Raw genomic sequence first — 56,257 nt, forward strand, 5'->3', positions numbered from 1 at the left:
GTAGGCTACTGATGACGGAACATCAGGTTTGTCCCGGAATATAAATCCCGTACAAACAATTACTTAGGCGACTTTCACGTCGCACTCACCTTGAACTTGCCGAAACCCGGAATGGAGGTCTCTGCGCCGGAAGTAGCTGCTCCGATAATAGATGCAAAGACGGCTTCGACGATTGCCTTGCCCTGAGCCTTGGTCAGCTTGTGATCAGCGGCAATCTTGTCTGCGATTTCATTGGTGGTGGTCATGATGCTTCCCCGCATTGGTTACGGAGGAATCATTTCCATTGCAGCCGTTCATTGTCACGAGGCCTGTTGATCTTTAGGGGCTCGAAAGGGCGTATTTCCACAATTTCCAGCGTCCGCAAGGCTTGCCACGGCCTTCTGCCGTTCCAATTTCGGGAAATTGTCAGTTTTCGTCGCCCAGGCGGGAGGGCGCAGTTTCCCTCGCGGTTCTACCCTCTCAAGCCGGTTTAGGGCGATCTGCCGTCCTGACGGGTCGCGCTTGTTGACCGATCGGCTTGCCATGATACCCCTTATCCCAAAAGGAAAGGCTAGGTCATCAGCAGCGCGACGGCGCCATCATACTGGCCTTGCTCCACATGAGTGTGTAGAGGCTGATTGCAGCGAGTGAACACAAAGGAACAGGACTGATCATGGAAGAGGCGATGAAGATCGACAATCGTGGCGACTTCGGTCTGTGGGCCATCGAGGTCGCAAAGCAGATCGTCAGCGGCGAGGGCTTCGAGTTGGCCAGGGCAGCACGTGACGGCACGGATGATGATGTCCGCGCGGCTGGCAACGCACTTGGACAGGCAATCACCAACGCGCTGATGGAAGTGTATGACGGATTGCTCGAAGGCGCCGAGGAAAACTAGGCGGATTGCCGGTCGGCGCCAGCACGGGATGCCTCGATATTTTCGGGGCTTTCGCGGCAAAATCCGCCGAGCTTTCCGGCTCAAAACGCGCTGCGGTTTGAAATTTGACGGCACACCAACTTACAATCGCAGTTCGGCATCCCCATATGGTGGCTGAATTCCATTTTCGCTCAATCAGAGGAGAGCCAATGCTGAGTGCAGTTCCCCGTTTTGCCAAGATCGCAGCCATCGTCCTGCTCGCTACAGCTTCCACTGTGGCGACCTTCGATGTTGCCGACGCACGCCGTGCCGGCTCGGGCGGGTTCGGCAGCCGCGGAACGCGGACGTTTGACGCGCCCGCCACAACGCGAACGGCTCCGACACAGGCCGCTCCGATCGATCGGACGATGACAACCAGACCTCAGCAGCCCGCCGCGCAGCAACCGGTCGGCGTGCCGCAGCGTCCCGGCTTCTTCGGCGGATTTGGCGGATCGATGATCGGTGGCCTGCTCGCCGGTGGCCTGCTCGGTATGATGCTCGGCCATGGTTTCGGCGGCGGCTTTGGCTTCCTTGGCATGTTGCTGCAGATCGGTCTGATCATCGCCGCCGTCAGCTTTGCCATGCGCTTCTTCGCAAACCGCCAGCGCACGCAATATGCGGCACCGGGAACGGGTTCGCCCTATAATGTGAACGCGATGAACAATGCCGGCACCTCGCCGCGTCCGTCCTTCTCCATTCCGACGATCGGTGGCGGTGCGATGGCCGGCGCTGCTCAGAAAGCCCGGCAGGCCGAGGACGAAATCGGATTGCAACAGGCCGATCTCGATCGCTTCGAGCGGCTTTTGACCGAAGTCCAGTCTGCCTACGGCAAGGAAGACTACGCGACCCTGCGCCGGCTGACTACGCCGGAGGCAATGTCCTACCTTGCGGAAGAATTGGGCGAGAATGCCACCAATGGCGTACGCAACAGTGTAACCGACGTTCGCCTGCTGCAGGGTGATATCGCCGAAGCGTGGCGCGAGGACAATGCCGAATACGCGACGCTCGCGATGCGCTATTCCAGCATCGACGCCATGCTCGATCGTACGACGGGCAAGCTCGTCGACGGCGACGATCACAAGCCATCGGAAACGGTTGAGCTCTGGACCTTCGTGCGCAAGCCCGGTTCGGACTGGACGCTTTCGGCCATCCAGGGCACGGATGCTGCGCACGCTTAAACTGGCTGCCTGGAATTGATTTGCGCCCGCCCTTGCAAGCTTTGAGGGCGGGCGCCACTGTCTCAGCGGGTTTTTCGCTGACACGCTCATCGGTCTTTCTTTTTTAGAGCGTCATTTTTTTCGGCTAGCTCCACCGTCTGGGAGCCCGGAGCATCCTTGTCAGGCGAATGCACGGCGGCCACTTTCCGCGCGTAGATCCTCCCCGCATTCCTCCATTCAAGCTCTTGAAGCGCTCAATTATCCTGTCGTCACCTTCGTCGCGCTGGGAACGCCGATATGCGGCTTTTCCTTTGGACGTGATCCAGATCGCCCAATCCAGTGAAGATCGCTTCGCTGAGCGCGCCTTTCCGTGCAGTTCGCCGCGGCGCTTTTCGCGCCGAGGTCCTTAAGTGCAGGCCAGGTTATAAAGACGCGGTCGCCAGCCCGAATGACCGGAGCTGGCATTTATAAGATTTTTATATCTTTGCTTTGGCGCCCGTCTCGAACCTTAATGCCATTCGGCCGCATATTGTCGATGGAAGATGCACGCGAAGTGTTCTTCTCCCTTGGCAGAAAGAAAAGAAGCGCTGTTCATCTGCGGTGCTCCCCATCGCTTCTGCAGTCAACAATAACAATCAAGGATTCGCGATCGATGATGGACATTTTTCTTGTCGGGATCGGCGTTTTATTTTTTCTCCTCTGTGTCGCTTACACCAAGGCCTGCGACAGCCTCTAGTCGGAGGGACGACAATGCTTCTCGATTACATTCTCGGTGGCGGCGTGACGCTCTTTCTCACCGCCTATCTGGTCTATGCTCTCATTCGCCCCGAGCGCTTCTAACAGCGCTGGATAGGGAAAGTTACTTCCATGACCCTCAACGGATGGCTCCAGATCCTGATTTTCATCGGGATCCTCCTTCTGCTCGTCAAACCGCTTGGCGGTTACATGACACGTGTGTTTACCGGCGAGCGCACACTCCTTTCTTATGTCCTCGGTCCTGTGGAGCGAGGACTTTACCGCTTGGCCGGCACGGACGAACGTGAAGACCAGCATTGGACGACCTACTCGGTTTCGCTGCTCCTGTTCAGCCTTGCAGGCTTCATCGTTCTCTATGCGCTGCAGCGACTGCAGGCCGGCTTGCCGTACAATCCGGCGGGCATGACTGCGGTCGGTCCTGAACTGTCCTTCAACACCGCTACGAGCTTCGTCACCAATACCAACTGGCAGAACTACGGCGGCGAAAGCACGATGTCCTACCTCGTGCAGATGGCAGGTCTGACCGTGCAGAACTTCGTGTCCGCAGCAACCGGCATTGCCATCGCCATTGCGTTGATCCGCGCATTCGCGCGTGCCTCGGGCAAGGCGATCGGCAACTTCTGGGTCGATATGACCCGTGCGACGCTCTATGTGCTGCTGCCCATCTGCATCGTGCTGACGCTGGTATACGTCTATCTCGGCGTTCCGCAGACGCTTGGCCCCTATGTGAACGCGACGACCCTCGAAGGCGCTCAGCAAACGATCGCCGTTGGTCCCGTCGCATCGCAGCTTGCCATCAAGATGCTGGGCACCAATGGCGGCGGCTTCTTCAACGCCAACTCGGCGCATCCGTTCGAAAATCCGGACGCAATCTCCAACCTCATCCAGATGCTGTCGATCTTCGCGATCGGCGCGGCGTTGACCAACGTCTTCGGTCGAATGGTCGGCAGCCAGCGTCAGGGCTGGGCGATCCTGGCTGCAATGTGCACTCTCTTCATTGCAGGCGTTATCATCACCTATTGGGCTGAAGCTGCCGGCAACCCGCTGGTCCATGCGCTCGGCATCCAGGGCGGCAACATGGAAGGCAAGGAAGTTCGCTTCGGCATTGTCGCCTCCTCGCTGTTCGCCGTCATCACTACGGCTGCGTCCTGCGGTGCGGTCAACGGCATGCTCGACAGCTTCACCGCTATCGGTGGCCTGATCCCGCTCATCAACCTGCAGCTTGGCGAAGTTATCATCGGTGGCGTCGGCGCCGGCTTCTACGGCATCGTGATGTTCATCATCATCGCCATCTTCGTTGCAGGGCTGATGGTCGGCCGTACGCCGGAATATCTCGGCAAGAAGATCGAAGCCAAAGAAGTGAAGATGGCGATGCTCGCCGTGCTTTGCCTGCCCTTCGGCATGCTGATCTTCACTGCCATTTCTGCCGTGCTGCCTTCGGCAGTGGCTTCCGTCGGCAATGCCGGTCCGCACGGTTTCTCTGAAATCCTCTATGCCTACAGCTCTGCTGCGGCAAACAATGGTTCGGCCTTTGGCGGTCTTTCGGGCAACACGCCTTGGTTCAACATCACGCTCGGCCTCGTCATGCTGATCGGCCGCTTCCTGGTCATCGTTCCGGCACTTGCCATTGCCGGTTCGCTGATCACCAAGAAGACGGTTCCCGCCTCGGCCGGCACCTTCCCGACCGACGGACCGCTCTTTGTCGGCCTGCTCGTCGGCACGATCCTGATCGTCGGTGGTCTGACCTTCTTCCCGGCGCTTGCGCTTGGACCGATCGTCGAACACCTCGCGATGATCACCGGTCAGGCCTTCTAAGGAACGACGGCCATGAGCCAACCGCTTCTGAGCAAGCTTAGAAAAGCGATCGATCCACGCCCCTCCGACAGGGGGCGTGGTCCGACCGGAACGACCTGCGCATCCGATGCCATCCTCCTGGCGATGATCGCTCTGTTCCTCGGTCTAGTCGTTTTCGGATTTCTTATCGGCTGATCGGCAGCGTTCCGATCTGACCTTTTCCTCTTCACGCTGGAGCCTCTTATGAGCCAGTTAAAATCAGCGAGTATTCTGGATTCTCGCATCCTCGTTCCGGCGATCGGCGCTTCCTTCAAGAAGTTGAACCCGCGCACGCTTGCCAAGAACCCCGTCATGTTCGTGGTCGCCGTCGTTTCGATGCTGACGACCATCCTCTTCCTGCGCGACCTCATCACCGGCGGCGGTAATCTCGGCTTTTCACTGCAGATCAATATCTGGCTGTGGTTCACGGTATTGTTCGCCAATTTCGCCGAGGCCGTTGCCGAAGGCCGCGGCAAGGCGCAGGCGGACTCACTGCGCAAGTCGCGCACCGAAACCCAGGCGAAGCTGCTTGTCGGTAATAGCCGTACCGACTACAAGATGGTGCCCGGCACCAGCCTGAAGGTCGGCGACGTCGCGCTGGTCGAAGCCGGGGACATCATCCCCTCGGACGGCGAGGTCATCGAAGGCGTCGCTTCCGTCAACGAAGCCGCAATCACGGGCGAATCCGCGCCTGTCATCCGAGAATCGGGTGGTGACCGCTCGGCCGTAACGGGCGGTACGCAGGTCCTGTCGGATGAGATCCGCGTGCGCATCACTGCCGCCGCTGGCTCGACCTTCATCGACCGTATGATCGCGCTGGTGGAAGGTGCCGAGCGTCAGAAGACGCCGAACGAGATCGCGCTCAACATCCTGCTGGCCGGCATGACGCTGATCTTCGTACTTGCTACAGTCACCATCCCGAGCTTTGCCGCCTATGCTGGCGGTTCGATCCAGACCGTCGTGCTTGTCGCCCTATTCGTGACGCTGATCCCGACCACCATCGGTGCATTGCTGTCGGCGATCGGTATTGCCGGTATGGACCGTCTGGTCCGCTTCAATGTGCTTGCCATGTCCGGTCGCGCCGTCGAGGCCGCTGGCGACGTCGACACCTTGCTGCTCGACAAGACCGGCACGATCACCCTCGGCAATCGCCAGGCAACGGCTTTCCGCCCGGTTCGAGGCGTCAGCGAGCAGGATCTGGCCGATGCAGCGCAGCTTGCCTCGCTTGCCGACGAAACGCCTGAGGGACGCTCGATCGTCGTGCTTGCCAAGGAGAAATATGCCATCCGTGGCCGCGACATGACGAGCCTGAAGGCGACTTTCGTTCCCTTTACCGCCCAGACCCGCATGAGCGGTGTCGACCTTGATGGCTCGTCGATCCGCAAGGGGGCAGTCGATGCCGTGCTCGCCTATGTCGATGGCGCCGCCAATAGCGGCACCGACGGTACGGCGGTCATGTCGCGCACCTCGAGCGAAATGCTGCGTGAACTGCAGGGAATCGCCGACGAGATTGCCAAGGCAGGCGGCACGCCGCTCGCCGTTGCTCGCGACGGCCGTCTGCTTGGCGTCATTCACCTCAAGGACATCATTAAGGGCGGTATCCGCGAGCGTTTTGCCGAGCTGCGCCGCATGGGTATCCGCACGGTCATGATCACGGGCGACAATCCGCTGACCGCCGCAGCCATTGCAGCGGAAGCCGGCGTCGACGACTTCCTTGCTCAGGCGACCCCGGAAATGAAGCTGGCGCTGATGCGCGAGGAGCAGTCCAAGGGCAAGCTCGTCGCCATGTGCGGCGACGGCACCAACGATGCTCCGGCACTTGCCCAGGCCGATGTCGGCGTGGCCATGAACACGGGTACCGTTGCCGCCCGCGAGGCCGGTAACATGGTCGACCTCGACAGCGACCCGACGAAGCTGATCGAGATCGTCGAAATCGGCAAGCAGTTGCTGATGACCCGCGGCGCGTTGACCACCTTCTCGATCGCCAACGACATCGCGAAATACTTCGCCATCATTCCCGCGATGTTCATTGCCTTCTATCCGCAGCTGAAGATGCTGAACATCATGGGGCTTGCGACGCCGCAGAGTGCCATTCTCTCGGCCATCATCTTCAATGCTCTGATCATCGTTGCGCTGATCCCGCTGTCGCTGAAGGGCGTCCGCTATCGTCCGATCGGTGCCGGCGCGTTGCTGAGCCGCAACCTGCTGATTTACGGCCTCGGCGGCATCATCGTTCCCTTCATCGGCATCAAGGCCATTGATCTGGCGATCAACGCCATCGGCCTCGCCTAAGGAGTTCCCTCATGTTGAAACAAATCAGACCCGCCATCGTCATGGTCGTTGCTACGACCGTCCTGACCGGCCTTGCTTATCCGCTCGCCATGACAGGTGCCGCCCAAGCTCTCTTCCCCCATCAGGCCAATGGCAGCCTGGTGGAAAAGGATGGCAAGGTCGTAGGCTCCAGCCTCATCGGCCAGAACTTCGCTACCGATGGGTATTTCCATGGCCGCCCTTCGGCCACGACTGGCACCGACCCGAATGATGCGACCAAGACGATTTCGGCGCCCTACAATGCGGCGAATTCGGGTGGCTCCAATCTCGGTCCGACCAATTCGAGCTTGATAACCCGCATCAAGGGTGATGCCGCGACGCTGCAGGCACAGAATCCCAACCTGCCGGTTCCGATGGATATGGTGACGACTTCCGGCAGTGGCCTTGACCCGGATATCTCGCCTGACGCGGCCTATTTCCAGATCCCGCGTGTGGCCAAGGCGCGCAACATGGATGAGGCCAAGCTCAAGGCGATTGTCGATGCCGCCGTCGAATCCCGGGAGTTCGGCGTCCTGGGTGAGCCGGTCGTCAACGTGCTGGCATTGAACCAAGCCCTCGATGCTTCTATGAAACAGTAAGTTGAGTAGGTTGAGACGGTTTGCGCCGTCTCAACCTCGTCATGAAAGACGTCCCACCGATGGCAGATGACAGCCGCGACATGACAAGCAGGCCTTCGCCTGACGCGCTTTTGGAAAAAGCAAAGGCCGAGGCACGCGGACGGCTGAAAATCTTTCTGGGCGCAGCGCCCGGCGTCGGTAAAACCTATGAAATGCTGCTTTCCGGCAGGGCAAAGATTACCGATGGCGTAGACGTGGTCGTCGGTGTGGTCGAGACCCACGGCCGGCGCGAAACGCAGGCTCTGCTAGACGGTTTCGAAATCATCCCGCGCGTCGAGGTCGACTACAAGGGCAGGGCGCTCGAGGAGATGGATCTCGACGCCATCCTGAGACGCCGGCCCGGATTGGTGCTGGTCGACGAACTCGCGCACACGAATGCGCATGGCAGCCGCCATCCCAAGCGCTATCTCGATGTCAAAGAGCTCCTGGAGCGCGGCATCGATGTTTATACGACGCTGAATATCCAGCATGTCGAAAGCCTGAACGACGTCGTATCGCAGATCACGCGTATCCGCGTCAGGGAAACGGTGCCCGATTCGATCATCGATCTTGCCGATGACGTCGAGATTATTGATCTGACGCCGGACGACCTCATCAAGCGCCTGCATGATGGCAAGGTCTATGTGTCGAAGACCGCCGAGCGGGCGCTGACCAACTATTTCACGCCGGGCAATCTGACGGCGCTGCGCGAATTGGCGCTGAGGCGCACGGCGCAGCGCGTCGACGATCAGCTTTTGACGCATATGCAGGCCCATGCCATTTCCGGGCCTTGGGCCGCGGGCGAGCGCGTGCTGGTCTCCATCGACCATCACCCACGCTCCGCCTCGCTGGTGCGTTATGCCGCGCGCATGGCGTCACGTCTGCGCGCGCCCTGGGCCGCCGTCTATGTCGAGACCAATCGCTCGATCAGCCTCACGGAAGCGCAGCGCGATACGATCGCTGCAACACTGAGGCTCGCCGAGCAGCTCGGCGGCGAGGCCATAACCCTTCCGGGCCGCGAGGTGGCGGAGGAACTGCTTCGCCATTCGGCCAGCAACAACGTGACCCATATCGTCATCGGCTCGCCGAAGATCGGGTCGTGGCGCGACTGGTCGCGGCGTTCGGTTTCCTACGATCTCATCCGCAAGGCCGGCGACATCAGCGTGCATGTCATTTCCGGCAGCGAGGTCGATGGACCGGCGGCCAATCGTGGTGTCAAAGTCGCGCCTTCGCCGTCTCCTTTCCAGTTGCGCGGCTATGCTCTGGCAACGCTGTATGTCGCCATCGCGCTGGGCTTCTGCGTCATCCTCGATCAGGTTCTGGACGTGCGCAATCTGGCGCTGGTTTTCCTGATGGCGGTCCTTGCCAGCGCCGTGACACAGGGTCTGCGCCCGGCGCTCTATTCCTGTATTCTTGGTGCTCTTGCCTTCAATTTTTTCTTCCTGACGCCGCGCTACACGCTGACGATCAGTGATCCGGAAAGCGTGCTGGCTTTCTTCTTCTTCCTCGGCGTCGCGATTATCGCCAGTAACCTGACGGCAACGGTGCAGCGGCAGGCCTTTGCCGCGCGTCAGCGTGCTCGAACAACCGAAGACCTCTATCTGTTTTCCAAGAAGCTCGCCGGCACCGGCACGCTCGATGATGTCTTGTGGGCAACTGCCTTCCAACTCGCCTCGATGTTGAAGCTGCGCGTCGTTCTGCTTTTGCCGGAGTACGGCACGATCGCCGTCAGGGCCGGCTATCCGCCTGACGATACGCTCGATGATGCCGATATCGCCGCGGCGCGCTGGGCCTGGGAGCACAATCATGCCGCCGGTCGCGGTGCCGATACCCTGCCGGGTGCCAAGCGCCTGTACGTGCCCCTGCGCACTGGCCGCACCGCCGTCGGCGTTATCGGTCTCGACAGCGACCGCCGCGAAGGCCCGCTTCTGACGCCGGAGCAGCAGCGGCTTCTCGACGCTCTTGCAGATCAAGCGGCGCTCGCCATCGAGCGCGTGCAATTGGTGGCGGATGTCGACCGAGCCAAGCTGGCCGTCGAGGCGGACCGGTTGCGCTCGGCGCTGCTGACCTCCATTTCCCATGACCTGAAGACGCCGCTCGCAGCAATCATGGGGGCTGCGGGCACACTGCGGGACTATCTGGAAACGCTGCCGCATGAGGATCGTGTCGATCTTCTGTCGACGGTTATCGATGAATCCGAACGGCTCAACCGTTTCATTGTCAACCTGCTCGACATGACCAAGATCGAGTCCGGTGCGATGGAGCCGAATTATGCGTTGCATTATGGCGGTGATATTGTCGGCAGTGCGCTGCGGCGCGCCGAAAAAATCCTCAACCGCCACCGCGCTGAGGTGCAAATTCCCGTCGACCTGCCAATGGTGAAGGTCGATCCGGTCCTTTTCGAGCAGGTTCTGTTCAATCTGCTCGACAATGCCGCCAAATATGCCCCGGATTGTTCGGCCATTCGCCTCGAAGCCTGGGCCGATATCGACAATATCGTGTTCCGCGTCATGGATGAGGGGCCCGGTATCCCGCCCGCCGATCTCGAGCGCGTTTTCGACACGTTCTACCGTGTGCGCAAGGGAGACCAGGTGAGGGCGGGCACGGGGCTTGGCCTTTCCATCTGCCGCGGCTTTGTCGAAGCTATGGGCGGCACGATTGCTGCCGGTAACCGAACGGATCGCCAAGGGGCGGTCTTTACCATCCGCATGCCAAGACCAAACGATGTCCCGAAGCTGGATGAATTGAAATGAACACGACTGCCGTCAAGATTCTCGTCGTCGATGACGAGCCGCCGATCCGCAAACTGCTGCGTGTCGGCCTCGGTGCCCAGGGCTACGTTGTCAACGAGGCCCAGAATGCCGCCACCGCCCGGGCTTCGGTCAACGAGGATCGGCCCGATCTGGTCGTTCTCGATCTCGGGCTGCCAGACAAATCCGGGCAGGATCTTTTGATCGAATGGCGTGAAGACGGGGTGCAGATACCAGTTGTTATCTTGTCGAGCCGCACCGATGAGGCCGGTATCGTCAAGGCCCTGGAAAGCGGCGCGGACGACTATATTACCAAGCCATTTGGCGTCAACGAGCTTGCGGCGCGCATTCGCGTTGCCTTGCGTCACCGCCTGCAGCAGCAGGGGGAAAAGGCGATTTTCCAGACCGGCGGTCTTTCGATCGATCTCGTCAAGCGTATCGTCAAGGTCGATGGCAGCGAGATCAAGCTGTCGCCGAAGGAGTATGACATCCTGCGCGTGCTCGCTCAGCATGCCGGCAAGGTGCTGACCCACCAATTCCTGCTGAAGCAGATCTGGGGGCCGGCGGCGGATGTGCAATATCTGCGGGTCTATGTCCGCCAGCTCCGGCAGAAGATCGAGCAGGTGCCCGATCAGCCTCACTACATCACCACCGAAACCGGCGTTGGCTATCGTCTTCGCGAACCGGAATGAGATGACGGGTTTTGGATGCTGGTCGAGCAAGGCCCGTGCTCGACCAACATCCGCGAAACTTGCGCATCATTCATCGATTTGTCCGACCCGTAAGAGCGACCATGGACCTCTCCACCATCATCCTGCCCGAGCATGTCTTCATCGGAGTGGCTGCGCCGACAAAATGGCGGGCTTTGCAGACGCTGTCCTCGAAAGCCGCGACCTGTTTCGGCCTGGACGGCGCTGCCGTATTGCGGGCGCTCGAGACGCGCGAAAAGCTCGGGACGACCGGAATAGGCAATGGCGTCGCGGTTCCGCATTCCGCGATTGCGGGCATGACGCGGCCTCGCGGTCTTCTGGCCCGTTTCGCTCAACCAGTGGATTTCGAGGCCATCGACGATATCCCGACTGAATGGGCCTTCGTGCTGCTTTTCGGGGAGGGCGGCCGCAGCGAATATCTAAACGTGCTGGCCGCGATCGCAAGACGATTGAGGATGGACGGTGTGCAGGCGCAGATGAAGCAGGCAAAGAGCGCCGACGAGCTCTATTCCATCTTTCAGGTTTGAGGCCGCCATCGGCTATCGTGATTGCGATAATGTGCCCGCGCCGGAATGCGATTTCATTTTCTTTGATTCTATGGGATGTTGTTCTCCGAAGTTCCTGAAAACGGGAACGGTCTTCGTTACTTTATACGACCAAGTTGATAGGGTTTAGGGGCAAACGAAGGGGGTTCATCCATGCAGACGATAAGGCTTTCCCGGCTTCTCGCCACAGCAGTTCTGATCGGCAGTTTTTCGATTGCGGCCGTTGCGCCGACATGGGCGGCGGATAAGACGCTTCTGAATGTTTCCTACGATCCGACGCGCGAGCTGTACAAGGATTTCAACGCCGTCTTCGCAGCAAAGTGGAAAAAGGACACCGGCGAGACCGTCAACATCAAGGCGTCTCATGGCGGTTCCGGCGCTCAGGCCCGCTCGGTCATCGATGGTCTTGACGCCGATGTCGTGACCCTGGCGCTCGAAGGCGATATCAATGCGATCGCCAAAGCGACCAATAAGATTCCCGCCGACTGGAAGAGTAAATTCCCGAACAATTCTGTTCCTTACACCTCGACCATCGTCTTCCTAGTCCGCAAGGGTAATCCGAAGGGCATCAAGGACTGGCCGGATCTGGTCAAGGACGGTGTAGAAGTCATCACGCCTAACCCGAAGACGTCGGGCGGTGCCCGCTGGAACATTCTGGCGGCATGGGCCTGGGCCAAGCAGGCCAATGGTGGCGACGATGCCAAGGCGCAGGACTACGTGTCCAAGCTTCTGAAACATGTCCCGGTTCTCGATGCCGGCGCGCGCGGCGCAACGACGACCTTTGTGCAGCGCGGCCTCGGCGATGTGCTGCTCGCCTGGGAAAACGAAGCCTATCTGTCGCTCGACGAACTTGGCCCCGATAAATTCGAGATCGTGACCCCATCCGTTTCCATCCGCGCCGATCCTCCCGTCGCCGTCGTCGATGGCAATGTCGACAAGAAGGGCACACGTAAGATCGCGGAAGCTTATTTGAACTATCTCTACTCGGACGAAGGTCAGAAGATCGCCGCCAAGCACTATTACCGGCCGACCAAGCCGGAAGCGGCCGATCCTAAGGATATCGCACGTTTCCCGGCTTTGAAGCTGGCGACGATTGACGATTTCGGTGGATGGAGCCAAGCTCAGCCGAAGTTCTTCGACGACGGTGGTGTCTTCGATCAGATCTACAAGCCGGGGCAATAAGACTGAATGCATTCCATAACCCGCAAACGGTGGCGGTTTCGGCAGCCGAGTGTCATTCCGGGCTTCGGATTGGCGCTCGGCGTTACCTTGGCTTGGCTCATCTTCATCGTTCTCATTCCGTTGTCGGGATTGCTGTGGAAAAGCAGCGCTCTCGGCTGGTCGAAGTTTTGGGCACTGGCTCTTGATGTCCGCACGCTTTATGCGCTGCGAATGAGCTTTGGTGGCGCTTTCGTCGCTGCGCTCGTCAACGCTGTGCTTGGTCTCATCCTGGCCTGGGTGCTGGTGCGCTACCGCTTTCCCGGCAAGCGCATTCTCGACGCCATGGTCGATTTGCCCTTTGCCCTGCCGACGGCAGTCGCCGGTATCGCACTGACGACGCTCTATGCGCCGAATGGCTGGATCGGCCAGTTTCTGACGCCACTCGGCATAAGGATCGCTTTCACGCCGATCGGTATCATCATCGCGCTGATTTTCGTTGGACTGCCTTTCGTGGTGCGAACGGCACAGCCCGTCATGGAGGAAATCGACCGCGAAGTGGAGGAGGCTGCTGCGACCCTGGGTGCAAGCCGTTTCCAGACGATTACGCGCGTTCTGCTGCCGGGGCTTGCGCCTGCCGCGCTCACTGGTTTTGCGCTTGCCTTTGCGCGTGCCGCCGGCGAGTACGGATCAGTCATCTTCATTGCCGGCAACAAGCCCTATGTCTCGGAGATCGCTCCGCTGCTGATCGTCATCCGCCTCGAGGAGTACAATTATGCGGCGGCAACGGCGATCGCGACGTTGATGCTGCTCATTTCCTTCACCATGCTACTCGTCATCAACCTCATTCAGTCCTGGAGCAGAAGGAGGTACGGCTATGGCGCATGATCTTTCTGGCATTTCCACGGTAGAACATTCCGTCATCACCGAAAGCCGGGTCGCACGCATCGTTTTCGTGCTGATTTCGCTCATTTTTCTGACGCTTATGGTGCTTTTGCCCCTGGCGGCAGTATTCGTCGAAGCCTTTCGCAAGGGCATTGGGACCTTCTTCGAAGCTCTGGTCGACGAGGAGACTTTTGCTGCCATCCGGCTGACTTTGATCGTTGCCGGCATCAGCGTGCCGTTGAACTTGGTCTGTGGTGTTGCAGCCGCCTGGGTGATCGCCAAATTCGAGTTCAAGGGCAAGGCTTTCCTCACGACCCTGATCGATCTGCCGTTCTCCGTCTCTCCCGTCATTTCCGGCCTGGTGTTCGTGCTGCTTTTCAGCTCCAACAGCGTGCTTGGGCCATGGCTGCAAAGCCACGGCTTGCAGGTTCTGTTCGCGGTTCCCGGCCTCGTCCTCGCAACGATGTTCGTGACCTTCCCCTTCGTGGCGCGCGAATTGATCCCTTTAATGCAGGAACAGGGTAGCGCCGACGAAGAGGCCGCCCTCTCGCTCGGCGCCAATGGTTGGCAGACCTTCTGGTATGTCACCCTGCCGAATATCAAATGGGGCCTGCTCTATGGCGTGTTGCTCTGCAATGCCCGTGCCATGGGCGAATTCGGTGCCGTTTCGGTCGTTTCGGGTCACATTCGCGGCGAAACCAACACCATGCCGCTGCAGGTCGAGATCCTCTACAACGAATATAATTTCTCAGGGGCTTTTGCCGTTGCCACGCTTCTGGCCCTGCTTGCCCTTGTCACACTATTGCTGAAGACGCTGCTGGAAATGCGCTATAGCGAAGAGATCGCAGCCAGCAGGCGTCACTGAAGGAATTCTTGATGGAAGTTCGCGTTCAAAACCTGCGTAAGGAATTCGGTCGCTTTCCCGCATTGCATGACGTGTCCCTGGATATTCGCTCGAGCGAGCTGATTGCGCTCCTCGGTCCGTCTGGCTCTGGCAAGACGACGCTTCTGCGCCTGATCGCCGGACTGGAAACGCCGACGGAAGGCAAGATCTTCTTCGGTGAGGATGATGCCTCGCGAAAGACCGTGCAGCAGCGCAATATCGGCTTTGTGTTTCAGCATTATGCGCTCTTCCGGCACATGACCGTCTTGGACAACATCTCTTTCGGCCTGAAGGTGCGCTCGGCATCGCGTCGTCCACCGCGCGAGGAAATTCGTCGGCGCGCGCTGGAATTGCTGGAACTCGTGCAGCTGAACGGTTTGGAAAAGCGCTACCCGGCGCAGCTCTCCGGCGGTCAGCGTCAGCGCGTCGCACTGGCACGCGCCATGGCAGTCGAGCCGAATGTTCTGCTGCTGGACGAGCCGTTCGGCGCGCTCGATGCACAGGTACGCAAGGATCTGCGCAAGTGGCTGCGGGAAATCCATGATCGGACCGGTCACACCACGGTTTTCGTAACACATGACCAGGAGGAAGCGCTGGAGCTTGCCGATCGCGTCGTCGTGCTCAACAAGGGGGCCATCGAGCAGGTCGGCACTCCGGACGAAATCTACGACACGCCGAATTCTCCGTTTGTCTACGGTTTCATCGGTCAATCCAATCGCGTCAAGGTACGCATTGCCAGCGGCGAGATATGGTTCGAAGACAGGCCGTTGGGGCTGAGCACGCCGCACGAGCCGGATGGCGAGGCCCATCTCTATTTCCGGCCGCACGACATAGAGTTACAGGAAGGCGACGGCGGCTCCATCGCCGGTCTGCTCATCGCCAGCCGGCGCGTCGCCGGTACGCGACATCTCGAAATCGATATCGGCGCCAGCCATGACAATATCGAAATCGAGCTGCCGCCGAACAAGGCGGACGCGCTCGATCGCAACCGCGTTGCTTTCAGGCCGACCCGCTGGACCTTGTTCCGTAGCGTCACCTGAAACCGGTCTTTGTTGTCGAGGCGAGTTTGGCTGATCAGTCTTCCGGGTGACCAGCGGATGCGAAGCCGCCGCCCTGATAAATGACCGCCGGATCGTTCGGATCGTCCTGCGGTGTTTTCGACAGAATTTCAGCTCGCCAATGGGCGGCGTTATCCTTTGGTCTCCAGCCAAGGAAGGCGGCATTGCTGTTGTCCCACCATTGCTCGTCATTGTCGGAAACGCCGTAAATGACCGTGTGCCCAAGACGCGGCGCGTCGAAGGCACAGCCGCAGAGGGACAGAAAGTCCCGCACACTGAACCAGGTCGCCAGCATGCGCGTATTGCGTGGTTCTGGAAAGCAGGAGCCGATGCGGACTGACAACGTCTCCTGGCCGAACTTGTCGAAGTAGAGGCTGGCGACAGCCTCGCCGAAGACCTTCGATACACCATAAAGCGAATCCGGCCGCGTCGGCACCTTGTTGTCGATGCGCTCGTCGCGCCGATAGAAGCCGATCGTGTGGTTCGAGCTCGCAAAGACGATGCGCGGTCTACCGGCAGCGCGCGCCGCTTCATAGAGATTGTATAGTCCGACGATGTTGCCTTGCACGATCAAATCGAAGGGCTTTTCCACGGAGATCCCGCCGAGATGGATGATGCCATCGACTCCTGTGACGAGAGCGTTGACGCCATCGCGATCAGCGAGGTCACAGGCGACGAAACGCTCACTCGGCCTCAGGTCACGTATCGGTGTGAGATCGGACAGGATGACGTTTTCGGCAATTTGCGACAGAAGCGGTCTGAGCGCCTGGCCCACGCCGCCGGCCGCGCCCGTAAGCAATAGTGTTTGCAACATGATTGTCTCCCGATCAATGTCGTTGCGAACAAGTTATAATATGTCCTTTCCGCAGTCATCATACATCTGTAGAATTGGCCGGCGAAATTTAGGAGGAACGAGATGCGGCGTGAGGGTATGATCGCGCGCAAAGAGGGCGACGCGCAGCCTCCCGGCAAACGCAACCTCGTAGACTATGTCGCTCAGCAATTGCGCCAGGATATTCTCGACGGCGCATCGCCAGCCGGTAAGAGGCTGCCGAGCGAAGGGGGATTGACCGAACGCTACAAGGTCAGCCGCACCGTCATTCGCGAGGCGATCGCGTCGTTGCGCGCCGACGGTCTCGTCGAAGTGCGGCACGGTGTCGGTGTCTTTGTAAGTGCGGTGCAGCCGTTTCCCTTGGCAGAGCTGATGGCGACCGACCCCGCCCGGATTTCCTCGATTATCGAGATGCTGGAACTGCGTACCGCGGTCGAGACGGAGGCGGCGGGGATTGCGGCCATTCGCCGCTCGCCGGCCCAGGAGGAGGCCATCCTTGAGCGCTGCAAGGATATCGATCGTGCCTTGCGTGCTGGCGCTGCCACATCCGACGCCGATTTTGCCTTTCACTTGGCCATAGCGGATGCAACCAATAATCCGCGTTTCAAGGAGTTTCTGGAACTGAGCGGCAGGAAGATGATACCGCGCTCCTTCCTGCTCGATCACCGCGATGAAGACGCCGACGCAGACTACATCATGCAAATTCAGGTCGAACATCGCCAGATCGCCGAGGCGATTTCTGACCGGGACGAGGATGTCGCCAGGGCTGCGATGCGGCGGCATCTCATGGGCAGCCAGCAGCGTTATCGCAGCTTGGTTCGCGGCACATAGCCGATGGCGCAGGTGCGTGCCTGTATAATCCTCTTGAGCCGATGAGCCTTTAGACGGCGTGCGCTGAATGCAGCCGGCAACAGCTTCCGTCTCTGAAAATTTTGCTCGCTGCACCATAGAAAGCTCTGTCGGATTGCAGCGCTGCGCTCACTTTCTCGCAAGCGACGCTTGATGTCCTTTTGGTTGTAATATAAAGAAATCCTTATGCCTTTATATGGGAGATGGACGTGCCCTTGCCCCTATTTGCTTTGTTTCTCGCCGCCTTCGCGTTCGGCACTACCGAATTCGTCATTGCGGGTATTCTCCCGGATGTGGCTCACGGACTGGGTGTTTCCATTCCTTTCGCGGGTTATCTGGTTTCCGGTTATGCGCTGGGCATCGCGATTGGCGGGCCATTCCTGACGATGGCCACGCGGCAGGTTTCGCGGCGCACTATTCTTCTCGCCCTCACGACAGCCTTCTGCCTGGGCCAAGTCGCCTGCGCACTTGCTCCTAGCTTCGCCAGCATGCTGGTCTTCCGCGTTGCGACCGCCGTTGCTCATGGCGCCTATTTCGGCATTGCGATGGTGGTTGCCGTTGGTCTCGTCCCGCAGGCCTTTCGAGGTCGCGCCGTGTCCGTAATTCTCGCGGGCCTGACGGTCTCCAACATCATCGGCGTGCCCGCAGGCGCCGCGATCGGCGGCCTTTGGGGATGGCGGACGACGTTCTGGGCGATGACCGTAGTCGGCGCCCTCGCACTGGTGGCAATATGGGTGTTGATCCCGCAAACCAAGGCTGAACCCCGACAGTCCGGCCATCTGGGCAAAGAGGTCCGCGTTCTCGGCCGTCAGCAGGTTTGGACATCGCTCATCATGATGCTTGCTCTGATGATCGGACAGATGGTGCCTTTCACCTACATAACGCCCCTGCTGCAAGAGGTGACGGGCCTTGATGCCATGGTCATTCCCTGGGTGTTGCTGCTCAACGGCGTCGGGGCAACGCTTGGCGTTTTCATCGGTGGGCGACTGTCCGATTGGAAGCTCATGCCGTCGCTCATTGCGCTGCTTGCCATTCAGGCCGTAACACTCTCAATCCTTTATATGGTTAGCCCCTATCCTCTGGCGATGACGGTCACGATTTTTGTCTGGGGTGCGCTCAACTTCGCTATCGGCACTCCTATTCAGGCTCGCATCCTTATGTGGACCGCGGACGCGCCGAGCCTGGCTTCTTCCCTCATTCCATCAGGATTCAACATCGGTATCGCGATTGCCGCGGTTGTCGGCGCTGCCTTGCTGGAGGGCGGATATGGCTATCGTAGCCTGCCGGTGCTCGGTGCGGTTGCGCTCATTTTGGCTTGTGTGGTCGCCATCCTCTCGGCTGCAGGTGAAAAGCGCAGCGGTGCGGTCCCCCCGCAAGCGGTCCTTACGTGATTTCATTCATCCAAGGCCTCCCTCGTGCAGGGGGCCTTGGATTGACAACAAGCCGGCGTCAAGCTAGACGCCGGAATACAGTTGCTCAAGTAGCATTGTCGTAGGCGTTACCGTCATCCAACGCGCCTTTGTCGAGAAGGTCCCAGCAGGGAGGTCTCGATACGAGAGGCGTTTATGGTATGACATCGTTTTTCCCATTTCCGATTATCCGCCATTTGATGGCTCCGATTGTGTTCCGCGCCTGGCGGCCGGCAGCATGCGGTTCTCGCTTGCTTTGCTTGTCTCCAAGCGCTGGCGTCGTGGGCCGGCATGGAGCATTGCGGAAGACGACGTTTCCCATTGGCGCCGGCGCCCCCTGCGCAGCCATGTCGCTTTGTTTCGGCTTTCCTCGGAGCAATCTTACAGGCTGCCGACAGGTGCGCTCTAACCGTCGGGCCGAGCCCGCACGCAACAATGGAGCAAAACTATGCGAATGACCGGCAATACGATCCTTATAACCGGCGGCACGAGCGGCATCGGCCGCGCGCTGGCCGAAGCCTTTCACGACCGCGGCAACCGCGTCATCATCACAGGGAGGCGTTTGTCTCTGCTTGAGCAGATAGCGGCAGATCGACCCGGCCTTGTGGGAATGCAGCTTGATCTCGACGATCCCAACACATTGTCCAAACTGGCAAGAGATGTGCGGGCGTGCTTTCCCGAACTGAATGTCCTCATCGCAAATGCCGGTATCTCCCGCGCGGAGGACATGACGGTAGACGACTGGGATGCGGCAGACGCGCAATCTATCGTCGACACGAATATTATGGGTGTATTGCGGGTGATAGCCGCATTCCTGCCGGTGCTCAGGAGACGGGCAGGAGCGACGATCATGGCGACGAGCTCGAACCTCGCCTTCATTCCGCGCGCTGATTTCCCGACCTATTGCGCCAGCAAGGCCTTCCTGCATTCCTGGCTGCAATCGCTGCGCTTTCAGCTTCGCAACATCCCTGTCGAAGTGCTGGAGCTTTCGCCGCCCTATGTGCAAACCGAGCTTACCGGTCGTCATCAGGCGATCGATCCGCGCGCCATCCCAGTCGCCGCCTATGTGGCGGAAGTCATGCAATTGCTGGAAACGGGAAACCATCCTCGGGGCGAGGTGCTGGTCGAGCGAGACCGTGCGCGGCGCTCGGCTGAACGAGAGGGGCGTTACGAGGAGGTTTTTGCCGCCATCAATCCCGCCTGAGCAAAAAGGGTAGTCCAACTCTCATCGCGGCTTCCTGCGGGAGGCCGTGATGACCACAGCAAGCTTTTAAGCTTGGACTGCCTGCGACCGAACCTCGGTTTCCGTATCGGGCGGCTCGAGACTGACCACAGCCTTGATGGGCAAATGGTCGGAAGCGACGCGGGCCAATGGCGTGTCATGCACTTCGACCGCCGAGATCATGCCGCGCCGGTTTGCCATGATGCGATCGAGCGCCAACAACGGCAGCGTCGAGGGGAAGCTGGGCACCGCCGGAGGCAACGGCCCGAACGCATTCTGGAACGTATTGAGGGACGAGCGGTCGCCCAAACGCCACTCGTTGAGATCGCCAAGCAATATGGTCGGCATTTCGCGGCCGTCGGTCATAAGATCGACGATCAGCCGCGTCTGCTGGGCGCGCGAGCGGTGCAGCAGGCCGAGATGGGCGGCGATGATGCGGATGCTGCCGCCGCGCGCCAGCTCGATTTCTGCAATCAATGCGCCGCGTGGCTCGAGCCCCGGCAGCTTGATCTGGTGCACGTCGCGTACCGTGCCTTGCCTGAAGAGAACGACGTTGCCGTGCCAGCCATGAGCCTTGCGGGTGCCGGCGATCGGGACCGGGGTAAGCCCGGTTTCACGTTCGAGCCGGCGCAGATCGAGCAGGCCGGTACGCTCCCCGAAGCGTGTATCGGCCTCCTGCAAACCGATGACGTCGGCGTCTATTTCATGAATGACCCGGCTGATCCTCTCAGGGTCGAAGCGACGGTCGGCGCCAACGCATTTATGGACGTTGTATGAGGCGATCAGTGTACCTTGAGGACGCTCAGGCTGACCTGTCGGCCTGGGAAGCGACTTCTTTCGGTTCTTCAGGCTTTCCAGAATGCTCGCACGGAGACTTTCTTTGTTTTTTCTCATCTATCCGTCGACCGTTCCTTGATCAGACCATGTCGGGCATATCAGCCAGAGTATAGGAACCGATGGTTGGCCTTGTCATGTAAAAAGGCTGCAACAGGGACAGTTTGTCTCTACGCTTTGCTGTCAGAGATAGGGCGAGCCGAGCCAAAGTACCTTCTCGATCAGCCTGACGACGAAGGGGCGCGCCCGCAATTTCTCAAGATCGACCGGGTGTGCAGTCTCCAGGATCGCGCCAATATGGGCATCGATCGTGCCGGCAAAACCGCGATCGAGCACTTCCAGATCAACCTCGAAGTTCAAGCGCAGGGATCGCGGATCGAGATTGGACGAACCGACACAGGCCCAGATTCCGTCGATGGCCAGAAGCTTGGAATGGTTGAACGGGCCCTCGGCACGCCAGATGCGACAGTAATTCTTCAGCATCTGGTCGAATTGCGCTGTCATGGCACGGTCCACCAGCACGAGATTGTTGGCCGTCGGCACGACGATGTCGACCTCTACGCCGCGTCTTGCCGCCGTGACGAGCGCGCTGATCAATTCCCGATCCGGCAGGAAATAGGGCGACATGATGCGGATCGTCTTGTGCGCCACCGACAGTGCGCCGATGAGCATCTTGTGGTTGGTCTCAAGGCTTCGGTCAGGCCCCGAGGCGACGACGCGCATGAAGACAGGCGCTCCGGGCTCGTTGGTGGGGACTGCAATCCGCCATTCGTCGCTGTCCAGAGCTTCGCCTGTGGTGAAGCGCCAGTCCTCGGCAGCGGTGTTGAAAAGGTCGGCAACCGCCGGACCTGTCACGCAGAAATGCATGTCGCGTGCGCTGTGTTCATGGGCGAATTCGCGCGTGAATCCCTGGCGTATGTTCATGCCGCCAGTAAACGCGATGCGCCCGTCGATGCTCAGAATCTTGCGGTGAGTGCGCAGATTGGCATAGGGCAATCTCAGTCCGATGATGACGTTGCCGTTGAAGACGTCGACATCGACGCCGCCCTGGCTGAGATAGCCCATGATGCTCGGCACCGAATAACGCGCGCCGACCGCATCTATCAGGACGCGCACGCTGACGCCGCGTTTGGCAGCTGCGATCAGCGCATCGGCGATCCGCAAGCCGATGGGGTCGCGGTCGAATATATAGGTCTCCATCAGAATGGCGCGCTCGGCGCCGTCGATCGCGGCTTTCATGGCAGCATAGGCGACATCGCCGCTTGTCAGCATTTCGATGGTGTTGCCCGTGCTCATGGTATAGCGCACGACACGGTCGCCAAGCGTTTTCATCGAGCCGAAACGATCGCCGAAAAGCCGCCGCACCTGATCGTCCTCGGCGTCGAAACTGGCCAGCTTGCCGATGGTGTTCTCGCGAAAGAGCGCGTCGCGCTGTGAGCCGAGAGAGGCTCGACGAATGCGGTTGATGCCTGCTACGGCATAGAGCAGCGCGCCAACGATAGGCGACAGGATGACGACGCCGACCCAGCCGATCGCGGCACGGACATCCTCTTTGGTCATGGCGGCGTGGATCGCGGCAGCCGCTCCCATGGTGATGGAGAGGACGGCAAGGATTTGGCCCCAATGGGCAGCCACAAGGTCGATCATGCCGCGAGTATATCCACGACCGCAAAAGCTGCAATCAGCCGCCTTGCGATCTTTGATAGATGGATGTTTTCGGTGCGAAAGCAGGTCTTATTAGATATTTTTAATTGAACGGCGTGTTTGTCGCGCTCATAGTGTCGACGTTCGGCCGCTTCGCTACCGTCCCCCACGGTAATTTGTGTTCCTAGTGTGAAGCGCCACTGCGGTTCGAGAGCCGGGACTCGCGAAATCGCCCCATGACCCAACGACATGCATGGGGTCCTGGCTGCTCGGGGGGAGGTATGAAAGCCCGCGTTTCAAGAACGGGCATCGATCACCAACCATGTTCATTGATGCGAACGGAGAACAGCAGATGTTGGAATCTCGGGACGAATGGATCAAGAAACGTGCATATGCGATCTGGGAGGAGGAAGGTTATCCGACCGGGCGTGACGTTACGCACTGGCAGCAGGCAAGCAGCGAGCGCATCGCTCTGGAAAAAAGCGTCGGCAAGGAAAGCAAGCTCGGCGCGAAATCCAAGGCGAAGCGTCAGCCGACGGTCGCTGTGGCTGCCGTCGTTGAAGAGGCGGCGGACAAGCCTACCGCGAGGCGGACCCCGAAGAAGGCTGTCAAAGCCAAGGCCTGATGCACGTGCTGCCCCGTGAGTGCGGCGGAGGCGAGGGCGGCTCGATGATGAGCGTCGAGCCGCTCGTTTCTTGACAGTTGTCATCGAGATATTGGCAATGATTTCGGTGGCTTGGCCGCGAGGCATGGAATAATTGTCACACATCGGTGCTATAGGAGGGGTCAGGGAGCCCCGCCATGCGTACTAGCTATATCGATGATCTGTTTGTTGTTGTCTCGACGATCGTTGCAGCGTGCCGTTCTTACCGTTGCGTAGACCGGGCAGGGGGGACGCAATGACTTCTCTTCTCGCACTTGCCGCACTCTATCTCATGGCGGCATTGATTCTTATTCTGATCATCGATCGCTCCGTCGGGATGTTCTTTCCCGCGTCGGCCAAGCAGCGTGGCGCGCCTCGTAGCGACCGTCGCACGTGGTTTGGCGCAATCAATCGCGCGTCTCCCAGCCGGGTATCGGAACCTTTTCCGTGACGACGGGTTGGTCTTTCATCCGAAACTAGGGAGAAAGATCATGCCACGTGGAGACAAATCTGCTTACACGGACAAGCAGAAGCGTAAAGCCGAGCATATCGAGGAAGGTTACGAGAGCCGCGGCGTTTCCCGTGACGAAGCGGAGCGACGCGCATGGGCAACTGTCAACAAGGAGAGTGGCGGCGGCAAGAAGTCGGGTTCCGGTCGCGGCCACCCGGAGAACCATCTATCGTCAGAGAAGGGTGGCAGGATCGGCGGCCGCGCTTCGGCGAGCCGGCCGGCAGCCGAGCGCTCCGCATCGGCCAAGAAAGCGGCTGCAACGCGCAAGCGCCACGAGCAGGCCGCTCATTCCTGAAACAGGACGAGAAAGAAGTGCCGTGCCCGTGCAAATGACTGGCTCGCGAGCCCGTGGCGCAGGATCGGCCCCTTTCGTTTGGCAAAACCGATGATAGGTTCTCGCAAGGTGCAAGCAACGCATCATGCCGCCGAAGGCGCGAGCAGGCCTGTGCTACGGCGTATCGATTTGCAATGGCGGCAAGAGATGCTGCGGGAGAGATGAATGCCTTATGAGCTTTATTATTGGGACAGCATTCAAGGTCGCGGCGAGTTTGTGCGATTGGCGCTGGAAGAAGCCGACGCCGATTACGTCGATGTTTGCCGCGGCCCGTCAAGCAAGGGACAGGGAATACCGGCCATGATCGCAATCATGGGCAGCAGGTCCGATGCCGATATCCCGTTCGCGCCGCCGTTCTTGAAGGATGGCGAACGCATTATTCCGCATGTGGCAAACATACTGATGTATCTCGGGCCAAAGCTGCGCCTGGCCCCCCAAAATGAGGGTGAGCGTCATGTGTTGAACGGCCTCCAGCTGACGATTACCGATTTTGTCGCTGAAGTGCATGATACCCATCATCCCATTGCCACCTCGAAATATTATGAAGACCAGAAGGAGGAGGCCAAGAGTCGATCGGCAGAATTCATCCAGAATCGCATTCCGAAATATCTTGGCTATTTCGAGCGGGTGCTCCAGCAAAATCCTGAAGGGCCGGCGCATATCTTCGGCGGCGGATTGACCTATGTGGATCTATCGCTCTTCCAGGTCTTCGAAGGGTTGCGTTATGCCTTTCCGCGCGCAACAGCGCACCTTTCCGACCGCTATCCGCACTTGAGTGCTTTGCGTGCGGCTGTCATGAAACGGCCAAACATTGCCCGCTATCTTCAATCGGACCGCCGTATTCCGTTTAACGAAAACGGCATTTTCCGGCATTATCCGGAGTTGGATAGAGATATGGCGTGAGCGATGCTCGTCTATCAGTTCATTCCCGCTTGTTGGATCGCCTTAATTCTGATCTGGCTCTTCGCCTCTTTTGGCGTCAAGAAAACCGTGCGCCAGGAAAACCCCCTGTCGCGCCTCGGCAATACTGTGCCGATCGGGATCGGCGCCTTTCTGCTGGCGGCACATCGTTCCTGGCTCGGACCTCTCAATATTCTTATCTTCCCGCATAGCTTGAACGTCTATTATGTCGGCGCCGTTTTGACGTTCGTCGGCGTCACCTTCGCCATATGGGCCCGCTTTCACATCGGCCGGAACTGGAGCGGCGTCATCACGGTCAAGCAAGACCACGCGTTGATCCGTTCCGGTCCTTACGCACTCGTGCGCCACCCGATCTATTCGGGCCTGACGCTCGCCATTATCGGTTCGGCCATCGCCCGCGGCGATATTGCCGCGGTGCTTGCGATCATCGCTATCCTCTATGCATTTCTGCGCCGCGTTCAAATCGAAGAAAGCTGGATGAGCGAGACTTTCGGCAGCGCCTATGCCGACTATAAGGCTCGCACGCCGGCCCTGGTTCCATTTATCAAATAAGTCATGTCTTCAGTTTCGATGCGGCCTCAAAGAAGTTGGCCCAAGGATCGCCATTTGTACTTCCGAGCCGCGTGGCGGCGTTCCTGACGGTGAAAGTCGCCGGCCCGATTTTGTCGTTCAACTCTTCCCAGGCAATCGGCATCGATATGGTGGCTCCCGGCCTTGCCCTCGTTGAATAGGGTGCCACCGCTGTGCTGCCCCGGCCGTTGCGCAGGTAGTCGATGAAGATGTGGCCCGTTCGCTTTGCCTTACTGGCGACCGACAAATATCTGTCGGGGCTGTCGGCGCTCATCGCATGGGCGATGGCTTCGGCCGTATCCTTGATCTTTGGCCACTCCGCATCGGGCTTCAGGGAGGCGACCACATGCAGCCCCTTGCCGCCGGAGGTCTTGACGAACGACGCAAGGCCGAGGGTCGCGAAGCGCTCTCTTATCTCCTGCGCTGCTGCAATGACCGCAGCCCAGCCGACATCCTCGCCGGGATCGAGATCCATGATGATCATGTCGGGCTTTTCCCAATGATCTGTCGTCGTGCCCCAAGGGTGTATTTCGAGCGTCGCTGATTGGACGAGCGCCGCAAGCCCGTCAAAGTCCTCGATCTTCAGAAACTTGGCGCTCGCCTCGTCCTCGGGGTCGGCAATTTCGACAATATGCGGATTGAGGCCTTTCCAGGCATGTTTCTGGAAGAAGCGAGGCCCGCTTATACCCTCCGGGCAGCGCAGCAGAGCCAGAGGCCGATTGACGATAAAGGGTGCCATGCGCAGCCAGGCCAAAGCGTAGTAGTCGACGAGATCCTGCTTGCTCACATGGTCGTCCGGCCAGTAGAGCCGCTCGGGATGCGTCAATTGAACGGAAGTTGCAGGTCTGGGCTCAATGGGCGTCTTTGCCATTCGCATGCGCTCCATCTTCCTGTGGCGGGAAAGCTGCGTCGGGCGGAGATTAGCATTGCCCGACGCGGGAAGTCGATCGCCGCGACGCCTTACGGCATCAGCTGGCCACCATTGACCTCGATGACCTGGCCCGTGATGTAGCCGGACAATGTCGGCGATGCCAGAAACAGATAGGCGCCGACGCAATCTTCAGGCGTACCGACGAAGCCCATCGGGATGGTCTTGCGCTGCAATTCCATCTGCTCGTCATTCGTATAGCGCTCGTGGAAGGGCGTTGCGATGACGCCAGGCGCGACCGCGTTGACGCGGATCTTGTCGTTGACGAATTCCTTGGCGTGACCATGCGTGATCGTGGAGACGAAGCCCTTGGAGGCGGCATAGAGGATCGCACCGTTGCCGCCGCCGTTGCGTGCGGCAATCGAGGTGGTGTTGATGACGAAGCCGCCCTGCTTCTTGAGATGGGGGTGGGCTGCGCGGGTCGCGGCGAGTACAGAGCGCGCGTTGAGGTTCATCACACGCTCGTAATGTTCGTCGGTCATGGCCGCCGTCGGGAGCCGCCCCAGCATGCCGCCGGCATTGTTCACCAATCCATCCAGGCCGCCCAAAGCGTCGACAGCGTCGCGGACGACGCGTTCCGTTTCGCCGTCCTTGGAGACGTCGCCCTGTATCAGATGGACCGTACCATCGGCAGCCTTGATCTCGGCGGCCAGACGTTCGGCGGGCTCGCGGCTGGCATTGAAATGCAGGCCGACCTTCATGCCTTGCGCGGCGAAGGCCAGTGCGACCGCTGCACCGATACCGGTCGAAGCGCCCGTTATCAGCACCCGCTTGCCTGCAAGATCGGGAATGCGAATGGAAGCGAGGGATTGCGCGAGTTCTGCCATGACGTCTCCTCCTGAACCTCAACAATCATATGATGAAATCACCCCGCCGCAGAAGGCGCAAGGGCTGTGCGGCAATGCGGGAAAATGGATGCGCCCGCGACATGCTTTTTGTCGTCTGCCTAGGGTCGCACTATCCCGCTGCTTTTGAGGTGTCGCCATGTTCATTTCCGCTGAAAGGCCGAGGCGGGAGGGCGGGTTCAGATGTCGCGAGGCTCGATCGATGGCGCGTTTACATGTGTCGCATATGGGTAGTCGGCTGAAAGACACATTGTTGACAGGCCGTGAATATGCGACGATGCCCTGAGGGAGGAGCGGTCCATGGTGTCGACTTTGTCGCACATTAAGGAGATCGAGCGCGTTGCGATGGGGGCCACGAGCCCGCGCGACGCGCCTGTTGTGCAATCCTGGCTGCGTTGTCTCAATGATTATCGGCTCGATCCTGCCGCCGCACAGGAGGCCTATATCGTGCCGGAAACCAAGCTGCGCGAGCATCGCGAGCAGGCGGAGGAATTGATCCGCATCGGCCGCTCCGGCCTTGAGCAACTCTTCGGCCAGGTGGTCGAGCAGAATTATGTGCTGCTTCTGTCGGACGCCCGCGGCGTAACCGTGGATTTCATGGGCGACCCGACCTTTGACAATCAGTTGCGCAAGGCCGGGCTCTACCTCGGCTCAGAATGGTCGGAGAACAGGGCAGGGACCTGTGCCGTCGGTGCCTGTATCGTCTCAGGCGAGCCGGTCATTATCCATCAGGATGATCACTTCGATACCAGCCATATCGGACTGACCTGTACCGCCGCGCCGATCTTCGACACGCTGGGTGACCTGACGGCGGTTCTCGACATCTCGCAGCTGCGCTCACCGACGGCAAAGACCAGTCAGCAACTTGCCCTTCATCTCGTCGCTTCGACGGCGCGGCGTATCGAGCTGGCCAACCTGATGACCCGTACGCGCAACGACTGGGTGCTGCGCCTGGCGCGCTCCCCGGAGTTTCTCGATGTCGATCCCGATGCGGCGATCGCGCTTGATGGTAGCGGCCGCATCACCGGCATGACGCATGGTGGGTTCGGGGCCTTGGCGCGTGTGATGAATATGCGTGGCATCTCGACGCGTCAATTCATCGGCCAACCGATCGATCGCTTCTTCGATATCGAGCTGGATGATCTTCCGCAATTCATGCGCGGCAGGCCGAATGGAGACAGGTTACTCAAGGCCAAGAGCGGGCTTGCTGTCTTTGCCAGCGCCATCGCTCCGGCCGCCGGCGTACGCCGTATGCCGACTGCGGATGGTTCCAAGATTCAATCCGCGTTCGAAAGCTTAAGCTTCGGCGATCCGGCGATGGAGCGCTTGCAGGCCCGGGCGGCCAAGCTTGCTGGGCGTGACATTCCGATCCTCATTCACGGTGAGACCGGCAGCGGCAAGGAATATCTGGCCCGCGCCATTCACGACAGCTGTGGTGGCAGCGGAAAATTCGTGGCGGTCAATTGTGCAGCCATTCCGGAGCAGTTGATGGAATCCGAATTGTTCGGCTACGCGCCGGGAGCCTTTACCGGCGCCAACCAAAAGGGCAAGCGCGGTCTCATTGAGGAAGCGGACGGCGGCACCCTGTTCCTGGATGAAATCGGCGATATGCCGCTTTCTCTGCAGAGCCGCCTTCTGCGGGTGTTATCCGAAAATGAGGTGCAGCCGATCGGGGCATTGAGGGTGAGGCCTGTGCGTTTGCGCCTTCTGTCCGCCTCGCATCGAGATCTGGCGGAACTCGTGGCGCTCGGTCAGTTCCGGCAGGATCTATATTATCGCCTGAATGCCGTGGTGCTTGCCTTGCCGCCATTGCGCGAAAGGCAGGATCTGAATGCCGTGATCGATCATCTGCTGCATCGTGTCGGGCGGGAGAATGCACAATTCTACCGGCTGGATGTCGGTGCTCGCCAAGCGCTGCTCGACCACGACTGGCCCGGAAATCTGCGCGAGCTTTCGAATGTGCTTCGCGTCGCTGCTGTCCTGTCCGAAGGCGGCGTCATCGGCCTGGATTGCCTGCCCGATATGCTGCATCAAGTCGGGGCCTTACCTGATCGGGTTGAACACGATACGGATCTGCGCAAGGCGCTTGACGAGTGCGGCAACAACGTCTCCGCGCTTGCCCGCAAACTCGGTGTCAACCGCTCCACCGTTCACCGCAGGCTGAAGCGCCTCAACTGAGGCAGCCGCTGCAACACCTGTTGCAGCAAAGGTGTTGCACACCTAACGGTAAGGATTGCTGTCGGCGGATAATGGATTGAAATAATTTAGTTTTCCGACCTCACGGCTGCCTGGCACGGCGTTTGCTCATTCTTCCTTGCAAGAGCAATGAGGAGGAAACTGGAATGAAAGCACTCCGCTTCCATGCCGCCAAGGATTTACGCATAGACGATATCGCTCCACCGGCCGATCCAGGCCCGGGCGAGGTCCTGATCGAAAATCGCTTCTGCGGTATTTGCGGTACCGACCTGCATGAATATGCCTATGGGCCGATCTTCGTGCCAAAGGAGCCGCATCCCTTCACCAAGGCCCACGGGCCGCAGGTTCTGGGTCATGAATTCGGCGGGGTTGTGAGGGCAGTAGGCGAGGGCGTTTCTCATGTGAAGATCGGCGATCGTGTCTCGGTGCAGCCGCTGATCATGCCGCGCGTCGGTGACTATTATGCTGACCGGGGGCTCTTTCACCTGAGTTCGCAGCTCGCGCTCGCCGGCCTGTCCTGGCATTCGGGCGGCATGTCGCAGGCAGCACTTCTCAATGACTACAATGTACAGCCGATCCCTGCGAGCCTGAGCGACGAGGAGGCTGCCCTTGTCGAGCCGACAGCGGTTGCCGTCTATGCCTGTGATCGAGCCGGAGTTACCGCCGGCAGCAGCGTCCTGATAACCGGCGCCGGACCGATCGGCATTCTGACAGCGATGGCTGCGAGCGCCGCCGGAGCAACCCAACTCTTCCTGTCCGACCTCAACGACACCCGGCTGGCGCTCGCCAGAGAGGCGCTCCGTCAGGTGCGAACGATCAATCCTAGATCGGAAAAGGTCGGAGATGTCGTTCGCAGCGAAACGGAGGGGAATGTCGGCTGCGACATCGCCATCGAATGCGTCGGCAACGAACACGCATTGAAGAATTGCGCGGATGCCGTGCGCAAGCAGGGTGTCGTCGTCCAAACAGGACTGCATCCCCACGAAAACCCGCTGAACTGGTTCGACGTAACTTTCAAAGATATCGACATCAGGGGCTCTTGGGCCTATCCGACCCACTATTGGCCGCGCGTCGCGCGGCTGATTGCCAGCGGTCAGATTCCGGCGCTCAGGATCGTCACCAAATTCGTATCACTGAGCGAAGCCGTCGAGGAAGGGTTCGATCAACTGCTCGACCCCGCAGGCCGCCATCTTAAAATCCTGATCGACCTGTCGCGATAGCCAATCGATCGTCGAGGTGGTTGAGGAGCCGCCTCGTATTTTTCAAAGAGCAGGAGGAGATGAAATGCTCGATAAAACCCCAACTACTCGCGTACAGTCGCTTCTCGACACGTTCGGCGACACACTTGCTGCCGGCCGTATCGATGAGGCCGTCTCGTTGTTTGCCGATGAGTGCTATTGGCGCGATCTTGTCGCCTTCACCTGGAACATCAAGACCGTCGAAGGCCGCGATCAGGTGCGCGACATGCTGGAAAGGCAGCTTGCCGGCGCAAAGCCTTCGAACTTCCGGGTTGCCGCAGGCGAGGAAGCAGCGGAAGCCGATGGCGTGCTGGAAAGCTGGATCTCTTTCGAGACGGCCGTTGGCCGCGGTTACGGTCTCGTCCGTTTCAAGAACGGCCTGATCTGGACCTTGTTGACCGCCCTTGTCGAGTTGAAGGGGCACGAGGAAAAATCAGGCTTCACCCGTCCACTCGGCGCCAAGCATGGCCAGAATCTTGGCGGCAAGACCTGGAAGGAAGAGCGTGAGGAGGAAGCGCGAACGCTCGGCTACGACAGGCAGCCTTATGTCGTCATTATCGGCGGCGGGCAGGGCGGCATAGCGCTTGGCGCACGCCTGCGCCAACTCGGGGTTCCCACGATCATTCTGGAAAAGAACGATCGGGCGGGCGATTCCTGGCGTAAGCGCTACAAGTCGCTCTGCCTGCACGATCCGGTCTGGTACGATCACCTGCCCTATATCGATTTCCCGAAGAACTGGCCGGTCTTTGCGCCGAAGGACAAGATCGGAGACTGGCTCGAATTCTACACCAAGGTGATGGAGCTCAATTACTGGACGCGCTCGGCAGCGAAATCGGCAACATGGGATGAGCAGGCGAAGGAATGGACCATCGTTGTCGACCGGGACGGTGAGGAGGTCGTGTTACGTCCGAAACAGCTCGTCTTTGCAACAGGCATGTCCGGCAAAGCGAACATTCCGGATTTCAAGGGTCGCGGGCGTTTCGGGGGAGAGCAGCATCACTCCTCGCAGCATCCCGGTCCGGACGGTTACAAGGGCAAGAAGGTCGTGGTCATCGGCTCCAACAACTCGGCCCATGATATTTGCGCGGCTCTCCATGAAGCTGGCGTCGACGTCACGATGATCCAGCGTTCGACCACCCATATCGTCCGGTCGGAAACCTTGATGGATATCGGCCTCGGCGGCCTCTATTCCGAGCAGGCTCTGGCAAATGGGGTGACGACGGCAAAGGCCGATTTGATCTTCGCATCGTTGCCATATCGGATCATGCACGAGTTCCAGATCCCGCTCTACAATCAAATGCGCGAGCGTGACGCTGATTTCTATGCGGCACTGGAAAAGGCCGGGTTCCAGCTGGACTGGGGCGCGGATGGCTCTGGCCTGTTCATGAAGTATCTGCGTCGCGGCTCCGGCTACTATATCGATATCGGCGCCTCGCAATTGATCATCGACGGCAAGATCAAACTGCAAGCCGGTCAGGTCGAGGAGATTACCGAAAATTCCATCAAGCTCGACAATGGCGGGGAAATCCCGGCTGACGTGATTGTCTATGCGACCGGCTATGGTTCGATGAACGGTTGGGTCGCCGACCTGATCGATCAGGATACCGCCGACAAGGTCGGCAAGGTCTGGGGTTTGGGCTCGGATACGCCGAAGGATCCCGGCCCATGGGAAGGTGAGCAGCGCAACATGTGGAAGCCGACGCAACAGGAGGCCCTCTGGTTCCATGGCGGCAATCTCCACCAGTCGCGTCACTACTCGCAGTATCTTTCCTTACAGTTGAAGGCGCGCATGGAAGGCATTGCTACCCCTGTCTATGGTTTGCAGGCCGTTCATCATAAACGTTAACGTGTTGAGGAAGACGTTATAATGCTTTGAAAATATTGCGATCTCGGATGTTGTGTCGAGTGTTGGCGCCATCCGGGATCCGCAGTCTTTCACCTTTCTCATGAGGAATGCCGAGATGGAGAGCTCGGCGCGGAACGGCGAAACGTCTGGCGTGACCGTGTTATGGCGGATAGGAAGGGCGCGGAAGAGTCGCGCCTCGTTGACATCATTTCGAGATGCCGGCTGCTGATTTCGACAACAGAGAAAGGTCGAGTAGAGCATGAGCAAGAACAAGCTGATCCGTTTTGATGTCGCCGACAGCCAGGCGGGCGGCCAACGCCGTCCCTTCGCCAAGGCCGTGCGCGCCGGCGATTTCGTCTACGTCTCGGGTCAGGTCCCGACCGTCAACGGCGAGGTCATCGTCGGCAATATCGTCGCACAGACCGAGCAGGTCATCGCCAATATCAAGGAAGTGCTTGCACTGGCCGATTGCACTCTCGAGCATGTCGTGAAGGTCAATGCCTGGCTTGACGATGCCCGTGATTTCTCGAGCTTCAATGCGGTTTTCCAGAAGCACTTCATCGATCATCCGCCGGCGCGTTCCACCGTTCAGTCGCCGATGATGGTGGATGTGAAGGTCGAGATGGACGTTATCGCTTACAAGCCGCTCGACTGAAATCGACGTTTCCAGACGTATCCAAGTCCCTTCTCCAAGTTTCCGCAACGATAGCGGAATGACCTTGTGACGACCCGATTGCCCATGCGCAATCAATTGGACCCGGCATCGCTGTCATTAATTGCGATGCCGGGAGTTCTGACCGGCATTCTCTTTCGAGCGCCCTATCTCGGCTTCCCGCTCGTAAGGGTCTTTGACACAAACAAGCATTTATCAACGCGTCTCAGGTCGTCCGATTCTCCACGATCCCACGCCGGACGCTCGCCATTTCCCTTGTGATTTTGATTTCCGGTAGTCGCCATATCGGCGGTTGCGAAGGTCTGCGCGCGCTCGCGTCATCGCCTGTTGATTTCCAATCAGCGGATTGACGACGGCTCAAACTGACGATTAAATCAATTTGATTGACTACTAGAGGTCAACGAGAGGGAGCTAAAAATGGGACTGAAGACAAGCAGATTGCATAACCTCTTCCAGCAGACGTCGTGGCTGGCAACGGCAGCGCTCGGCGTGTCGCTGGCTTTCGGCGCAAGCGTCGCTTCGGCGGCCGAATCCGTGCTGACGATGCACATCGAAGAGCAGACCAGCTGGGTCAGTAATTTCAATCCCTTCGATCTGGCCGGTCGTCGCCAGAGCACGATGGATTTCATTTACGAGCCGCTGGTCATCTTCAACGCCAATGACGGTGGCAAGCCCGTCTGGCGCCTGGCCACGAGTTACAAATTCTCCGACGATCTCTTGTCTGTCACCTACGATCTGCGCCCCGGTGTGAAGTGGTCGGATGGTCAGCCGCTGACCTCGGCCGACGTGAAATACACGATCGACCTGATGCTGAAGAACCCCGCCGTCGATACGGTTGGAGTCGGTCAGACCGTCGCGTCGGTCGAAGCGCCGTCACCGACCCAGGTGACGATCAAGCTCAAAGCTGTCAATTCCGAGTTTCCGCAGTCGCTCGCCGATCTGGCCGTCGTTCCCATGCATATCTGGAAGGACGTCGCCGATCCGGTCGCCTTCAAGAACGAAAAGCCCATCGGCTCCGGTCCGATGACCGAGGTCCGTCGCTTCACGCCGCAGGTCTACGAACAGTGCCGCAATCCGAACTATTGGGATGCTGCATCGCTGCATGTGGATTGCGTGCGCCTGCCGCAGATTTCCGGCAACGACCAGATGCTGGCTCTTTTGCCGGAAGGCACTGTCGACTGGATCGGCTCATTCCTGCCGCAAATCGACAAGACCTTCGTTGGGCTAGATCCCCAGCACAACGGTTACTGGCAGCCGCCGGCTGAAACCGTTGCCTTCGAGATGAATTTCAAGTCCACCAATGCCGGCAATCTCGAGGCTTTCAAGGATCTCAATTTCCGTCACGCCTTCAGCCTGGCTATGGATCGCAAGTCGATGGTCGATATTGCCGGCTTCGGCTACCCGGTCGTCAACCTGCATGCCAGCGGCCTGCCGCCGCGCTTCGACAGCTGGCGCAACAAAGCCGCCGAAGGCGACAAGGATGCCTTCATGGGCTTCGATACTGCCAAGGCGAACAAAATTCTCGATGACGCGGGCTATAAGAAGGGTGCCGACGGCTTCCGCACGACGCCAAGCGGCAAACCGATCACCTTCCCGGTCATCGTGCCGAACGGCTGGACGGACTGGATCGATGCCGTGCAGATTGCTGTCGAAGGCCTGCGTGCTGCCGGCATCAACGCCTCTGTCGCCACGCCGGAATATGAACAGTGGCGCAAGCAGCTGCTCGATGGCAGCTTCGATGTCGTCATGAACTCGCGTGCCGATACCGCCACGCCGTTCCAGGGCTACTATCAGAGCCTGTCCACAGACTATGCCGGCAAGCTTACCGTTGCAGCCCCGCGCTATTCGAACCCGAAGCTCGATGCGCTCTTCGACCAGTATCGCAAGTCGTCCGCCGACAGCGATCACAAGAAGATCTTCAACGATATTCAGGTGCTGATCGCCGACGACTTCCCGGTCGTGCCGGTCTTCAACGGGCCGACCTGGTATCAGTATTCCAGTAAGCGGTTCACGGGCTGGGTTACCGACAAGGATCCGGTCATGAATCCGGAAAACCACGACAACAATCGCATGCGTCTGATGCATCTGCTGCGTCTCAAGCCGGTCCAATAAGACCCAAGCCAAGGAAGCAGACATGCGTATTTCAAGCCGGCGCTTAGGCGTCTACGCGGTGGCGCTGGCCTTCGCGATCGTCGTGAACTTCATTCTTCCCCGGCTTATGCCGGGGAGTCCCGTCGATGCCATGGTGGCCCAGCTTGGGCCACGGGCAACGCCCGCCGCCGTCGAGGCAATCAAGGCGCGCTTCGGCGAGATCGATCAGCCGATCATGATGCAGTTCCTCGATTATCTCAAAGGCCTCGCGACCCTCGATCTCGGCGTTTCGGTCAAATACTATCCGCAGACCGTGGTTCAGGTGTTGAGCCGTGCTACGCTGTGGACCATCTTCCTGGTCGTGACGGCGATTGTCTTTTCGCTATGCGTCGGCGTCGTGCTCGGCGCGATCTCGGCCTGGCGGCGCGGCGGACGATTCGACACGGTCGTGTCGCCTCTGTCGGTCATCATGTTCTCGATCCCGCCCGTGATCATCGCCCTGACAATCCTCTTCGTCTTTGCGGTGTCACTGCGCTGGTTCCCGGTGGGATATGCCTATGATCCCAATCTTGACCCGGGCTTCAACTTCACCTTCTTCAGCAGCGTCTTCATGCATGCCATATTGCCGGTGCTAACGCTTTCACCGTTCCTCATCGGCGAATTCCAGACGACCATGCGCTCGTCGATGATCGTCATACTGGGTGAGGACTATGTGACCATGGGACGGGCGAAGGGCCTCAGCAATCGGGCCGTCATGTTCAGCTACGGCGCCCGCAATGCGCTTTTGCCCGTGTTGACCAATCTGGCGCTGATGCTTGGCGCCGTCTTCGGCGGCTCCATCGTTACCGAGATCGTCTTCAACTATCCGGGCCTCGGGCTGACGCTTTTCACCGCCAGCGTGGCGCGAGACTATCCGGTCATTCAGGGGCAGTTGCTCTTGATGACTATGGCGACCCTTGCCGCAAATTTTCTGGTCGACATCATCTACGGCCTTGTTGATCCGAGACTGAGGGAGGGCGTACGATGAGCTTTGCGCTTCGCTCCATTTTCAGCCAGAAGAAGGCTCTCATCGGCTTCATCATCGTTGCCGCCTTGTGCCTGATGGCGATTTTCGCGCCAATCATCGCGCCGGGCGAACCGGGTGCTCGCGTCGGACGCTCGCATCAGCCTCCGTCGGTCGAACATGTCTTCGGAACCACCAAGATGGGCCGTGATGTCTATCGGCAGTTCGTCTGGGGTGCGAGAAGTTCGCTTTCGGTAGGCTTTGCGACCGGCATCGCCATTACCGTCATCGGCACCGCTATCGGCCTCATCGCCGGCTATGCCGGCGGCAGGACAGATGCGGTACTCGATCTCGCCACCAATGCGGTGCTGGTCATACCGAACATGCCGCTGCTCATCCTCCTGGCCTCATTCGCAGGCACGGTAGGACCGATCATCATCATGACCATCATCGCGCTGACCTCGTGGCCGTGGGGCGCGCGCATGACCCGATCGCAAACCATGGCTCTGCGCAATCGCGACTTCGTCACGGCTGCGAAGATGATCGGCGAACCGGCATGGCGCATCATTTTCGTCGAAATCCTGCCGAACCTGACGCCGTTGATCGGCATCAATCTGGTCGGCAGCATCATCTACGCGATCGTGGCGCAGACAACGCTTGAATATCTCGGCTTCGGCGATCCGCTGAAGGTGACCTGGGGCACGATGCTCTACAATGCGCAGAACGCTTCGGCGATCATGGTCGGCGCCTGGTGGGACATTGCAGTGCCCGCCGCCGGTATCGCGCTTACCGGCCTTGGCCTCGCGCTCATCAACTTCACCTTCGATGAAATCGCCAATCCGCAATTGCGCTCCGGACCAGCATTGACCCGCTGGTTCCGCATGACACGCACCCGCAACCGCATGATGAGGTCAGGCCAATGAGCGACAATTTGTTGGAAATTGAAAACCTCAACATCGACTATCTGGTCGACAAGGGTGATTTCCGCGCGGTGAAAGACGTCTCGTTCAACATCGGTCGCGGTGAGATTTTCGGACTTGCCGGCGAGTCCGGTTGCGGCAAGAGCACGATTGCCTTCGCGATCACGCGGCTTTCCAAGCCGCCGGCATGGATCAGTGGCGGGAGCATCCGACTGGATGGCCAGGATCTGCTCAAGATGCCGGAGACCGAGTTGCAGAAGATCCGCTGGAAGCGGGTCGGCATGGTGTTTCAGAGCGCCATGAACTCGCTCAATCCGTTGATGCGGGTGGAGGCGCAGTTTCATGATGTACTGAACCGCCATACCGGATGCTCCCGTCAGGAATCCCGTGTCCGTGCCGAGGACATGTTCAAGCTGGTGGGCATTCCCGCCCATCGCGTCAGCGACTATCCGCATCAGTTTTCCGGTGGCATGCGCCAGCGCATCGTTATCGCCATCTGCCTGGCGCTGCGCCCTGAACTCATCATCATGGACGAACCGACGACGGCGCTCGACGTCGTCGTGCAGCGGGAGATCCTCGAGCAAGTGCTCGATCTTCAGCAGACCTACGGTTTCTCCGTGCTGTTCATCACCCATGATTTGCACCTGATGGCGCAGCTTTGCCATCGCATCGGCGTGATGCTGAAGGGTGAGCTGGTCGAAGTTGGCGATGTCGCGCAGGTCAGCCAGGCGCCCAGGCACGACTATACCCGCAAGCTCTGGAACGCCATTCCGCAGCTTCCAGCCAGCGCTCACGCTCCCGGAGTTTTCGCATGAAACCGCACATACAGGCTGTGACTGCCGAACCCGTTATCCGGCTCGAGGATGTTCAACGCCATTTCGGCGCGGTTCATGCGCTGAAGAGTGTTTCCTTCTCGTTATTCGCGGGAAAGGCGCTTGCTCTCGTCGGCGAGTCGGGTTGCGGCAAGACCACATGCGCTCGCATCATCGCTCGTCTCGACAAGCCGACTGCCGGCAAGATTCTGTTCCGTGGCCACGATCGCAGCGCGCAAGGGTCGAGCAAGGAAGAGCGGATGTACCGCAAGGACGTCCAGATGGTTTTCCAGGATCCCTTCTCGTCGCTCAACCCCGCCTTCGCCATCAACCATCACCTTGCGCGGCCGCTGCAACTTCATGGCGGCGACAAACCGAAAGCCGAGCGGGATGACGATGTAAACCGGCTGCTCGTCAGCGTCGGCCTCGATCCGGCGGTAACGCGGCAGAAGTTCCCGCACGAACTGTCGGGCGGTCAGCGCCAGCGCGTCAACATTGCCCGTGCCTTGGCGGTTGCGCCGAGCGTGCTGGTAGCGGATGAGCCGACCTCGATGCTTGACGTTTCGATCCGCAAGGACATCCTTGATCTCCTGGCGCGTGTGAAACGCGAGAACGATCTCGCCATGCTTTATATCACGCATGATATTGCCACGGCCGCCCATGTCGCCGAGGAGATCGTCGTGATGTTTGCCGGCCAGATGGTGGAATGGGGCAATACGGAAATGGTGCTGTCCGCGCCAAAGCATCCCTACACGCAACTCCTGCTGTCAGCGGTTCCGCATGGAGGCCGCAGGTTCGTGACCGGCGGCAGCGCCCGCTTTCTCGAGCAGGCAGAGAAGATCCGCGCGCTCACCCGCCCGGTCTCCACCAAGGTCGAGCAAATCGGCACCAATCATTTCATGCGTGCGCTCGTCGCATCGAATTAGAAGGATTTCACCTTGGATTATCTGGTCAATCTATCGACGCTGCCGGCTGACACGCAGTCGCCCGAGCGGATGGCGCAGGGCGGCATTACAATCCGTCGAGCCCTGCCGCCGGAACTGCGGCTGATCACCGGCTGGGTGGCAGAACATTTCAGCCAGGGATGGGCAAGCGAGACGACCGTTGCGATGACACGCCAACCGCCGACCTGCTTCATCGCCACGCGCAATCGTGAGTTGGTCGGCTTTGCCTGCCACGAGGCGACCGCACGCGGCTTTTTCGGCCCGACAGGGGTCGCCGAAGAGGTGCGGGGCCTCGGCATCGGCCGCGCGCTGCTGTTCGCCTGCCTCGCTGACATGAAGACGATGGGCTACGGCTACGCAATCATCGGCGATGTCGGCCCCTCCGAATTCTATGAGAAGACGGTCGGCGCAACGCAGATCCCCAATTCCGCGCCCGGCATCTACGCCTGCATGCTCAAGCTTTGAACAATCCCTTCAGGAAGAGAGAATACTCATGTCCATACCGCGATCCTTGGCTCTGCGGCTTGAAACCACATGGAACCCGCCGACCGACGAGAAGGAATTTTCCTACGTATTGCGGCTGAAGAATCTTTCGTCGGAGCCGCTTTCCGGCTTCGCGCTCTGTGTCAGCGGCCCGGGTCGTGTCGACCCGGCCGGCATCGTCGAAGGCGCAACGATCTCCAAGCGTCTTTCCAACTTCACCGAGTTCCAGCCGGCGGAAGGCTTCGTACTGGCGGGTGGCGAAACGTGGACCATCACGGTTCGCGCCTTGAGCTGGCAGTTTCGTCACTGGAACGATGGCGCCAACAGCGCCTATCTCGCATTCGCCGATGGCACCACGGTTTCACTTGGCACCGAGCCGACGCGCACATCATCCAGCAATGCGCCGTTGAAGCGTGGCGCGGAAGTCTATCCGGTGCCGTCAAATCCGCCGGTGCCGCTAGCGATCATTCCGTGGCCGAACCACGTAGCGGTATCCTCCCGACGTCCACTGCCGGCAGGCTTCGCCTTGAAGGCCGCGGCGCCGGATGCGCAAGCTGCCGCTAAAAGCTTTACGGCCCTTGTCGAGCACCTCTTTTCGGCCGAAGGAATGATCCGTTCCGAGGCGGAAGGTGCCGTGCCGGTGGAATTGCGCCATGTCGAAGGTCTGGGCGCCGAGGCCTATAGGCTCGCCTTTTCCCCAGAGACGATAACGGTCGAAGCGAACGCGCAGACCGGCTTCGTCTATGGTCTCGTTACCATCGGTCAGATCTGGCGCGGTGCGCGTCTGCATCCGCAGGCATTCCATTTCCCGGCAGGCGGCGAGATCATCGACGAGCCGGCGATGAGCTGGCGCGGCCTGCACCTCGACGTCGCGCGGCAATTCTACGGTTCCGCTGAAATCAAGAAGCTGATGGCGGTGCTTGCCTGGAACAAGCTCAATCGCTTCCATTGGCATCTGTCGGATGATGAAGCATGGCGCGTCGAGATCGATGCCTATCCGGCGCTGACTGAAATTGGTGCGTGGCGTGGGCATGGCCTGCCGATGCCGCCGCTTCTCGGCTCCAGCCCGGCTCGCACCGGCGGTTACTACACCAAGGCGGTCGTGCGCGATATCGTCGGCTATGCCAAGGGTCTTGGCATCGAGGTTTTGCCGGAGATCGACATGCCGGGCCATTGTTACGCGATGCTCCAGGCAATTCCCGAGCTTCGAGATCCTGACGAGGCAGGCAGCTACTACTCGGTCCAGGGCTTTCCGGACAACTGCATCAATCCGGCCCGCGAGAAGACCTATGAGGTCATCGAGACGATCCTGTCCGAACTCATCGAGCTTTTCCCGTTCAAGACCATCCATATCGGCGCCGACGAAGTGCCGCTCGGTGCGTGGTCCGGTTCCCCGGAAGCGCTTGCGCGCCTGCGCGAACTCGCCGGCGACGACGTGGCGGACGCACATGCCAAGCGTCTGAACGTGATCACCAATACGCATGGCGCAGACGATATCGATGGTTCCGGCACCGCGGTTCTTCAGGCTGAGTTCCTGGAGCAGATCCAGGCATTTCTCGCTTCGAAAGGCTGCATAACGGGTGGCTGGGAAGAGGCTGCGCATGGCGACAGGATCGACAAGGACAAGAGCTATCTCTGCAGCTGGCGTAGCGTTGAAGTCGCCGCCGAGCTGGCTGGCCGCGGATATGAGATGGTGGTCTGCCCGGGCCAGGTCTACTATCTCGACATGGCGATGCGCCCGGATTGGGACGAGCCAGGCGCAAGCTGGGCTGGCCACTCGGATCCGGAGAAACTCTACACCTTCGATCCCATCGCTGGTTGGACAGACGCCCAGAAGGAAAAGCTTCGTGGCATTCAGGCCTGCATCTGGTCGGAGTCGATGACCGATCGCGCCATCTTCGACCGCCTTGTCTTCCCGCGCCTATCCGCACTTGCGGAAACCGGCTGGACGAAGCCATCGGCAAAATCCTGGGAGCGGTTCAAGGCGCTCGCCGGCACGATGCCGCTGCTTTACGGTCTGCATCAATTTTGACCGCTTGATGCGTGACCCTCAGGCGCGGTACATTTGCCGCGCCTGATTGCGTTCAATCGCTTGGCAGGGTTGAACGTCTCGACCGTCTATCCTGCTTGCTGAGTGGCACGATGGATGATCGGCTTCTGCAGGACATCGAATTGCGGATTTGTTTCCGAAAAGATCGGCAGGGCGGCGGCGCCGAGAATGGCAGTGTCCTTGCCCGTTGCTCCGACCATCAGACGAGGGATCTTGCGCTCTTCTAGCGGGTTCACGGGAATATGGAGCGGTTCTACGCGGGCCGCTAGCCGGGTTAACAGCGATGTTGGCGCACTGCCGCCGAGCACGATCGTCTGCGGATCGAAGGCAAGCTCGAGAAAATCGATCGTCTGCCGCAACGGCTGAGCCGCCTGTTCGAGCCAGGTCTCCAGTCCGTGGCTGTTGGCCGCGACCATCGCGTCGAGATCGTCGGGCGAAAGCTCCTGAGCGTCTTCGATGCCGAGATACTCGTAGGCGACAGATGGCGACACGTAGCGATCGAGACAGCCCCGCTTGCCACAGCTGCATTGCCTTCCATGCGGTTCGACGATGATGTGCCCGATTTCGCCGGCATTGGCGCGGCTGCCCTTATAGAGATGGCCATCGAGGAACATGCCGGCACCGATACCACCATCGCCTGCCAGAAACAGGTAGACGAAACTTCCGAGGCCGCGAGCGACACCATAGAGACGCTCCCCGATCGCTGCCGCGGTCGCATCGTTCTCGACCAGCACAGGCAGATTGATCTGCCGTTCCAGTTCGCTGGCGACGGGAAAGTCCTGCCATCCCGGCAGATTGAGCGGGCTGAGCGATGTGACACCGCCATCCGCATAGCGCCCCGGTAAGGCGATGCCGGCGCCGAGCAGGCGATCCCGATCGAAGGAAAAGGCCTTTTGCAGATCCTCGACGATGCCAGCCAGAATCGGTATCGCCTCTGTCGGGCCTGGCCTGTCGACATGGCGCTCTGTGCGGGCGCGGACAGTTCCGGACAAATCCGTCAGCACGCCGGCCGCGCGCTGGCGCCCGAGTTCCAGGCCGATGGAATACGCGCCGTCCGGATTGATGGTATAAGGAATGATTGGCTGGCCGCGTGCGATCTTTTGTGCCTCCATCGGGATCAGCAGATGCGAGCGTGCCAACTCTTCGACGATATTGGATACCGTCTGCGTGGTCAGCGCCGTCATGCGCGCAATTGCAGCGCGCGACAGTGGTCCATGGGTGCGGATGGCCTCGATCACGACACGCCGATTGTGCGATTTGGCCTGTTCGAGATTCGTGCCTGAAATTGTCTTCATGAGGTGAGTGGAAGTTTCTGAAACAGCGTTCGGTTCGTGTTGTTATTTGCCACGGAGGCCGGCACGTGACGGGGAGGGCGCGGCGCTTTGCCATAGCGTGCCCCTATGTGGTTACTTTCCATTCTTTTGTCTATCGATTCAAGACGCTACAGCTCGATGAGCCAAAGGTAGAGCCTGTTTAAAAGCAATTTTTCGATGTCTTCGATGATTGAGGACGTCTTTACTATGACAGGCGTTCGGTTAGACTCCGGTTACCTCGGCATTTTGCAGAGGTTTGCCCCGGAGGACTTTGATGATCAAACTGCTCGGACTTGCGATTTTTTCTACTTGCCTTGCCACTGGAGCAATGGCCGCTGATGCTACCTGCAAGGCTCAGGCTGCCGATAAAAAGCTGGCGGGGGCAGCCTTGACCAGCTTCAGCAACAAATGCGCGAAGGATGCGGCGACCTCTTGCGACGCCCAGGCGGCAGCAAAGAAGCTTGCCGGCGCCGCCAAGACGAGCTTCGTCAAGAAGTGCACGTCTGACGCCGTTGGCGGCTGATTGCCGACGCGACTGTTGAGTGGAGCTCCCCGGCTTCTCTGGTCGCCTGGGATCTGATGAACCATTGCTGTTAGAGCGCTGTGATGTGCATTGTCGCGTCACAGCATTTTCGTTTCCGCAGGGTGGTATCTCCCGGCCTTTCAAAGCGCCGTTGCGCTCCGCGCGATGGCTAATTTGATCGTGTGCCGGGTTGCTGCCTGCGATCTCGCGTCACTGCCGGCGATAGATGCCTTGCATGGTAACGCCGTTGGCAAACTGGCATGCTCCCGACTGTGAGACGCGCCAGGTCTGGGCGTTCAGGCGATCAAAGCCGATGGAGCAATTGTCTGCGGAGAGCTTACCATGCCCGTCCTTCAAGGGAATAACGCCGCTGACATTGTCCGCATTGACGTCGCCCGCATCGGCCCCGCCCGGCCCGACAAAAGTCGAAGCGACGGAGACTGCCGCGAGGCCATCGATCGGACCGAATATGGAAAGATCGCCTTCATTGCCGTCAGTATTTTCGGTGGTGAGGTTGGTGGAAACGCGGCGCCCGCCCTTGGTGGTCATAAGGAAGCCGATCTGATCGTCATATGCCTGCCGGACACAGGCGGCATCCGTGCATGATTGCAGTGATTTCAACCAGCGTTGTTGCTGTTGCTTGATCTTGCCTGCATCCACTTCCTTCACTGCGGCGGCATAGAGACTGCTCATCATCGCGTCTCGTGTCCGAAGGGTCTGATCTGCGCAAATCATATGGTCGCTTGTCGAGGCGGCTTTCGCACAGTCAATACCGGCCGCCATCGCCGGCAACGCGAACAAACTGCTGATGAGTGTTGCCAGGGCGAGTTTTGGGATCATCATTGGGGCCTCCGTTTCCAATCATCCCAGCTAACTATATCTGAAGTTGCCATCGTAAAGGGCGAGCGCAGCTGCCACTTGGAATCATGCTCCTGATTGTCGGGCGACGTTCCCGAATAGAGGGCCGCAGACTGTCAGCGTCTTGGCCGGCGAAGAGGTCTGTTGTAGGTCACCGGGCAGGGCGAACATAGGGCTCTTGAACTTGCGCCGGCGGCTTCTCATTTGAATATCAATTGTACCAACCTGTCGAACTGACAGCCTCCTGCCTTTTACAGCTGCTGCCGGTCCTCGTGGAGACGCATCCGCGTCCTAGGAGTTTTCATGGGCTTCCTTGATCGTGACATCCAGCCGTCATCCGATGCCGGACTGCTGGATGCCTATTCGCAATCGGTATCGAGTGCCGTCGACGTCGTCGGACCTGCCGTCAGCCGGATCGAGCGCCTCGGTGGTCGTGCCGGGCATGGTTCCGGCTTTGCCATCTCTCCCGACGGTCTTGTCGTCACCAACAATCACGTCGTCGACGACGCCAAAGCGGTCCGCATCAAGACGCCGGAAGGGGCAACCGTCGAAGGCAGGGTGCTGGGTCGCGATCCCGACACCGACCTTGCGCTCATCCGCGCCAACGACTGGCCTGGCGCCTGGGCGCGACTTGGCGATTCCAAGACGTTGAAACGCGGCCATATCGCAATCGCGATCGGCAATCCGCTGGGCTTTGAATGGACCGTCACGGCTGGGATCGTGTCGGCGCTCGGTCGGTCGATGCGTGCAGCCAACGGACGGTTGATGGACGATATCATCCAGACGGATGCTGCGCTCAACCCGGGTAATTCCGGTGGGCCTCTGGTATCGTCCGCGGGCGAGGTGATCGGCGTCAATACGGCGGTGATCCAAGGGGCTCAGAGCATCGCCTTCGCTGTTGCCTCGAACACGGCAAAGCATGTCGTTTCTGAAATCCTGCGTTTCGGCCACGTCAGACGCGCCTATATCGGCATTGCAGCAGACACCGTTGAACTGCATCGACGTATTGCATTGGAGGCGGGCGTCACGCATTCCACCGCGGTGCGGCTGCGCCGTGTCGAGAAGGATAGTCCCGCGGAACGAGGCGGCTTGCAGGAGGGCGATTATCTGCTGGCAATCGATGGCCACGCCGTGTCAGGAATAGACGATGTGGTCAGGCTTTTGGACGGCGACAAGATCGACACCGAGATCGAAATTCTGATCTTCAGTGTCGGCGGCTTGATCGAGCGGCGGCGGGTCAAGCCCTCCGCACGCCCGGCGATCTAACCCCGGCGGTTGTCAGCCTCTGCCGACCAGCGGCATTTGCGTGGCCATGACCGTCATTGACAGGACGTTGGCTTCAAGCGGTAGGCTTGCCATGTAAACCACGGCCCGGGCGACATGTTCGGCGGAGATGGTGGGCTCGGCGGCGATCTCTCCGTTTGCCTGCAGTACTCCGGCGCTCATGCGCGCGGTCATGTCGGTGGCGGCATTGCCGATGTCGATCTGGCCGCAGGCTATGTCAAAGGGACGGCCATCGAGCGCTGTCGATTTCGTCAAGCCGGTGATCGCATGTTTTGTCGCCGTATAGGGTGCTGAATGCGGCCGCGGCGTCGTCGCTGAAATTGAGCCATTGTTGATGATGCGACCGCCATGCGGAATCTGGCTCTTCATCAATCGGAAGGCCTGTTGCGTGCAGAGGAAGGTACCGGTCAGATTGGCTGCGACGATGGCGTTCCATTGCTCGAAGCTCAATTCCTCCATCGGCACGGCAGGCAGGCCTATGCCTGCATTGTTGACCAGCAGGTCGAGGCGACCGCAGCGGCTCACAATTGCGTCGAAGAGGGCCCGAACCGAGACCGGATCGCTGACATCGGCGGCAACGGCGAGAAATTCGGCGCCGGTCTCTTCCGCCAACTCCCTGGCGGCTGTCTCGAGAAGATCGACGCGTCGTCCCGAGATCACGACCTTGTAACCGGCGGCGCCGAGCGCTTTCGCTATCGCGCGCCCAAGGCCGGTGCCACCACCCGTCACCAGCGCTACACCGCCTTGTTTCGTGGGTGAAGTCTCGCTCATTTAAGTCTCCCGTCGAGTTCGCTTCTTTAGTTTGTCGTCGTGGCGGCCAGCGCACTGGCTGTTGGTGCATTGCATGCTATTACTACGATCGGGTGTGAGTATCGAGCGAGTCTTTGCTGCCCTAAAAGCGATACTGGCACTATGTCATTTTCTCAATCGGAGGAATAATTGAGAATGTTTCGCCCCCAGAAACTGCTTTTTGCTCTCGCTGTGACGGCTTTGACGACCATCTCGTCGAATCTTTGGGCTGCCGGCTTTGAGAATATCATCGTTTCGACGGACAAGGATGCCGAGACGACCCAGAACAGCTTTGCTGCGGACACGCCGAAAATCTTCGTTTCGGCCGATCTTACCGAAGATGTGGCATCGGGAAGCAAGGTGAACATTGCGTGGATTGCCGTCGACACCGGCGGGGTTGCTCCGGCCAACTACAAGATCGATGAGGTCAATCTGGACATCACCTCCATGATCAATCAGGTGAACTCGGATATAACCAAGCCGAATAATGGCTGGCCGGTTGGGACCTACAAGATCGAATTTTCGGTAAACGGCAAGGCGATGGAATCGGTCGGCTTTACGATCAAGTAAAGCTGGGGATTATCGAGCATTTCCAGCGCGCATCGACCGCTGTTGAGCGGCGTTGAGGGAGGTTGTCATTCCTTTATCCCGGTACTAACCTGGGTCGAAAAGAGATTGGGAATCCATGCTTGACGATTCGATCTTGCCGGTGGCCCTTGCCGCGATATTGGGCGTGATATGTAATATAGCTGCGCCACTCGCCGCCTTTTGGGGCGCGGGAAAGCTACCCCGATGGCAGCTGTGGTTTCATTCGGTCGCCTTCTTGGTGGTGCTGTTGTCGCCCTTGATTGCGATGGTCCTGAGCTTGCCTGACTTGTTCCCTGACGAAGAGGAACCGGTAGGGACGCGTTTTGCGTTTTTGCCGCTCATTGTCGAGGCGGCCATCATCCTGTTGCTCTATTGTCTGGCTGGAGGCATGTTTCTGTCGAAATCAGCCCATTCGAGCATTGCGGCCTGGCATCGCGGAGACCGCTATCTCTGAGGTAGTTCTAGCAAAGCCATGTCGGTTTTGCGGCTGAAGTTGCGTGAAAACAAACGCATAGCGCGTCTTCGCACTTTGACGAAAGCCGGGAATGGTTCTTTTGGTCAAGCTCTAAGGCATTTGAGCCTTCAGGCGCATGGGCCTTTCGCGTGACGGAGCGATCGCCTTTTATCGGGTCGCACCGACAGCGTCGGCTTGTGCTGGCGCACTGGTATTGCCGGTCTTTTGCCTGACCAAGAACTGCCAGGAAACGCCCCAGGCGTCGCGTATCAGGTTGCAAGATGTCGAGGCACCGTGCTTGATGATCTCGCGGCGCAGACGATCTGCTTCGGCCTGCGTTTCGCATTCGATCATGATCTGGGAGTTGTGATCGAAGCGGTCGAGTGGACCGGCCTCGAAGCCCATGTAGGGGCGGCTTGCGAGGGTGAAGCCAGCGAACTTGACGCTGCCGGCCGGGCCGTTCGGATTGCTGGTCAGGATGTTCGAAACCCAACCGATCGACGAACCGGGGATCAGTGAGGTGTAAAGTTCAAGCGCTGCTTCCATATCCTGACGGAACCAAAGATGCTGTCTGAGTTTCATCGTCGCGCACGTCTTTGCGGATATGTTCGGAGATGTATCGCCTGAAGCAAGCGTTCGCTTGTCCAGAAAAACCAATGCCGCCGGTCAATCGCCCTTAGCGGGCGGGAGTACCGGCGGCATGGTCAAGAGTTGCCGATAGCCTTACGTGCTCACCCCTGCGGAGCACCGGGGGCCATGCAACACTATTTTTCTGCGACCCTGCCCGCGAGCGCCATGACGTAGTCGTCCGCAATGTCGGCCAAAGTCAGCGCGACTTCCGACTCGCTCCAGCCCGCCGCGACGACAGCCTGCACGAAATCCCGAAATGCCAGTTCCAGAATTTCCTCGCGCTCGACGGCGCGATAGGCATCGTTGGCGGAATGTTGTGGCTTGCTGATCTCTATTGTCTGGCGTGTGGATACCATCGATCTGCTCCCTAAGATTTGCCTGGTGAACTCCGGGTAAACTCGCCACTCACCAAGGCACTAATGTCGGCTCCAATATTTGTTTCATTTTTAATAAGTTACGAATTGTGTGTCGTTAGCCATGCATCCTGAAACTTGCAGCAGCGTACATTTTCACGATTGCCAAACGGGGTATCGTGTGCGTTGCAGGGCGAATAATGTCAGGAAGCGTTGTGTCGCTTGGAGAAGGAAATAGGCGAACCTTGTCTCATGATGACGACAGGCGCCGGCATTCGTCAGCGATTGTGGCCGAGCATCCTCAACCAAGTATCGAAGGATTGGATCCCGTCGACCGGCATCAGCGGCTGCGGCTGTCCGGCATAATGGGTGGAGGAGAGGTTTCTTGCTTCACGAGGACTGTAGCCGAACTCCTTGCTGAACGCCCGGCTGAAATGTGCGGCCGACGAAAAGCCGATGGTGAAGGCAATGTCGACGATCTGCTCCCGATTGGCGGGGTCGCTGAGCGCCGCATGAGCGGAGAGCAGACGCCGCCGCTGGATATAGTGATGCACGCCGCCCTCCTGTTCGAAGACCTGATAGAGCTTGGTGCGGGATATGCCGAGTTCGCGGCATATGCGGTCCACCGTCAAATCGTCCGAGGTGAGGTTGTTCTCGACGAACCGCCGTATGCGCTCCGTCAGGGTCAGTATGCTGTGTTGCTCTGTACCTGCGGATTGGGCAGCCCAGGATGAAACGCTTGCAAGGATCATCTCGCGCAACGTCTGAACGACATGCGGCAGATCTGCAGCGGCGAAGTCGAGAAGATTCCGCTCGATAATATCCAGATATTCGATCAGGAGCTTGGTGAGGGTCCCATAGAGAGCGATATTGTTCTTGATGTCGGCCGAAGCGGGAGCATCCGACAGCAAGCTGCGCGGCAGAATAAGAGATAGGGTTTTCGCTTCCGTCGAACGCCCTCGGAAAGGATGTCCCAAGGACCGCAGTTCGACCCTGCCTGGCTCGCCTTCCGAGACGAGCCCATCCACTTCGGTCCATGTCCTGCCGCTGCGCAGCACGGAAATGTGCCAGTGATCGACAAGGTTTGCTTTCACTTTCGCCTGCGAGCGCAGATAGCTATGTGGCGGCGTGCTCTGCTGTGTGATCAGCATTCCGCCGAGGTTCCAGGCCGTATGGTCCGCGAGGAAGCCGGCTTCGGTGCCGATATTGTCCGGCAGCCTGAGGTCGATGAGGGGAGCAATATATGCCTGCCACGCTGCAAATTGCGCCCGGGGTTCGAGATCCCGCGTGGAAAACAGAAGCGGCTTCAGGGCCGGGATTTGCTGGCGTGGCTCTTCGCCGATCGTTATGGTCGATCGCGGAAAGCGCCGGCGTTCAGCTTGCGCGGGCTTGTCGTCACCGCCTTCAATATCTTCTTTCGCTTTGGCTTCCCCGAAAGCGGATTGTTCCTCGCGTCGAAAGTCAGGCAATCTGGTCTCCTCAGATACCGCCGCGTCAGAGCAAGAGCATCAGTGTTACGTATTCATCCATGATAAGGCTGAGGCTCCCCACTGCTTCAACAGAACATGGCTGCCAAACCCTTCCGAGAAGAGATGGAAGGTGGCAACATACGCTCACTCTCCATATTTACCACGCTAAGGCATTCATTTGCAGCGGTTTTTTGAAAAGGCAAGCCTTGCTGCAGGTCAATCTGTCGCTAGTGTTGCTATTGATGATGAGGAAAGGCAACAGACGAAGCTCCCTTAAAGGTTGCAGATTGTCGTCGCGCAGACCCATCGCGGGGAGCCCTACCGGCAACCACATTGCCGCCATATACGGATGTTTGCCTCATATCGTCGGAGTCCAGAACGGCGATCCATGATTGTGATCACGACCGATAGCAGGTGTCTTTACATAGAGGCTAGGTTTTCGAATTGATGGCGATGGATCGGCGTTCCTTTCTGCTCGGCACTGTGTTTGCCGCAATTTCTGCGAGAGTGGCGGCATCAAATTCGATCATTCCCCTTTGGTCAGAGCCGCCTCCCGGCGGCGGCGGCCCCTCTGGCAGTCTGCAAAAGAGCGACAGGGGCGCCGTCAGCAATATCGTCGTGCCGAATGTTGAGGTCTTTATGCCCGGACAGGCAAATGGCGCGAGCGTTTTGATTGCCGCTGGCGGCGGATACAAACGCATAGAGCTGGAGCAGGAGGCCTATCCAACCGCGCGCTGGCTGACGGCGCGCGGCATTACGGCCTTCGTGCTGACCTATCGATTGCCGCGGGAAGGGTGGAGCAACGGTCCGTTCGCGCCGCTGCAGGATGCGCAACGTGCCCTGCGTATCATGCGTGCCGAAGCGTCGAACCGGCGTCTCGATCCCACGCGCATCGGCGTTCTCGGTTTTTCCGCCGGCGGCCATCTGATGGGCCTAGCGGCAACCCGCTCTGCCTTTGCCTCGTATCAGCCAGTCGATGCGGTCGACAGCCAATCCGCACGGCCCGATTTGGCTGCGCTGATCTATCCCGTCATCACGCTGAAACCGCCTTATGACCACACCTCCGCCCGCCGTTCGTTAGTTGGCACGCATCCCGAGGCGCAGGCCAGCGCACAATGGTCTGTCGAAACGCAGGTTCGCTCGGGATGTCCGCCGGTTTTTCTTGTGCAAGCGGAGGACGACCCGATCTCCGATCCGGCAAACACGCTCATCATGGCGGATGCCTGCAATAGAGCAGGCGTTCCCGCCGAGTTGCATCGGCTGCCGCGCGGCGGTCATGGTTTTGGCATGGGGAAGCCGGCTATGCCGAGCGCCGAATGGCCTGCCTGGTGGGAGGCCTGGTTGCGCAACCATGGCTTTCTCTGAAGAGATTTGCATGGGCGCAGATCGCTGCGCCGCGCCGGAGCGCGAAGCCCATCTTTGCAAAGCCGGTCTGAAACTATTCCGTTTTTGTTGTGCCTTCCCGCTGCGCGGCAGAGTAATGTCGTGCCATGTTTATGAGGCATGAATAATGGACCAGAAGCGCCATAGAATCCGTGAGCTTGGCTTTGCACCCGGGCATTTCGAGCCCGGCCCGCTGAACGCGATCACCGATGTCGGCGGCGTGCGCGTCGGCCATGTCACCTGCCGTGAAGGCGAGCGCACCCGCACGGGCGCAACGGCGATCCTGCCGCATGGCGGCAATCTGTTTCAGGACAAGGTGCCTGCCGGATTTGCCGTTCTCAATGGTTTTGGAAAGTTTGCCGGCTCCACGCAGATCGTCGAGCTTGGCGAGATCGAAACGCCGATCATCCTTACAAACACGCTGGCCGTCGGGCGAGGCATCGATGCCATCATCCGCCATACGCTCATGCAGCCCGGCAATGAACTGATAGTGTCGATCAACGCCGTGGTCGGCGAAACCAACGATTCCCGTCTCAACGATATTCGTGCCGCGCGTCCGCGCGTCGATGAAATCTCGCTGGCGATCGATGGTGCCGTATCGGGGGCGGTCGAGGAAGGCGCAGTCGGCGCTGGGACCGGAACGGTCGCGTTTGGCCTGAAAGGCGGCATCGGCACAAGCTCGCGCCTGGTGCCTGTCCGCGGAGAAACCTATCGGCTCGGCGTGCTTGTCCAGTCCAATTACGGCGGTCACCTCATCGTTGCCGGCCACGACTATGCAACGCTTGCGGAGCACGACAAGGATGGCTCTATCGTCATCGTGCTCGCGACCGATGCTCCGCTTTGCTCGCGCAACCTCGAGAGGCTCGCACAACGCTGCTTCGGTGGCCTTGCGCGCACCGGTGCGGCGCTGAGCAACGGTTCGGGCGATTATGCGCTGGCCTTTTCGACGGCCGAGACCGTGCGTCGTACCCCTGAGCGCCGAAAGGGGGCGAGTACGGTTCCATCCTTGAGCAATGACGTCGTGTCGCCACTCTTTGAAGCCGCCATCGAAGCGACCGAGGAGGCCATCCTCAATTCGCTTGCCATGGCGGTCGAAACCAAGGGTTTCAATGCCGCGACCGGCAAGAGCTCGACAGTCGATGCCATCAGCCTTCGCGTCTTGGCTCATATCTGAATTTCATTTCCACATCCCGCATTCACGGAGTTTTCATGTCTGCCCAGACGATCCGCACGGTCTATCTAAACGGTGCCTTTTTGCCCGAAAACGAGGCTCATCTGTCCATTTTCGACCGTGGCTTCCTGTTCGGCGACGGCATTTATGAGGTGACTGCCGTACTCGACGGTAAGCTGATCGATAGTGCCCTCCATATGGCGCGGCTGGAGCGCAGCGTGGGCGAAATCGGCGGTCGCTTGCCCATAACGACTGACGAGATCGTCGAGATCGAGAAGTGTCTCGTGGCGGAAAACCAGTTGACCGAGGGGGTCGTCTATCTCCAGTACACGCGCGGCGCCGAAGACCGTAATTTCTTCTATGCCGAAGACCTGGCGCCGACATTGGTGATCTTCACGCAGGCGAAGACGCTTGAGCACGTCGCTGCCGTCGAAAAAGGCCTCAAGGTCAAGTCGATGCCGGATCAGCGGTGGGCGCGGCGCGACATCAAAAGCGTCTGCCTGCTGCCGCAGGTCATGGCAAAGCGTGCCGCCAAGGCCGAAGGCTTCGATGAGGCCTGGCTGGTCGAGAACGGCTTGGTGACGGAAGGTGCGTCCTCGACGGGCTACATCGTCACCCGCGACGGCCGCATCGTTACGCGCGCGAACAGTCAGGCGACCTTGCCGGGTTGCACGCGGCTCGCCATTCTGGACCTGGCACGCGAAGCGGGGCTGGCACTGGAGGAGCGACCATTCTCCGTCGATGAGGCAAAGGCTGCCGCCGAAGTCTGGCTGACGAGCGCTTCGAACTTCATCGTCTCCATCACGAACATCGATGGGGCAGCTGTCGGCGACGGCACGCCGGGGCCGATGTTCAAGCGCCTGCGCGCGCTTTACATGGAAAATGCGCGTCGCACAGCGGTCTGATCCGTCGCAACGGGGTACCGATCGTCAGGGCTTGTCCAGCATCGACCAGATGCGCCCGACGATCGGACGGCGGTTCTCACGAGAACGATAGACGCGAATTTCGACGTCGATGTTCCATTCAGGTTCGGCTGCATAGACCAGCCGGCCGTCTGCCAGCTCTGCTTTGACCAAGCTTTCCGGTATCCAGGCAAGGCCGAAGCCGGCTGCGACCATTCCCTTCAGGCCGACCGACATGCTGCCGACATGCACCCGGTTATCCGCCGGCAGCCGCTCGCCGATGGTGCCGGCCACCAGCTGCCCGAAGAAGGATGCCTTCTGATAGCTGACATGGCTGAAACCGGGTTCGATGCGATGCAGCGGCGAGCCGTCCGTGCCAGGCGCACTGACAGGCAGGATCTTTTCCTGGCCGAGCGTGTGGTACTCGAATTGCGGATCGAGCAGCATCGGCACGTGCAGGTGCTGATAGGTAAGAAGAAAATCGCAATCTCCGTCGATGAGCGAATTCAGATTCTCTTCCATGGTGCCGGAGTCCGCACGCAAATGCGAGACGATCGGCCCGATCCGCGCGTTGAGCCGGCTCAGCCAATCCGGAAAGAAGGTAAAGGACAGGGTATGCAGCGCCGTGAGGGTGACCGTGCGCGCATCGGTGCCATCCTCATGCTGGAGATTGCGCCGCGCCTGGTAGAGAGCCTGCAGCGTCTGTTCGGCTACCGGCACGAAGCGTTCGCCGGCCGCAGTCAGGCGCGAGGGATAGGTTGCGCGGTCAATGAGGCTCGTGCCAACCCAGCCCTCGAGCTGCCGGATGCGGCGGCTGAAGGCTGATTGCGTCACATGGCGCTCGTCGGCCGCCTTCGAAAAATTCAACGTCCGCGCCAGCGCCAGAAAATCTTCAAGCCATTTGACTTCCACTCGAAGCTCCCAAGAGAAACCGGCTGTCAAAGCCTGGTTCTCCTTGGCCCGAATGAGCCGGGAATGCAATCACCCGGCGCGACGGTATTCGATCATTCTTGCCCGGGCGAGCACCAATTCCAGCCGATCCGTCGAGAGGAGATTGATGCACACCCGCTTGGTCCACGGACCATCGACGAGGGTAAAGAGGAAGCGCCCGTTGCCGAGAGCGTGCAGAGGCATGCGATGGCGCACCGGGCCTATGCCCATGACTACGCGGCCGTTTTCGATCTCGAAGCGAGCTCCCTCGGAAGAGTTCCAGACGCCGGACAGGGATGCCGGCACCTCTTGTTCGCGGACCGGGTGGAAACGACGCTGCGCATGTCCGACCTCTCCGACAATGTCCTCGCCGTCCATCTTCAGGCGCATCGGTGACGAAGCCGAGCGAGAGGAAACCCAGGCTCCCTCATCTTCATAAACCGTCTCGTCGGCATCGAGATAGGTCACCGTGCTGCCGGCAACCTTGATCCACCACGGGCCGCTTTCCGTGACATAGGTGCCATCGCGAAGAGCTTGGGATGGGCGCGGCAGGGTTTCTCCGGTCAAGGCCGCCATGGATTCCAGGGCGATCTTATAGCCATTGGTATCCTCGCGATTCGACACCACCACGAAGCCGGTCTTATGGGCGGGGTCGAGCAGGAAGTAGCTCTTGTAGCCGGGATGGGAGCCGCCGTGCCCGATGAATGAGCGGTTGCCGAGCAGGCTTTCGCGCAAGCCTAGCCCGTAACCGCTTATCCGGCCATCGGCGAGCGGCCGCGCAGCCGACAATTGCTGCAAAATTCCTTCAAACGGTTCCTTGTCGCCGAGGAGGCCGATCAGCCATTTTGCAAGGCTCTCGCCGCTGCCCGTCATGCTGCCGGAGGCGGAGATGTGCAGGCCGGCGGCCGAAAGCTGCCAGCGCTCTCCGTCTAGCCAATAGCCCGGGACCAGACCGATGACCGGATCGTTCCAGACATCGGGTGCATCGAGTACCGCGCCGGTCTGTGCGCCGACCTCACGAACGTAATCGCGGAAAAATACGCCCCGTCGTTCGAGTGCTGCTTCCACGAGACGATAGCCCGTATTGGAATAGGAAATCTCGGTGCCGGCCTCGTAATTCAACCGCGTCTGGCGTGCGAGAAAATCGAGCAGCGGGCCAGCCTTGGTCTCTGTATAGACAGACAGTCCGAGCAGCGACAGGCATTCGCGTGTATCGGGCAGGCCGCCGCTCATGTCGAGAGCCCGGCCGACGGTGACATCGCGAAGAGGCGCCTGCAGTTCGGGCAGATGCTTGCCTAGAGGGTCGTCAAGACCGATCTTGTCGGAGTGCGCGAGTACCAGCGCACAAAAGGCATGCTTCGTCACCGAGGCGTAGCGAATGACGCTTGCTGCGGTGAAAGGCGCAAGCGTCGACAGGCTTTCGACGCCGCCGGCTTCGGCAAAGCGGATACCATTTTCATCGAAGCCGATGACAGCGCCGCCCGGCTCACCCTTGCTCCAGCTCTGCGCGAATTGAGCAGCGCATTCCCGCGCCGCCTTCCAGTTTACCGTTTCAGACATGCATGCCTCGTAAATGCGGACTACAGCGCCGCGCGTCATACTTGACGCGCAAAGGTCGCTTTAGCATTTCAAAATTTCTTCATAACTCCTTAGATCGATTTCGATTTAAGGAGTTATGAAGTGGGCCGGTTCCGCTTCTTCGAACTCGACGCTCAGGCGGCGCAGTTCCCGTGTGTGAGGGTGGGTTACGTTGCCGCGCCGCAGATCGTCGGACGTAAGCTGCTCAACCATCTGGCCATCGATCATGACCCCGACCCGTGTGCAGAGATGCGCGATCACGCCGAGATTGTGGCTGACCATTACATAGGTGAGCTTCCGCTCCTTACGCAGGTCGGAGAGCAGATTGAGAATCTCGGCCTGGACGGAGACGTCGAGCGCACTCGTCGGCTCGTCGAGCAGCAAGATCTTCGGTTCCGCTATCAGCGCACGCGCGATGGCGACACGCTGCCGCTGGCCGCCCGAGAGCTGGTGCGGATAGCGGAAGCGGGCGCTTTGGGGCAGGGCGACATCGGAGAGCGCTGACGCGATACGCCGATCGATGTCGCCCATGCGGTGAACGAGCGGCAGCTCGCTCAGGATTCGGTCTATGGTCTGGCGCGGATGCAGCGAACCATAAGGGTCCTGGAAGACCATCTGTACCTTGCGGAAGAAATCCGGTGTGCGATGCTGCGACGCGGCTTCTCCGTTGAAGACGATGC

The 56,257-nt window shown here is 59.5% G+C and carries 54 protein-coding genes and 1 pseudogene (1 of these 55 cut by a window edge); 40 read left to right on the top strand and 15 right to left on the bottom strand.

What is annotated here, in order from left to right; all coding sequences use genetic code 11:
- Positions 1-77 precede the first annotated feature (77 nt).
- Positions 78-245, bottom strand: a pseudogene (locus tag GGD46_RS21580) (HU family DNA-binding protein); the annotation flags it as partial.
- Positions 246-652: 407 nt separating this feature from the next.
- Between GGD46_RS21580 and GGD46_RS21585 the strand changes: the two are divergent.
- The 14 genes from GGD46_RS21585 (at position 653) to GGD46_RS21650 (ending at position 15,536) form a co-directional block, all read left to right on the top strand.
- Positions 653-874: a hypothetical protein gene (locus GGD46_RS21585; protein ID WP_184707721.1), complete on the top strand. Its 222-nt coding sequence runs from the start codon at positions 653-655 to the stop codon at positions 872-874.
- Between the two features lie 188 nt (positions 875-1,062).
- The gene (locus tag GGD46_RS21590) at positions 1,063-2,070 is read left to right on the top strand and encodes a Tim44 domain-containing protein (protein ID WP_184707723.1); all 1,008 of its coding nucleotides are present in this window, start codon (positions 1,063-1,065) and stop codon (positions 2,068-2,070) included.
- 729 nt (positions 2,071-2,799) lie between these two features.
- Positions 2,800-2,889 carry a K(+)-transporting ATPase subunit F gene (gene kdpF / locus GGD46_RS21595; RefSeq protein ID WP_184707725.1) on the top strand — a complete coding sequence of 30 codons (90 nt, stop codon included), beginning with the start codon at positions 2,800-2,802 and terminating at the stop codon, positions 2,887-2,889.
- A 27-nt stretch (positions 2,890-2,916) separates the two neighbouring features.
- Positions 2,917-4,620, top strand: a complete 1,704-nt coding sequence (kdpA, locus tag GGD46_RS21600) for a potassium-transporting ATPase subunit KdpA (RefSeq protein ID WP_184707727.1) — start codon at positions 2,917-2,919, stop codon at positions 4,618-4,620.
- A 12-nt stretch (positions 4,621-4,632) separates the two neighbouring features.
- A complete protein-coding gene (locus GGD46_RS21605) occupies positions 4,633-4,794 on the top strand; it encodes a hypothetical protein (protein ID WP_184707729.1) in 162 nt (53 codons plus the stop codon).
- A 48-nt stretch (positions 4,795-4,842) separates the two neighbouring features.
- Positions 4,843-6,930, top strand: coding sequence for a potassium-transporting ATPase subunit KdpB (gene kdpB, locus GGD46_RS21610; RefSeq protein ID WP_184707731.1), 2,088 nt, complete (start codon positions 4,843-4,845; stop codon positions 6,928-6,930).
- Between the two features lie 11 nt (positions 6,931-6,941).
- Entirely contained in the window at positions 6,942-7,547 is a 606-nt protein-coding gene (locus GGD46_RS21615; protein WP_184707734.1) for a K(+)-transporting ATPase subunit C, read from the top strand.
- A 59-nt stretch (positions 7,548-7,606) separates the two neighbouring features.
- Positions 7,607-10,318, top strand: coding sequence for a sensor histidine kinase KdpD (locus GGD46_RS21620; RefSeq protein ID WP_184707736.1), 2,712 nt, complete (start codon positions 7,607-7,609; stop codon positions 10,316-10,318).
- Entirely contained in the window at positions 10,315-11,007 is a 693-nt protein-coding gene (locus tag GGD46_RS21625; RefSeq protein ID WP_184707738.1) for a response regulator transcription factor, read from the top strand. The genes GGD46_RS21620 and GGD46_RS21625 overlap by 4 nt, the downstream gene beginning before the upstream one ends.
- Positions 11,008-11,108: 101 nt before the next feature.
- The gene (locus tag GGD46_RS21630) at positions 11,109-11,552 is read left to right on the top strand and encodes a PTS sugar transporter subunit IIA (protein ID WP_184707740.1); all 444 of its coding nucleotides are present in this window, start codon (positions 11,109-11,111) and stop codon (positions 11,550-11,552) included.
- Between the two features lie 171 nt (positions 11,553-11,723).
- The gene (locus GGD46_RS21635) at positions 11,724-12,752 is read left to right on the top strand and encodes a sulfate ABC transporter substrate-binding protein (RefSeq protein WP_184707742.1); all 1,029 of its coding nucleotides are present in this window, start codon (positions 11,724-11,726) and stop codon (positions 12,750-12,752) included.
- A gap of 6 nt (positions 12,753-12,758) precedes the next feature.
- Positions 12,759-13,616, top strand: a complete 858-nt coding sequence (gene cysT, locus GGD46_RS21640) for a sulfate ABC transporter permease subunit CysT (RefSeq protein WP_184707744.1) — start codon at positions 12,759-12,761, stop codon at positions 13,614-13,616.
- On the top strand, positions 13,606-14,478 hold the full coding sequence (cysW, locus tag GGD46_RS21645; RefSeq protein WP_184707746.1) for a sulfate ABC transporter permease subunit CysW: 873 nt from the start codon (positions 13,606-13,608) through the stop codon (positions 14,476-14,478). The genes cysT and cysW overlap by 11 nt, the downstream gene beginning before the upstream one ends.
- Before the next feature lie 11 nt (positions 14,479-14,489).
- Positions 14,490-15,536: a sulfate/molybdate ABC transporter ATP-binding protein gene (locus tag GGD46_RS21650; RefSeq protein ID WP_184707748.1), complete on the top strand. Its 1,047-nt coding sequence runs from the start codon at positions 14,490-14,492 to the stop codon at positions 15,534-15,536.
- Between the two features lie 34 nt (positions 15,537-15,570).
- Here GGD46_RS21650 and GGD46_RS21655 read toward each other — a convergent pair whose 3' ends face one another.
- Complete coding sequence (locus GGD46_RS21655; protein ID WP_184707750.1) at positions 15,571-16,368, bottom strand: NAD-dependent epimerase/dehydratase family protein; 798 nt, start codon at positions 16,366-16,368, stop codon at positions 15,571-15,573.
- A gap of 102 nt (positions 16,369-16,470) precedes the next feature.
- Here GGD46_RS21655 and GGD46_RS21660 point away from each other — a divergent pair, with 102 nt between their 5' ends.
- From GGD46_RS21660 to GGD46_RS21670, 3 genes are all read left to right on the top strand, one after another.
- Entirely contained in the window at positions 16,471-17,217 is a 747-nt protein-coding gene (locus GGD46_RS21660; protein WP_246806437.1) for a FadR/GntR family transcriptional regulator, read from the top strand.
- A 221-nt stretch (positions 17,218-17,438) separates the two neighbouring features.
- On the top strand, positions 17,439-18,626 hold the full coding sequence (locus tag GGD46_RS21665) for an MFS transporter (protein ID WP_184707752.1): 1,188 nt from the start codon (positions 17,439-17,441) through the stop codon (positions 18,624-18,626).
- Positions 18,627-19,092: 466 nt separating this feature from the next.
- Complete coding sequence (locus tag GGD46_RS21670) at positions 19,093-19,848, top strand: SDR family oxidoreductase (protein ID WP_184707754.1); 756 nt, start codon at positions 19,093-19,095, stop codon at positions 19,846-19,848.
- A gap of 66 nt (positions 19,849-19,914) precedes the next feature.
- Here the strand turns inward: GGD46_RS21670 and GGD46_RS21675 are convergent, their stop codons facing one another.
- Both GGD46_RS21675 and GGD46_RS21680 read right to left on the bottom strand, forming a co-directional pair.
- Positions 19,915-20,760 carry an endonuclease/exonuclease/phosphatase family protein gene (locus tag GGD46_RS21675; RefSeq protein ID WP_184707756.1) on the bottom strand — a complete coding sequence of 282 codons (846 nt, stop codon included), beginning with the start codon at positions 20,758-20,760 and terminating at the stop codon, positions 19,915-19,917.
- Positions 20,761-20,883: 123 nt separating this feature from the next.
- Positions 20,884-22,347, bottom strand: coding sequence for a phosphatidylserine/phosphatidylglycerophosphate/cardiolipin synthase family protein (locus GGD46_RS21680; protein WP_184707758.1), 1,464 nt, complete (start codon positions 22,345-22,347; stop codon positions 20,884-20,886).
- Positions 22,348-22,696: 349 nt separating this feature from the next.
- Between GGD46_RS21680 and GGD46_RS21685 the strand changes: the two genes are divergently transcribed.
- From GGD46_RS21685 to GGD46_RS21705, 5 genes are all read left to right on the top strand, one after another.
- Positions 22,697-22,969, top strand: a complete 273-nt coding sequence (locus GGD46_RS21685; protein WP_184707760.1) for a DUF2934 domain-containing protein — start codon at positions 22,697-22,699, stop codon at positions 22,967-22,969.
- Between the two features lie 274 nt (positions 22,970-23,243).
- On the top strand, positions 23,244-23,438 hold the full coding sequence (locus GGD46_RS21690) for a hypothetical protein (protein WP_184707762.1): 195 nt from the start codon (positions 23,244-23,246) through the stop codon (positions 23,436-23,438).
- A gap of 40 nt (positions 23,439-23,478) precedes the next feature.
- Positions 23,479-23,793: a plasmid stabilization protein gene (locus tag GGD46_RS21695; RefSeq protein WP_184707764.1), complete on the top strand. Its 315-nt coding sequence runs from the start codon at positions 23,479-23,481 to the stop codon at positions 23,791-23,793.
- A gap of 204 nt (positions 23,794-23,997) precedes the next feature.
- Entirely contained in the window at positions 23,998-24,735 is a 738-nt protein-coding gene (locus GGD46_RS21700) for a glutathione S-transferase (RefSeq protein ID WP_184707766.1), read from the top strand.
- A gap of 3 nt (positions 24,736-24,738) precedes the next feature.
- Positions 24,739-25,305 carry an isoprenylcysteine carboxylmethyltransferase family protein gene (locus GGD46_RS21705; RefSeq protein WP_184707768.1) on the top strand — a complete coding sequence of 189 codons (567 nt, stop codon included), beginning with the start codon at positions 24,739-24,741 and terminating at the stop codon, positions 25,303-25,305.
- 1 nt (position 25,306) lies between these two features.
- Here the strand turns inward: GGD46_RS21705 and ligD are convergent, their stop codons facing one another.
- Complete coding sequence (gene ligD / locus GGD46_RS21710) at positions 25,307-26,179, bottom strand: non-homologous end-joining DNA ligase (RefSeq protein ID WP_313206329.1); 873 nt, start codon at positions 26,177-26,179, stop codon at positions 25,307-25,309.
- Between the two features lie 104 nt (positions 26,180-26,283).
- Entirely contained in the window at positions 26,284-27,078 is a 795-nt protein-coding gene (locus GGD46_RS21715; RefSeq protein ID WP_184707772.1) for an SDR family NAD(P)-dependent oxidoreductase, read from the bottom strand.
- A gap of 318 nt (positions 27,079-27,396) precedes the next feature.
- Here GGD46_RS21715 and GGD46_RS21720 point away from each other — a divergent pair, with 318 nt between their 5' ends.
- The 11 genes from GGD46_RS21720 to GGD46_RS21770 all read left to right on the top strand — a co-directional run bounded on the left by GGD46_RS21720 (position 27,397) and on the right by GGD46_RS21770 (position 41,334).
- On the top strand, positions 27,397-29,274 hold the full coding sequence (locus GGD46_RS21720; protein ID WP_184707774.1) for a sigma-54-dependent Fis family transcriptional regulator: 1,878 nt from the start codon (positions 27,397-27,399) through the stop codon (positions 29,272-29,274).
- A gap of 164 nt (positions 29,275-29,438) precedes the next feature.
- On the top strand, positions 29,439-30,512 hold the full coding sequence (locus GGD46_RS21725; protein WP_184707776.1) for a 2,3-butanediol dehydrogenase: 1,074 nt from the start codon (positions 29,439-29,441) through the stop codon (positions 30,510-30,512).
- Positions 30,513-30,576: 64 nt separating this feature from the next.
- Positions 30,577-32,376, top strand: coding sequence for an NAD(P)/FAD-dependent oxidoreductase (locus GGD46_RS21730; RefSeq protein WP_184707778.1), 1,800 nt, complete (start codon positions 30,577-30,579; stop codon positions 32,374-32,376).
- Between the two features lie 259 nt (positions 32,377-32,635).
- Entirely contained in the window at positions 32,636-33,031 is a 396-nt protein-coding gene (locus GGD46_RS21735) for a RidA family protein (RefSeq protein ID WP_184707780.1), read from the top strand.
- Between the two features lie 561 nt (positions 33,032-33,592).
- On the top strand, positions 33,593-35,161 hold the full coding sequence (locus GGD46_RS21740; RefSeq protein ID WP_246806443.1) for an ABC transporter substrate-binding protein: 1,569 nt from the start codon (positions 33,593-33,595) through the stop codon (positions 35,159-35,161).
- 22 nt (positions 35,162-35,183) lie between these two features.
- Positions 35,184-36,167, top strand: a complete 984-nt coding sequence (locus GGD46_RS21745; protein ID WP_184707782.1) for an ABC transporter permease — start codon at positions 35,184-35,186, stop codon at positions 36,165-36,167.
- Positions 36,164-37,066 carry an ABC transporter permease gene (locus tag GGD46_RS21750; RefSeq protein ID WP_184707784.1) on the top strand — a complete coding sequence of 301 codons (903 nt, stop codon included), beginning with the start codon at positions 36,164-36,166 and terminating at the stop codon, positions 37,064-37,066. Before GGD46_RS21745 ends, GGD46_RS21750 begins: the two co-directional genes overlap by 4 nt.
- The gene (locus tag GGD46_RS21755) at positions 37,063-37,878 is read left to right on the top strand and encodes an ABC transporter ATP-binding protein (protein ID WP_184707786.1); all 816 of its coding nucleotides are present in this window, start codon (positions 37,063-37,065) and stop codon (positions 37,876-37,878) included. The genes GGD46_RS21750 and GGD46_RS21755 overlap by 4 nt, the downstream gene beginning before the upstream one ends.
- Complete coding sequence (locus GGD46_RS21760; RefSeq protein ID WP_184707788.1) at positions 37,875-38,801, top strand: ABC transporter ATP-binding protein; 927 nt, start codon at positions 37,875-37,877, stop codon at positions 38,799-38,801. The genes GGD46_RS21755 and GGD46_RS21760 overlap by 4 nt, the downstream gene beginning before the upstream one ends.
- A gap of 12 nt (positions 38,802-38,813) precedes the next feature.
- On the top strand, positions 38,814-39,284 hold the full coding sequence (locus GGD46_RS21765; protein WP_184707790.1) for a GNAT family N-acetyltransferase: 471 nt from the start codon (positions 38,814-38,816) through the stop codon (positions 39,282-39,284).
- A 28-nt stretch (positions 39,285-39,312) separates the two neighbouring features.
- On the top strand, positions 39,313-41,334 hold the full coding sequence (locus tag GGD46_RS21770; RefSeq protein WP_184707792.1) for a beta-N-acetylhexosaminidase: 2,022 nt from the start codon (positions 39,313-39,315) through the stop codon (positions 41,332-41,334).
- Between the two features lie 86 nt (positions 41,335-41,420).
- Here GGD46_RS21770 and GGD46_RS21775 read toward each other — a convergent pair whose 3' ends face one another.
- Positions 41,421-42,647 (bottom strand): ROK family transcriptional regulator, encoded by a 1,227-nt coding sequence (locus GGD46_RS21775; protein WP_184707794.1) that lies wholly within the window; start codon positions 42,645-42,647, stop codon positions 41,421-41,423.
- A 292-nt stretch (positions 42,648-42,939) separates the two neighbouring features.
- Between GGD46_RS21775 and GGD46_RS21780 the strand changes: the two genes are divergently transcribed.
- Entirely contained in the window at positions 42,940-43,188 is a 249-nt protein-coding gene (locus GGD46_RS21780) for a hypothetical protein (protein ID WP_184707796.1), read from the top strand.
- Between the two features lie 210 nt (positions 43,189-43,398).
- Here the strand turns inward: GGD46_RS21780 and GGD46_RS21785 are convergent, their stop codons facing one another.
- On the bottom strand, positions 43,399-43,881 hold the full coding sequence (locus GGD46_RS21785) for a hypothetical protein (RefSeq protein ID WP_246806438.1): 483 nt from the start codon (positions 43,879-43,881) through the stop codon (positions 43,399-43,401).
- A 468-nt stretch (positions 43,882-44,349) separates the two neighbouring features.
- Here GGD46_RS21785 and GGD46_RS21790 point away from each other — a divergent pair, with 468 nt between their 5' ends.
- On the top strand, positions 44,350-45,312 hold the full coding sequence (locus tag GGD46_RS21790) for a S1C family serine protease (protein ID WP_184707800.1): 963 nt from the start codon (positions 44,350-44,352) through the stop codon (positions 45,310-45,312).
- A gap of 12 nt (positions 45,313-45,324) precedes the next feature.
- On the opposite strand, the gene GGD46_RS21795 is transcribed toward GGD46_RS21790, so the two are convergent.
- Complete coding sequence (locus GGD46_RS21795; RefSeq protein WP_184707802.1) at positions 45,325-46,101, bottom strand: SDR family oxidoreductase; 777 nt, start codon at positions 46,099-46,101, stop codon at positions 45,325-45,327.
- A 174-nt stretch (positions 46,102-46,275) separates the two neighbouring features.
- Between GGD46_RS21795 and GGD46_RS21800 the strand changes: the two genes are divergently transcribed.
- Positions 46,276-46,689 (top strand): hypothetical protein, encoded by a 414-nt coding sequence (locus tag GGD46_RS21800; protein ID WP_184707804.1) that lies wholly within the window; start codon positions 46,276-46,278, stop codon positions 46,687-46,689.
- A gap of 133 nt (positions 46,690-46,822) precedes the next feature.
- Positions 46,823-47,161, top strand: a complete 339-nt coding sequence (locus tag GGD46_RS21805) for a hypothetical protein (protein WP_184707806.1) — start codon at positions 46,823-46,825, stop codon at positions 47,159-47,161.
- Between the two features lie 168 nt (positions 47,162-47,329).
- On the opposite strand, the gene GGD46_RS21810 is transcribed toward GGD46_RS21805, so the two are convergent.
- The 3 genes from GGD46_RS21810 to GGD46_RS21820 all read right to left on the bottom strand — a co-directional run bounded on the left by GGD46_RS21810 (position 47,330) and on the right by GGD46_RS21820 (position 49,553).
- Positions 47,330-47,743: a VOC family protein gene (locus GGD46_RS21810; RefSeq protein ID WP_184707808.1), complete on the bottom strand. Its 414-nt coding sequence runs from the start codon at positions 47,741-47,743 to the stop codon at positions 47,330-47,332.
- Positions 47,744-47,925: 182 nt separating this feature from the next.
- Positions 47,926-48,147: a hypothetical protein gene (locus GGD46_RS21815; protein WP_184707810.1), complete on the bottom strand. Its 222-nt coding sequence runs from the start codon at positions 48,145-48,147 to the stop codon at positions 47,926-47,928.
- A gap of 275 nt (positions 48,148-48,422) precedes the next feature.
- Positions 48,423-49,553, bottom strand: a complete 1,131-nt coding sequence (locus GGD46_RS21820) for a helix-turn-helix domain-containing protein (RefSeq protein WP_184708043.1) — start codon at positions 49,551-49,553, stop codon at positions 48,423-48,425.
- 507 nt (positions 49,554-50,060) lie between these two features.
- Between GGD46_RS21820 and GGD46_RS21825 the strand changes: the two genes are divergently transcribed.
- The 3 genes from GGD46_RS21825 to GGD46_RS21835 all read left to right on the top strand — a co-directional run bounded on the left by GGD46_RS21825 (position 50,061) and on the right by GGD46_RS21835 (position 53,072).
- A complete protein-coding gene (locus GGD46_RS21825; protein ID WP_210325671.1) occupies positions 50,061-50,978 on the top strand; it encodes an alpha/beta hydrolase in 918 nt (305 codons plus the stop codon).
- A 145-nt stretch (positions 50,979-51,123) separates the two neighbouring features.
- On the top strand, positions 51,124-52,170 hold the full coding sequence (locus GGD46_RS21830; RefSeq protein ID WP_184707814.1) for a P1 family peptidase: 1,047 nt from the start codon (positions 51,124-51,126) through the stop codon (positions 52,168-52,170).
- Between the two features lie 35 nt (positions 52,171-52,205).
- Positions 52,206-53,072, top strand: coding sequence for a D-amino-acid transaminase (locus GGD46_RS21835; RefSeq protein WP_184707816.1), 867 nt, complete (start codon positions 52,206-52,208; stop codon positions 53,070-53,072).
- Between the two features lie 24 nt (positions 53,073-53,096).
- Here the strand turns inward: GGD46_RS21835 and GGD46_RS21840 are convergent, their stop codons facing one another.
- The 3 genes from GGD46_RS21840 to GGD46_RS21850 all read right to left on the bottom strand — a co-directional run.
- The gene (locus GGD46_RS21840) at positions 53,097-53,981 is read right to left on the bottom strand and encodes a LysR substrate-binding domain-containing protein (protein ID WP_184707818.1); all 885 of its coding nucleotides are present in this window, start codon (positions 53,979-53,981) and stop codon (positions 53,097-53,099) included.
- A 69-nt stretch (positions 53,982-54,050) separates the two neighbouring features.
- Complete coding sequence (locus GGD46_RS21845; RefSeq protein ID WP_184707820.1) at positions 54,051-55,559, bottom strand: serine hydrolase; 1,509 nt, start codon at positions 55,557-55,559, stop codon at positions 54,051-54,053.
- A 105-nt stretch (positions 55,560-55,664) separates the two neighbouring features.
- Positions 55,665-56,257: the 3' portion of an ABC transporter ATP-binding protein gene (locus GGD46_RS21850; protein WP_184707822.1), read on the bottom strand. The gene runs 172 nt beyond the window's last position; only the last 593 of its 765 coding nucleotides appear in the window; the start codon falls outside the window, past its right edge — the gene reads right to left on this strand; the stop codon is at positions 55,665-55,667.

The sequence above is a fragment of the Martinezella lusitana genome (assembly GCF_014207095.1).
GTDB classification, from domain to species: domain Bacteria; phylum Pseudomonadota; class Alphaproteobacteria; order Rhizobiales; family Rhizobiaceae; genus Rhizobium; species Rhizobium lusitanum_B.

What these genes read in the sequence shown, in the direction of transcription:
- GGD46_RS21620 (WP_184707736.1), top strand. Translation starts at nt 7,607, where the DNA reads ATGGCAGATGACAGCCGCGACATGACAAGCAGGCCTTCGCCTGACGCG.
- GGD46_RS21630 (WP_184707740.1), top strand. Translation starts at nt 11,109, where the DNA reads ATGGACCTCTCCACCATCATCCTGCCCGAGCATGTCTTCATCGGAGTG.
- GGD46_RS21675 (WP_184707756.1), bottom strand. Translation starts at nt 20,760, where the DNA reads ATGAGAAAAAACAAAGAAAGTCTCCGTGCGAGCATTCTGGAAAGCCTG.
- GGD46_RS21720 (WP_184707774.1), top strand. Translation starts at nt 27,397, where the DNA reads ATGGTGTCGACTTTGTCGCACATTAAGGAGATCGAGCGCGTTGCGATG.
- GGD46_RS21735 (WP_184707780.1), top strand. Translation starts at nt 32,636, where the DNA reads ATGAGCAAGAACAAGCTGATCCGTTTTGATGTCGCCGACAGCCAGGCG.
- GGD46_RS21705 (WP_184707768.1), top strand. Translation starts at nt 24,739, where the DNA reads ATGCTCGTCTATCAGTTCATTCCCGCTTGTTGGATCGCCTTAATTCTG.
- kdpA (WP_184707727.1), top strand. Translation starts at nt 2,917, where the DNA reads ATGACCCTCAACGGATGGCTCCAGATCCTGATTTTCATCGGGATCCTC.
- cysT (WP_184707744.1), top strand. Translation starts at nt 12,759, where the DNA reads ATGCATTCCATAACCCGCAAACGGTGGCGGTTTCGGCAGCCGAGTGTC.
- GGD46_RS21845 (WP_184707820.1), bottom strand. Translation starts at nt 55,559, where the DNA reads ATGTCTGAAACGGTAAACTGGAAGGCGGCGCGGGAATGCGCTGCTCAA.
- GGD46_RS21670 (WP_184707754.1), top strand. Translation starts at nt 19,093, where the DNA reads ATGCGAATGACCGGCAATACGATCCTTATAACCGGCGGCACGAGCGGC.
- GGD46_RS21680 (WP_184707758.1), bottom strand. Translation starts at nt 22,347, where the DNA reads ATGATCGACCTTGTGGCTGCCCATTGGGGCCAAATCCTTGCCGTCCTC.
- GGD46_RS21635 (WP_184707742.1), top strand. Translation starts at nt 11,724, where the DNA reads ATGCAGACGATAAGGCTTTCCCGGCTTCTCGCCACAGCAGTTCTGATC.
- GGD46_RS21585 (WP_184707721.1), top strand. Translation starts at nt 653, where the DNA reads ATGGAAGAGGCGATGAAGATCGACAATCGTGGCGACTTCGGTCTGTGG.
- GGD46_RS21725 (WP_184707776.1), top strand. Translation starts at nt 29,439, where the DNA reads ATGAAAGCACTCCGCTTCCATGCCGCCAAGGATTTACGCATAGACGAT.
- GGD46_RS21760 (WP_184707788.1), top strand. Translation starts at nt 37,875, where the DNA reads ATGAAACCGCACATACAGGCTGTGACTGCCGAACCCGTTATCCGGCTC.
- GGD46_RS21690 (WP_184707762.1), top strand. Translation starts at nt 23,244, where the DNA reads ATGACTTCTCTTCTCGCACTTGCCGCACTCTATCTCATGGCGGCATTG.
- GGD46_RS21740 (WP_246806443.1), top strand. Translation starts at nt 33,593, where the DNA reads ATGCACATCGAAGAGCAGACCAGCTGGGTCAGTAATTTCAATCCCTTC.
- GGD46_RS21770 (WP_184707792.1), top strand. Translation starts at nt 39,313, where the DNA reads ATGTCCATACCGCGATCCTTGGCTCTGCGGCTTGAAACCACATGGAAC.
- GGD46_RS21800 (WP_184707804.1), top strand. Translation starts at nt 46,276, where the DNA reads ATGTTTCGCCCCCAGAAACTGCTTTTTGCTCTCGCTGTGACGGCTTTG.
- GGD46_RS21625 (WP_184707738.1), top strand. Translation starts at nt 10,315, where the DNA reads ATGAACACGACTGCCGTCAAGATTCTCGTCGTCGATGACGAGCCGCCG.
- GGD46_RS21785 (WP_246806438.1), bottom strand. Translation starts at nt 43,881, where the DNA reads ATGAGCAGTCTCTATGCCGCCGCAGTGAAGGAAGTGGATGCAGGCAAG.
- GGD46_RS21590 (WP_184707723.1), top strand. Translation starts at nt 1,063, where the DNA reads ATGCTGAGTGCAGTTCCCCGTTTTGCCAAGATCGCAGCCATCGTCCTG.
- GGD46_RS21605 (WP_184707729.1), top strand. Translation starts at nt 4,633, where the DNA reads ATGAGCCAACCGCTTCTGAGCAAGCTTAGAAAAGCGATCGATCCACGC.
- GGD46_RS21650 (WP_184707748.1), top strand. Translation starts at nt 14,490, where the DNA reads ATGGAAGTTCGCGTTCAAAACCTGCGTAAGGAATTCGGTCGCTTTCCC.
- cysW (WP_184707746.1), top strand. Translation starts at nt 13,606, where the DNA reads ATGGCGCATGATCTTTCTGGCATTTCCACGGTAGAACATTCCGTCATC.
- GGD46_RS21835 (WP_184707816.1), top strand. Translation starts at nt 52,206, where the DNA reads ATGTCTGCCCAGACGATCCGCACGGTCTATCTAAACGGTGCCTTTTTG.
- GGD46_RS21780 (WP_184707796.1), top strand. Translation starts at nt 42,940, where the DNA reads ATGATCAAACTGCTCGGACTTGCGATTTTTTCTACTTGCCTTGCCACT.
- GGD46_RS21830 (WP_184707814.1), top strand. Translation starts at nt 51,124, where the DNA reads ATGGACCAGAAGCGCCATAGAATCCGTGAGCTTGGCTTTGCACCCGGG.
- kdpB (WP_184707731.1), top strand. Translation starts at nt 4,843, where the DNA reads ATGAGCCAGTTAAAATCAGCGAGTATTCTGGATTCTCGCATCCTCGTT.
- GGD46_RS21695 (WP_184707764.1), top strand. Translation starts at nt 23,479, where the DNA reads ATGCCACGTGGAGACAAATCTGCTTACACGGACAAGCAGAAGCGTAAA.
- kdpF (WP_184707725.1), top strand. Translation starts at nt 2,800, where the DNA reads ATGCTTCTCGATTACATTCTCGGTGGCGGCGTGACGCTCTTTCTCACC.
- GGD46_RS21665 (WP_184707752.1), top strand. Translation starts at nt 17,439, where the DNA reads ATGGACGTGCCCTTGCCCCTATTTGCTTTGTTTCTCGCCGCCTTCGCG.
- GGD46_RS21795 (WP_184707802.1), bottom strand. Translation starts at nt 46,101, where the DNA reads ATGAGCGAGACTTCACCCACGAAACAAGGCGGTGTAGCGCTGGTGACG.
- GGD46_RS21775 (WP_184707794.1), bottom strand. Translation starts at nt 42,647, where the DNA reads ATGAAGACAATTTCAGGCACGAATCTCGAACAGGCCAAATCGCACAAT.
- GGD46_RS21810 (WP_184707808.1), bottom strand. Translation starts at nt 47,743, where the DNA reads ATGAAACTCAGACAGCATCTTTGGTTCCGTCAGGATATGGAAGCAGCG.
- GGD46_RS21755 (WP_184707786.1), top strand. Translation starts at nt 37,063, where the DNA reads ATGAGCGACAATTTGTTGGAAATTGAAAACCTCAACATCGACTATCTG.
- GGD46_RS21700 (WP_184707766.1), top strand. Translation starts at nt 23,998, where the DNA reads ATGCCTTATGAGCTTTATTATTGGGACAGCATTCAAGGTCGCGGCGAG.
- GGD46_RS21685 (WP_184707760.1), top strand. Translation starts at nt 22,697, where the DNA reads ATGTTGGAATCTCGGGACGAATGGATCAAGAAACGTGCATATGCGATC.
- GGD46_RS21730 (WP_184707778.1), top strand. Translation starts at nt 30,577, where the DNA reads ATGCTCGATAAAACCCCAACTACTCGCGTACAGTCGCTTCTCGACACG.
- GGD46_RS21815 (WP_184707810.1), bottom strand. Translation starts at nt 48,147, where the DNA reads ATGGTATCCACACGCCAGACAATAGAGATCAGCAAGCCACAACATTCC.
- GGD46_RS21750 (WP_184707784.1), top strand. Translation starts at nt 36,164, where the DNA reads ATGAGCTTTGCGCTTCGCTCCATTTTCAGCCAGAAGAAGGCTCTCATC.
- GGD46_RS21745 (WP_184707782.1), top strand. Translation starts at nt 35,184, where the DNA reads ATGCGTATTTCAAGCCGGCGCTTAGGCGTCTACGCGGTGGCGCTGGCC.
- GGD46_RS21825 (WP_210325671.1), top strand. Translation starts at nt 50,061, where the DNA reads ATGGCGATGGATCGGCGTTCCTTTCTGCTCGGCACTGTGTTTGCCGCA.
- GGD46_RS21790 (WP_184707800.1), top strand. Translation starts at nt 44,350, where the DNA reads ATGGGCTTCCTTGATCGTGACATCCAGCCGTCATCCGATGCCGGACTG.
- GGD46_RS21660 (WP_246806437.1), top strand. Translation starts at nt 16,471, where the DNA reads ATGCGGCGTGAGGGTATGATCGCGCGCAAAGAGGGCGACGCGCAGCCT.
- GGD46_RS21655 (WP_184707750.1), bottom strand. Translation starts at nt 16,368, where the DNA reads ATGTTGCAAACACTATTGCTTACGGGCGCGGCCGGCGGCGTGGGCCAG.
- GGD46_RS21715 (WP_184707772.1), bottom strand. Translation starts at nt 27,078, where the DNA reads ATGGCAGAACTCGCGCAATCCCTCGCTTCCATTCGCATTCCCGATCTT.
- GGD46_RS21615 (WP_184707734.1), top strand. Translation starts at nt 6,942, where the DNA reads ATGTTGAAACAAATCAGACCCGCCATCGTCATGGTCGTTGCTACGACC.